This window comes from Streptomyces sp. NPDC102490 (assembly GCF_044765285.1).
GTDB lineage: Bacteria > Actinomycetota > Actinomycetes > Streptomycetales > Streptomycetaceae > Streptomyces.
Genome location: NZ_JBIWJU010000018.1, coordinates 55,406 through 109,696 on the forward strand (window position 1 = coordinate 55,406; position 54,291 = coordinate 109,696).

The 54,291-nt window shown below is 74.7% G+C and carries 53 protein-coding genes (1 of these 53 running past the window's edge); 26 read left to right on the top strand and 27 right to left on the bottom strand.

All coding sequences use genetic code 11. The features are described from left to right. The 5 genes from ACIRGB_RS33430 to catB form a co-directional block, all read left to right on the top strand. Positions 1 to 10 carry the 3' end of a carbohydrate ABC transporter permease gene (locus tag ACIRGB_RS33430; protein WP_403872817.1) on the top strand. Its footprint begins 854 nt before the window's first position, so 10 of the gene's 864 nt are visible here — the last part of the coding sequence; the start codon falls outside the window, past its left edge; it ends in the stop codon at positions 8 to 10. Beyond that, complete coding sequence (locus ACIRGB_RS33435) at positions 7 to 1,038, top strand: hydroxyacid dehydrogenase (RefSeq protein ID WP_403872819.1); 1,032 nt, start codon at positions 7 to 9, stop codon at positions 1,036 to 1,038. Before ACIRGB_RS33430 ends, ACIRGB_RS33435 begins: the two co-directional genes overlap by 4 nt. Further along, on the top strand, positions 1,035 to 2,930 hold the full coding sequence (locus ACIRGB_RS33440; RefSeq protein ID WP_403872821.1) for a DUF2264 domain-containing protein: 1,896 nt from the start codon (positions 1,035 to 1,037) through the stop codon (positions 2,928 to 2,930). The genes ACIRGB_RS33435 and ACIRGB_RS33440 overlap by 4 nt, the downstream gene beginning before the upstream one ends. 131 nt (positions 2,931 to 3,061) lie before the next feature. Further along, entirely contained in the window at positions 3,062 to 3,289 is a 228-nt protein-coding gene (locus ACIRGB_RS33445; protein WP_403872823.1) for a hypothetical protein, read from the top strand. A gap of 134 nt (positions 3,290 to 3,423) precedes the next feature. Next, on the top strand, positions 3,424 to 5,703 hold the full coding sequence (gene catB / locus ACIRGB_RS33450) for a catalase CatB (protein ID WP_403872824.1): 2,280 nt from the start codon (positions 3,424 to 3,426) through the stop codon (positions 5,701 to 5,703). Between the two features lie 54 nt (positions 5,704 to 5,757). On the opposite strand, the gene ACIRGB_RS33455 is transcribed toward catB, so the two are convergent. Both ACIRGB_RS33455 and ACIRGB_RS33460 read right to left on the bottom strand, forming a co-directional pair. Continuing rightward, positions 5,758 to 6,639, bottom strand: coding sequence for a diacylglycerol kinase family protein (locus ACIRGB_RS33455; RefSeq protein ID WP_403872826.1), 882 nt, complete (start codon positions 6,637 to 6,639; stop codon positions 5,758 to 5,760). A 72-nt stretch (positions 6,640 to 6,711) separates the two neighbouring features. Further along, positions 6,712 to 8,310: an FAD-binding oxidoreductase gene (locus ACIRGB_RS33460; protein WP_403872828.1), complete on the bottom strand. Its 1,599-nt coding sequence runs from the start codon at positions 8,308 to 8,310 to the stop codon at positions 6,712 to 6,714. 71 nt (positions 8,311 to 8,381) lie between these two features. Here ACIRGB_RS33460 and ACIRGB_RS33465 point away from each other — a divergent pair, with 71 nt between their 5' ends. Together ACIRGB_RS33465 and ACIRGB_RS33470 are read left to right on the top strand one after the other, a co-directional pair. Further along, positions 8,382 to 8,999 (top strand): TetR/AcrR family transcriptional regulator, encoded by a 618-nt coding sequence (locus ACIRGB_RS33465; RefSeq protein WP_403872830.1) that lies wholly within the window; start codon positions 8,382 to 8,384, stop codon positions 8,997 to 8,999. After that, positions 8,996 to 10,579, top strand: coding sequence for a glycerol-3-phosphate dehydrogenase/oxidase (locus ACIRGB_RS33470; protein ID WP_403872832.1), 1,584 nt, complete (start codon positions 8,996 to 8,998; stop codon positions 10,577 to 10,579). Before ACIRGB_RS33465 ends, ACIRGB_RS33470 begins: the two co-directional genes overlap by 4 nt. Positions 10,580 to 10,689: 110 nt before the next feature. Here ACIRGB_RS33470 and ACIRGB_RS33475 read toward each other — a convergent pair whose 3' ends face one another. After that, positions 10,690 to 10,968: a hypothetical protein gene (locus ACIRGB_RS33475; protein WP_403872911.1), complete on the bottom strand. Its 279-nt coding sequence runs from the start codon at positions 10,966 to 10,968 to the stop codon at positions 10,690 to 10,692. A gap of 174 nt (positions 10,969 to 11,142) precedes the next feature. Here ACIRGB_RS33475 and ACIRGB_RS33480 point away from each other — a divergent pair, with 174 nt between their 5' ends. After that, positions 11,143 to 11,508 (top strand): STAS domain-containing protein, encoded by a 366-nt coding sequence (locus ACIRGB_RS33480; protein ID WP_403872834.1) that lies wholly within the window; start codon positions 11,143 to 11,145, stop codon positions 11,506 to 11,508. 9 nt (positions 11,509 to 11,517) lie between these two features. On the opposite strand, the gene ACIRGB_RS33485 is transcribed toward ACIRGB_RS33480, so the two are convergent. Continuing rightward, a complete protein-coding gene (locus ACIRGB_RS33485; protein WP_403872836.1) occupies positions 11,518 to 11,946 on the bottom strand; it encodes an ATP-binding protein in 429 nt (142 codons plus the stop codon). A gap of 471 nt (positions 11,947 to 12,417) precedes the next feature. Here ACIRGB_RS33485 and ACIRGB_RS33490 point away from each other — a divergent pair, with 471 nt between their 5' ends. Continuing rightward, complete coding sequence (locus ACIRGB_RS33490) at positions 12,418 to 15,165, top strand: SpoIIE family protein phosphatase (protein WP_403872838.1); 2,748 nt, start codon at positions 12,418 to 12,420, stop codon at positions 15,163 to 15,165. Between the two features lie 160 nt (positions 15,166 to 15,325). Then, positions 15,326 to 16,168: a chitosanase CsnA gene (gene csnA, locus ACIRGB_RS33495; RefSeq protein ID WP_403872839.1), complete on the top strand. Its 843-nt coding sequence runs from the start codon at positions 15,326 to 15,328 to the stop codon at positions 16,166 to 16,168. Between the two features lie 111 nt (positions 16,169 to 16,279). Here the strand turns inward: csnA and ACIRGB_RS33500 are convergent, their stop codons facing one another. Continuing rightward, positions 16,280 to 16,453, bottom strand: a complete 174-nt coding sequence (locus ACIRGB_RS33500) for a CsbD family protein (protein ID WP_356368089.1) — start codon at positions 16,451 to 16,453, stop codon at positions 16,280 to 16,282. Between the two features lie 166 nt (positions 16,454 to 16,619). On the opposite strand from ACIRGB_RS33500, the gene ACIRGB_RS33505 reads away from it, so the two are divergent. Further along, complete coding sequence (locus ACIRGB_RS33505) at positions 16,620 to 16,766, top strand: hypothetical protein (RefSeq protein ID WP_104633223.1); 147 nt, start codon at positions 16,620 to 16,622, stop codon at positions 16,764 to 16,766. A gap of 32 nt (positions 16,767 to 16,798) precedes the next feature. On the opposite strand, the gene ACIRGB_RS33510 is transcribed toward ACIRGB_RS33505, so the two are convergent. After that, the gene (locus ACIRGB_RS33510; RefSeq protein WP_403872841.1) at positions 16,799 to 18,271 is read right to left on the bottom strand and encodes an MFS transporter; all 1,473 of its coding nucleotides are present in this window, start codon (positions 18,269 to 18,271) and stop codon (positions 16,799 to 16,801) included. Between the two features lie 246 nt (positions 18,272 to 18,517). Between ACIRGB_RS33510 and ACIRGB_RS33515 the strand changes: the two genes are divergently transcribed. Next, the gene (locus ACIRGB_RS33515) at positions 18,518 to 19,882 is read left to right on the top strand and encodes an FAD-dependent oxidoreductase (RefSeq protein ID WP_403872843.1); all 1,365 of its coding nucleotides are present in this window, start codon (positions 18,518 to 18,520) and stop codon (positions 19,880 to 19,882) included. A gap of 81 nt (positions 19,883 to 19,963) precedes the next feature. On the opposite strand, the gene ACIRGB_RS33520 is transcribed toward ACIRGB_RS33515, so the two are convergent. From ACIRGB_RS33520 to ACIRGB_RS33535, 4 genes are read right to left on the bottom strand one after another with little or no spacing between them, the layout of a single operon-like run. Further along, entirely contained in the window at positions 19,964 to 20,338 is a 375-nt protein-coding gene (locus tag ACIRGB_RS33520) for a hypothetical protein (protein WP_059296730.1), read from the bottom strand. 42 nt (positions 20,339 to 20,380) lie between these two features. After that, positions 20,381 to 20,905, bottom strand: coding sequence for a roadblock/LC7 domain-containing protein (locus tag ACIRGB_RS33525; RefSeq protein WP_403872845.1), 525 nt, complete (start codon positions 20,903 to 20,905; stop codon positions 20,381 to 20,383). A gap of 38 nt (positions 20,906 to 20,943) precedes the next feature. Continuing rightward, on the bottom strand, positions 20,944 to 21,729 hold the full coding sequence (locus tag ACIRGB_RS33530) for a hypothetical protein (RefSeq protein ID WP_403872847.1): 786 nt from the start codon (positions 21,727 to 21,729) through the stop codon (positions 20,944 to 20,946). Next, the gene (locus ACIRGB_RS33535) at positions 21,726 to 22,121 is read right to left on the bottom strand and encodes a hypothetical protein (RefSeq protein WP_403872849.1); all 396 of its coding nucleotides are present in this window, start codon (positions 22,119 to 22,121) and stop codon (positions 21,726 to 21,728) included. Before ACIRGB_RS33535 ends, ACIRGB_RS33530 begins: the two co-directional genes overlap by 4 nt. A 192-nt stretch (positions 22,122 to 22,313) precedes the next feature. Here ACIRGB_RS33535 and ACIRGB_RS33540 point away from each other — a divergent pair, with 192 nt between their 5' ends. After that, on the top strand, positions 22,314 to 23,396 hold the full coding sequence (locus ACIRGB_RS33540) for a YihY/virulence factor BrkB family protein (RefSeq protein ID WP_403872913.1): 1,083 nt from the start codon (positions 22,314 to 22,316) through the stop codon (positions 23,394 to 23,396). Between the two features lie 31 nt (positions 23,397 to 23,427). Here the strand turns inward: ACIRGB_RS33540 and ACIRGB_RS33545 are convergent, their stop codons facing one another. Further along, positions 23,428 to 24,222, bottom strand: coding sequence for an SDR family NAD(P)-dependent oxidoreductase (locus tag ACIRGB_RS33545; RefSeq protein ID WP_403872851.1), 795 nt, complete (start codon positions 24,220 to 24,222; stop codon positions 23,428 to 23,430). Between the two features lie 195 nt (positions 24,223 to 24,417). On the opposite strand from ACIRGB_RS33545, the gene ACIRGB_RS33550 reads away from it, so the two are divergent. The 4 genes from ACIRGB_RS33550 to ACIRGB_RS33565 all read left to right on the top strand — a co-directional run bounded on the left by ACIRGB_RS33550 (position 24,418) and on the right by ACIRGB_RS33565 (position 29,457). Then, positions 24,418 to 25,608 (top strand): hypothetical protein, encoded by a 1,191-nt coding sequence (locus tag ACIRGB_RS33550; RefSeq protein WP_403872853.1) that lies wholly within the window; start codon positions 24,418 to 24,420, stop codon positions 25,606 to 25,608. A 138-nt stretch (positions 25,609 to 25,746) separates the two neighbouring features. Further along, positions 25,747 to 26,310 carry a (2Fe-2S)-binding protein gene (locus ACIRGB_RS33555; RefSeq protein WP_403872855.1) on the top strand — a complete coding sequence of 188 codons (564 nt, stop codon included), beginning with the start codon at positions 25,747 to 25,749 and terminating at the stop codon, positions 26,308 to 26,310. Further along, positions 26,307 to 27,299, top strand: a complete 993-nt coding sequence (locus ACIRGB_RS33560; RefSeq protein ID WP_403872857.1) for an FAD binding domain-containing protein — start codon at positions 26,307 to 26,309, stop codon at positions 27,297 to 27,299. Before ACIRGB_RS33555 ends, ACIRGB_RS33560 begins: the two co-directional genes overlap by 4 nt. Before the next feature lie 28 nt (positions 27,300 to 27,327). Beyond that, positions 27,328 to 29,457: a xanthine dehydrogenase family protein molybdopterin-binding subunit gene (locus ACIRGB_RS33565; RefSeq protein ID WP_403872859.1), complete on the top strand. Its 2,130-nt coding sequence runs from the start codon at positions 27,328 to 27,330 to the stop codon at positions 29,455 to 29,457. 73 nt (positions 29,458 to 29,530) lie between these two features. Here ACIRGB_RS33565 and ACIRGB_RS33570 read toward each other — a convergent pair whose 3' ends face one another. Next, positions 29,531 to 30,979: a hypothetical protein gene (locus ACIRGB_RS33570; protein WP_403872861.1), complete on the bottom strand. Its 1,449-nt coding sequence runs from the start codon at positions 30,977 to 30,979 to the stop codon at positions 29,531 to 29,533. 203 nt (positions 30,980 to 31,182) lie between these two features. Between ACIRGB_RS33570 and ACIRGB_RS33575 the strand changes: the two genes are divergently transcribed. From ACIRGB_RS33575 to tgmB, 3 genes are all read left to right on the top strand, one after another. After that, complete coding sequence (locus tag ACIRGB_RS33575) at positions 31,183 to 31,503, top strand: DUF1232 domain-containing protein (RefSeq protein ID WP_403872863.1); 321 nt, start codon at positions 31,183 to 31,185, stop codon at positions 31,501 to 31,503. A gap of 119 nt (positions 31,504 to 31,622) precedes the next feature. Beyond that, the gene (tgmA, locus tag ACIRGB_RS33580; protein WP_403872865.1) at positions 31,623 to 31,814 is read left to right on the top strand and encodes a putative ATP-grasp-modified RiPP; all 192 of its coding nucleotides are present in this window, start codon (positions 31,623 to 31,625) and stop codon (positions 31,812 to 31,814) included. A gap of 16 nt (positions 31,815 to 31,830) precedes the next feature. Beyond that, the gene (gene tgmB / locus ACIRGB_RS33585; protein WP_403872866.1) at positions 31,831 to 32,817 is read left to right on the top strand and encodes an ATP-grasp ribosomal peptide maturase; all 987 of its coding nucleotides are present in this window, start codon (positions 31,831 to 31,833) and stop codon (positions 32,815 to 32,817) included. A 15-nt stretch (positions 32,818 to 32,832) separates the two neighbouring features. On the opposite strand, the gene ACIRGB_RS33590 is transcribed toward tgmB, so the two are convergent. The 5 genes from ACIRGB_RS33590 to ACIRGB_RS33610 all read right to left on the bottom strand — a co-directional run bounded on the left by ACIRGB_RS33590 (position 32,833) and on the right by ACIRGB_RS33610 (position 35,497). Next, entirely contained in the window at positions 32,833 to 33,048 is a 216-nt protein-coding gene (locus tag ACIRGB_RS33590) for a hypothetical protein (protein WP_403872868.1), read from the bottom strand. A gap of 108 nt (positions 33,049 to 33,156) precedes the next feature. Further along, a complete protein-coding gene (locus tag ACIRGB_RS33595) occupies positions 33,157 to 33,654 on the bottom strand; it encodes a hypothetical protein (protein WP_403872870.1) in 498 nt (165 codons plus the stop codon). Positions 33,655 to 33,875: 221 nt separating this feature from the next. Then, positions 33,876 to 34,139, bottom strand: a complete 264-nt coding sequence (locus tag ACIRGB_RS33600) for a DUF5133 domain-containing protein (protein ID WP_403872871.1) — start codon at positions 34,137 to 34,139, stop codon at positions 33,876 to 33,878. Between the two features lie 268 nt (positions 34,140 to 34,407). Then, the gene (locus tag ACIRGB_RS33605; protein WP_403872873.1) at positions 34,408 to 34,953 is read right to left on the bottom strand and encodes a hypothetical protein; all 546 of its coding nucleotides are present in this window, start codon (positions 34,951 to 34,953) and stop codon (positions 34,408 to 34,410) included. A 28-nt stretch (positions 34,954 to 34,981) separates the two neighbouring features. Then, positions 34,982 to 35,497 (bottom strand): ATP-binding protein, encoded by a 516-nt coding sequence (locus tag ACIRGB_RS33610; protein WP_403872875.1) that lies wholly within the window; start codon positions 35,495 to 35,497, stop codon positions 34,982 to 34,984. Positions 35,498 to 35,678: 181 nt separating this feature from the next. Between ACIRGB_RS33610 and ACIRGB_RS33615 the strand changes: the two genes are divergently transcribed. Further along, on the top strand, positions 35,679 to 35,906 hold the full coding sequence (locus tag ACIRGB_RS33615) for a DUF397 domain-containing protein (protein ID WP_356371906.1): 228 nt from the start codon (positions 35,679 to 35,681) through the stop codon (positions 35,904 to 35,906). 122 nt (positions 35,907 to 36,028) lie between these two features. Continuing rightward, positions 36,029 to 36,949 (top strand): helix-turn-helix domain-containing protein, encoded by a 921-nt coding sequence (locus ACIRGB_RS33620; protein WP_403872877.1) that lies wholly within the window; start codon positions 36,029 to 36,031, stop codon positions 36,947 to 36,949. Between the two features lie 97 nt (positions 36,950 to 37,046). Here ACIRGB_RS33620 and ACIRGB_RS33625 read toward each other — a convergent pair whose 3' ends face one another. The 9 genes from ACIRGB_RS33625 to ACIRGB_RS33665 form a co-directional block, all read right to left on the bottom strand. After that, positions 37,047 to 37,865, bottom strand: coding sequence for an SAM-dependent methyltransferase (locus ACIRGB_RS33625; RefSeq protein WP_403872879.1), 819 nt, complete (start codon positions 37,863 to 37,865; stop codon positions 37,047 to 37,049). Positions 37,866 to 38,012: 147 nt separating this feature from the next. After that, positions 38,013 to 39,293 carry an ABC transporter substrate-binding protein gene (locus ACIRGB_RS33630; RefSeq protein ID WP_403872880.1) on the bottom strand — a complete coding sequence of 427 codons (1,281 nt, stop codon included), beginning with the start codon at positions 39,291 to 39,293 and terminating at the stop codon, positions 38,013 to 38,015. Continuing rightward, positions 39,290 to 40,444 (bottom strand): branched-chain amino acid ABC transporter permease, encoded by a 1,155-nt coding sequence (locus ACIRGB_RS33635; RefSeq protein WP_403872882.1) that lies wholly within the window; start codon positions 40,442 to 40,444, stop codon positions 39,290 to 39,292. The genes ACIRGB_RS33630 and ACIRGB_RS33635 overlap by 4 nt, the downstream gene beginning before the upstream one ends. Further along, positions 40,437 to 41,336, bottom strand: a complete 900-nt coding sequence (locus ACIRGB_RS33640; RefSeq protein ID WP_403872884.1) for a branched-chain amino acid ABC transporter permease — start codon at positions 41,334 to 41,336, stop codon at positions 40,437 to 40,439. Before ACIRGB_RS33640 ends, ACIRGB_RS33635 begins: the two co-directional genes overlap by 8 nt. Next, positions 41,333 to 42,130: an ABC transporter ATP-binding protein gene (locus ACIRGB_RS33645; protein ID WP_403872886.1), complete on the bottom strand. Its 798-nt coding sequence runs from the start codon at positions 42,128 to 42,130 to the stop codon at positions 41,333 to 41,335. Before ACIRGB_RS33645 ends, ACIRGB_RS33640 begins: the two co-directional genes overlap by 4 nt. After that, positions 42,127 to 42,918, bottom strand: coding sequence for an ABC transporter ATP-binding protein (locus ACIRGB_RS33650; protein ID WP_403872888.1), 792 nt, complete (start codon positions 42,916 to 42,918; stop codon positions 42,127 to 42,129). The genes ACIRGB_RS33645 and ACIRGB_RS33650 overlap by 4 nt, the downstream gene beginning before the upstream one ends. A gap of 1,185 nt (positions 42,919 to 44,103) precedes the next feature. After that, complete coding sequence (locus tag ACIRGB_RS33655) at positions 44,104 to 45,387, bottom strand: PucR family transcriptional regulator (protein ID WP_403872890.1); 1,284 nt, start codon at positions 45,385 to 45,387, stop codon at positions 44,104 to 44,106. A 120-nt stretch (positions 45,388 to 45,507) separates the two neighbouring features. Continuing rightward, on the bottom strand, positions 45,508 to 48,321 hold the full coding sequence (locus tag ACIRGB_RS33660) for a LuxR C-terminal-related transcriptional regulator (protein WP_403872892.1): 2,814 nt from the start codon (positions 48,319 to 48,321) through the stop codon (positions 45,508 to 45,510). 170 nt (positions 48,322 to 48,491) lie between these two features. Further along, positions 48,492 to 49,424, bottom strand: a complete 933-nt coding sequence (locus tag ACIRGB_RS33665; protein ID WP_403872894.1) for an alpha/beta hydrolase family protein — start codon at positions 49,422 to 49,424, stop codon at positions 48,492 to 48,494. A gap of 376 nt (positions 49,425 to 49,800) precedes the next feature. On the opposite strand from ACIRGB_RS33665, the gene ACIRGB_RS33670 reads away from it, so the two are divergent. Beyond that, the gene (locus ACIRGB_RS33670; protein WP_403872895.1) at positions 49,801 to 50,682 is read left to right on the top strand and encodes a Gfo/Idh/MocA family protein; all 882 of its coding nucleotides are present in this window, start codon (positions 49,801 to 49,803) and stop codon (positions 50,680 to 50,682) included. A gap of 63 nt (positions 50,683 to 50,745) precedes the next feature. Here the strand turns inward: ACIRGB_RS33670 and ACIRGB_RS33675 are convergent, their stop codons facing one another. Further along, the gene (locus tag ACIRGB_RS33675; RefSeq protein WP_403872897.1) at positions 50,746 to 51,120 is read right to left on the bottom strand and encodes a hypothetical protein; all 375 of its coding nucleotides are present in this window, start codon (positions 51,118 to 51,120) and stop codon (positions 50,746 to 50,748) included. A 279-nt stretch (positions 51,121 to 51,399) separates the two neighbouring features. Between ACIRGB_RS33675 and ACIRGB_RS33680 the strand changes: the two genes are divergently transcribed. The 3 genes from ACIRGB_RS33680 to ACIRGB_RS33690 all read left to right on the top strand — a co-directional run bounded on the left by ACIRGB_RS33680 (position 51,400) and on the right by ACIRGB_RS33690 (position 54,162). Beyond that, a complete protein-coding gene (locus ACIRGB_RS33680; RefSeq protein ID WP_403872899.1) occupies positions 51,400 to 52,602 on the top strand; it encodes a glycoside hydrolase family 64 protein in 1,203 nt (400 codons plus the stop codon). Between the two features lie 131 nt (positions 52,603 to 52,733). Continuing rightward, complete coding sequence (locus ACIRGB_RS33685; protein ID WP_403872901.1) at positions 52,734 to 53,864, top strand: PP2C family protein-serine/threonine phosphatase; 1,131 nt, start codon at positions 52,734 to 52,736, stop codon at positions 53,862 to 53,864. Between the two features lie 76 nt (positions 53,865 to 53,940). Beyond that, entirely contained in the window at positions 53,941 to 54,162 is a 222-nt protein-coding gene (locus tag ACIRGB_RS33690; protein ID WP_403872903.1) for a hypothetical protein, read from the top strand. The last annotated feature ends 129 nt before the right edge of the window (positions 54,163 to 54,291 follow it).

Sequence of the window (54,291 nt, forward strand, 5' to 3'; positions counted from 1 at the left end):
CGTCAAGTGACCGTGCACGCCCCGGGCCCCGGCTTCCGGCCCCGTGCCGCCGTGGCCATGTCCCCGGACGCCGCCTCGGCCGTCCTCGACCCCCCGTCCCTCGCCGCGTTCCGCCGGGTGTGCGACCTCGCGCCCTTCCCGGTGCTCGACGACCTGACCACGGCGCGGGCGAGATCCGTACTGGCGGACGTGGAGCTGCTGATCACCGGCTGGGGCTGTCCGCCGCTGGACGCGGACGTGCTGCGGGCGGCGCCCCGGCTGCGGGCCGTGGTGCACACGGCCGGCAGCGTCCGCGGGCACGTCACCGACGCGTGCTGGGAGCGGGGCGTCGAGGTCTCCTCGGCCGCCGCGGCCAACGCGCTGCCGGTGGCCGAGTACACCCTCGGCATGATCCTGCTGACCGGCAAGCGGGTGCTGGAGCGGGCCCGCGACTTCCGGGCGTCCCGGACGCGCGGCAACTGGCTGCGCACCCCGCGCAGCGTCGGCAACTACCGCCGCACGGTGGGGGTCCTGTCGGCGTCGCTGATCGGCCGCCGGGTCGTCGAACTGCTGCGGCCGCACGACGTGGAGGTCCTGCTGCACGACCCGTACGTCACCGACGCGGAGGCCGCCGAGCTGGGCGTCGAGAACGTGGGGCTGCCGGAGCTGTTCGCGCGCTGCGAGACCGTCAGCGTGCACACCCCGCTGCTGCCCACGACCCGTGGTCTGGTGAGCCGTCCGCTGATCGACGCGATGCCCGCCGACGCGGTGCTGATCAACACCTCCCGCGGGGCGGTCGTCGACCAGGAGGCGCTCACCGACGCCGTGCTGGCGGGCCGCATCCGGGCCGTCCTCGACGTCACCGACCCCGAGGTGCTGCCGCCGGACCACCCGCTGTGGGACTGCGAGCACGCCCTGATCACCCCGCACCTCGCCGGTTCCGAGGGCAACGAATGGCGCCGTCTCGCCGACCTCGCCCTCGCCGAGACGACCCGCTGGGCGTCCGGCTCCGGCTTTCTCCATCCCGTACGACGCGAAAGGCTGGCGTTCCTGGCATGAGCATCCCGTTCGAACTGCCCACCGAGGACCGTGCGTCGAGCCCGTACACCGGTTACACCCGGGCCCACTGGGAGGCCGTCGCGGACGGGCTGCTGTGGGCGGCGTGGCGCTGGAGCACCCCGGGCCGCGCCCTGCTCGACCTGCCGGGACGGCCCTCGCGCTCGGGGGTACGCTCCGACGGTCTGGAGGGCTTCGCGCGGACCTTCCTCGCGGCGGGCTTCCGCGTCGCGGGCGCGGACGGCGCGGACCCGCGCGGCTGGCTGGACCGCTACGCCGACGGCCTCGCCTCGGGCACCCGTACCCCCGGCCGGGACGACACCGAGTCCTGGCCGCTGATCCTCGACCACGACGTGCAGGGCCAGCCGATGGTCGAGTCGGCCTCGGTGGCGCTGGGGCTGCGGCTGACCGCTCCGTGGCTGTGGAAGCACCTGGACTCCGGGGTCCAGGACCGGGTGGAGGAATGGCTGCGCGGCGCGCTGCGGCACGTGCCGGCGCCGAACAACTGGTATCTGTTCCCGTACACGGTCGCCGGGTTCCTGGAGTCGGTCGGCCGCGGTGACGCCGAGACGGCCGCGGCCCGGCACCGGGCGCTGGAGCTGATGGAGGGCTGGTACCGGGGCGGGGGCTGGTACGCCGACGGCGACGGACGCGCCTTCGACCACTACAACGGCTGGGCGCTGCACCTCTACCCGGTGCTCGACGCCCACCTCGGCGGCGACACCGACGCCCTCGCCCGGTACGGGGACCGGCTGCGCGCCCACCTCGACGGCTTCGCCCTGATGTTCGGCGCCGACGGGGCGCCGCTGCACTTCGGGCGCTCGCTCACCTACCGTTTCGCCGCGTCGGCGGCCGTGGGCCTGGGCGCGCTGACCGGGCACACCCCGCTGACGCCGGGTGCCTCGCGGCGGCTGGTCAGCGGCAGTCTGCGGTACTTCGTGGACCGGGGGGCGCTGACGGACGAGGGGCTGCTGAGCCTCGGCTGGTACGGCCCGCACGAGGCGACCCTCCAGCCGTACTCGGGCCCGGCCTCCCCGTACTGGGCGTCGAAGGCGTTCGTGTCGCTGCTCGCCCCGGCGGACCACCCGCTGTGGACGGCGCCGGAGGAGCCCGCGCCGGTGGAGGAGGCGGACCGGGTCCTGGCGCTGCCCGCGCCGGGGCTGCTGGTGCAGGCCACCCGCGGCGACGGGATCGTACGGCTGCACAACCACGGCAGCGACCATGTCCGGCCGCACGAGGGCGAGTCGGCCGCCGAGGACGACCCGCACTACGGCCGGCAGGCCTATTCGACCCGGACGGGTCCCACGGCGCGGGAGAACGTCGCGGACAACCACCTGTCGGTCGAGGTGGACGGCCGGTCCAGTGTGCGCCGCCGGGTCCACCCGCTGGGGGCGGGGCACGGGGACGGCTGGGGCTGGGCGGCGTCCTGGCACCGGCCCGTCTTCGTGGCCGGGCCGCCGATGGTGCCGGGGCTGCGGGTGGAGAGCGTCACGGTGGCCCGGGGGCCGTACGAGCTGCGGGTGCACCGGGTGGTCGGGGCGCCGCCCGGGGCACGGGTCACCCACACCGGCTGGGCCACCGGTCCCGAGGAGCCGCTGACCTCCGCGCTGCACGGCCTGTACGGCTGGGATCCTGAGGCGGAGACCGTGCGCGCCCCGCAGGGCACCGCGTACGTGCCGTGGGCGGAGCTGCCCCGGCTGTCCGGCCCGGCGGGCGGCACGTCCGTCCATGTCAGCCTGGCCGCGCTGACCGGCGAACCGGTGAGCGTCCCGGCGGCCGGGGCCGTCGCGGAGGTGGTGCCGGGCGAGGACGGCGTGGAGGTGGTCTGGGCGGCCGACGGCGCCCGCACCCGGGTCTCGTTCGAACCGGTGAGGGTGACACACACGGCGGCGTAGGCCCGTACGGCGCTTCGAGGGCCCCGAACCGTGTCCGCGGTCGGGGCCCTCCCCCGTGCGCCCGCCCCCGGTGGCGTGCCGGGGCCGGGCCGGTGACGCTGGGACGGCACCTGCGAGAAGGAGTCGTCCCCATGCGCAAGTCGTCGTGCACCGTGCTCGCGGCCCTGGCCCTGTCGGTCCTGTGCGCCACCGGAGCGCGGGCCTCGGTGCCGCACGCCCCGAGCCTCCCGAGCGACGTGACGGCGACCGAGTGCATCCAGGGCGGCGGAGTGATCCTCATCTCGGCGGACGGCGACGGGACCGGCTCCTTCACGGCGCTCTGCCAGGGCGGCACCCACGACGGACAGGCCATCACCTGAGCCGACCGCCTCCGTCGCCCGCGCCCATGCCTTGAGTCCCGAACCCTGGGTACGCGGTCACGGCCCACCACGGCAGCCGCAACTCGAACACGATCGGGCGCGTCCAGCGGCCCGCCCAGAACGGAGAAAGGCCGATGAGCGAGGCCAATCCCCTCAAGCGAGCAGTCCACAAGGTGACCGAGGGCCTGCACGGCGAGGCCGGTGGTCCGCCGGACGGAATCCCCGGCAGGCCCGGCCCCGAGTCGCCGCCCGTCGCCGAACCCACCGAACCCCGCGAGCCGCTGCCCCCGAAGCCCGACCAGAGCGGCCCGGACACCGTGTCGCCGACCGGTCAGCCCACGGGCGCCGACCAGGCCCGGGTGGCGCAGTCCGGCAGCTATCTGACGGACGCTCAGGGAACGCGGCTGTACGACACCGACCACTCGCTGAAGGCCGGGCCGCGCGGACCCGTGCTGCTCCAGGACCACCACCTGCGCGAGAAGGTGATGCACTTCGACCACGAGCGCATCCCGGAGCGCGTGGTGCACGCGCGGGGCGCGGGCGCGCACGGGGTGTTCCAGAGCTACGGCACGGCGGCCTCGGTGACCAAGGCCGGATTCCTGGCCGCGGACGTGGAGACGCCGGTGTTCACGCGGTTCTCCACGGTGGTCGGCTCGCGCGGATCGTCGGACACGGTGCGGGACACCCGCGGGTTCGCGACGAAGTTCTACACCAGCGAGGGCGTCTTCGACCTGGTCGGCAACAACATCCCGGTCTTCTTCATCCAGGACGCCATCAAGTTCCCGGACGTCGTGCACGCCGCGAAGCCGCACCCCGACCGGGAGATCCCGCAGGCGCAGAGCGCCCACGACACCTTCTGGGACTTCGTCTCACTGCACACCGAGGCGACCCACCACACCCTCTTCTTCATGGGCGACCGGGGCATCCCGCGCTCCTACCGGATGATGGAGGGCTTCGGCGTCCACACCTTCCGGCTGGTGAACGCGGAGGGCGCGACCACGCTGGTGAAGTTCCACTGGAAGCCCAAGCTGGGCGTGCACTCACTGGTCTGGGACGAGGCGCAGCTCATCAACGGCGTCGACCCGGACTTCCACCGCCGGGACCTCGCCGACGCGATCGAGGCGGGCGCGTACCCGCAGTGGGAGCTGGGCATCCAGACCTTCCCCGACAACCCGGAGCAGACCTTCGAGGGCATCGACCTGCTGGACCCGACCAACCTGGTGCCCGAGGAGCTGGCGCCGGTGCAGCCGGTCGGCCTGCTGACCCTGAACCGCAACCCGTCCAACTTCTTCGCCGAGACCGAGCAGATCGCCTTCCACGTCGGCCACCTGGTGCCCGGTATCGACGTCACCGACGACCCGCTGCTCGCGGGGCGGCTGTTCTCCTACCTGGACACGCAGATCACGCGGCTGGGCGGCCCCAACTTCCCGCAGCTGCCGATCAACCGGCCGCAGGCGCCGGTCAACGACATGCTGCGCGACGGCATGCACCAGAGTGCCGTGCACCGGGGCGTGGCGCCCTACCGGCCCAACTCCCTGGACGGCGGCTGCCCGTTCACCGCGGGCGCGGACACCAACGCGTTCATCGAGGCTCCGGTGCGGGTGCCGGAGGGCAGGAAGGTCCGCGAGGCCCCCGAGTCGTTCGCGGACCACTTCAGCCAGCCGCGCCGGTTCTGGCTGAGCATGAGTTCGGTGGAGCGCGAGCACATCATCGGCGCCTACACCTTCGAGCTGGGCAAGTGCTACGAGCAGGCGATCCGGGAGCGGACGCTCCAGGTCCTGGCCAACATCGACCCCGAGCTGTGCGCGGGGGTCGCCGAGGGTCTCGGCCTGCCCGCCCCGGCGCCGACCGTGCCGCTGGCCGACGTCGAGCCCAGCCCGGCGCTGTCCCAGGTGGGCGGTACCTGGCCGCTGGACGGCAGGGTGATCGGCATCGTGACCGGTGGGGCCGACCTGGAGGGCGTGGGCGCGGTACGGGAGGCGGTGCTGAACGCCGGGATGGTGCCGCTGGTGGTGGCGCCGACCGGTGGCACCCTCGGCGCCGGCGACGCCGCGCTGACCGTGCAGCGCAGCTATGTCACCGCGCGGTCGGTCGAGTTCGACGCGGTGCTGCTCGCGGGGACGCCCGACATGGGCGGCGACGCCTACACCCCGCGCGACTACAAGGCCGGACCGGCGCCCGCGGGTCCGGGGACGATCGACCCGCGGGTGAGCCTGCTGCTGTCGGAGGCGTTCCGGCACGGCAAGGCGATCGGTGTCTGGGCGGGCGGCGAGCCGGCGCTGGCGGCGTCGGGTGTGCCCGCCGACGCTCCGGGTGTGGTCGTCGCCGACTCCGGCACCGCGGCCCTGGAACGGGTCACGGAGCTGATGGGCTCGCACCGGGTGTGGGAACGCTTCACCACGCCGCGGGGCTGACCCGACGGACCGTGGGGCCGGGTGCCGTTGCGGGCGTCCGGCCCCGCGGTGTGTTCAGCACAGGACGCGCAGTGCTCCGGGCAGCACCCGGGCGGTGACGGGCACGACGGCCTCGACCTCGCCGTCGGCGCCATAGGGTATCGCCCGGTCCGCCTCGATGCGGACCTCCCGGCCGCGCAGGACGCGTACCTGGGGCCGGTGGACGTGGGCGCCCGTCGAGAGGTCGTTCATCAGGGCGAAGAACAGCCGTCGCGGGGCGTCGTGGATCATCACCACGTCCAGCAGGCCGTCGTCCACCCGGGCGGCGGGGGCGATGCGGCGGTTGAAGCCGTAGTAGCCGGAGTTGGCGGCCACCACCGTGTAGCCGCTGAAGGCGTGCTCCTCGCCGTCGACCGTGACCCGGTAGCCCGCCGCACGCCAGCCCGCCACGGCCCGCACCGCCCCCGCGTAGTAGGAGGCGGCGCCGCGCAGCAGCCGCGCGTGGTTGGCGTGCCGGTTGGCGAGCGCGTCGACCCCGGCGTAGACGCTGCCGAGGACAACGGTGCGGTCGTGGACGGCGGAGGTGACCTCGACGGTGTCGACGGGGCGGGGTTCGGCGCGCAGCAGCACCTCGGCCAGTTCGGCGGGTGCGGTGGGCAGTTCCAGGGCGCGGGCGAAGTCGTTGCCGCGTCCGGCCGGGACCAGCCCGAGCACGGCTCCGGTGCCGCTGAGGGCGCCGCCGATGCCGCCCGCCATGCCGTCGCCGCCGACGGCGAGCACCACCCGCCCCCGCTCCCCGGCCCGCCGGGCCAGTTCACGGGCGTGCGCGAGGCTGTGGCTGTACTCGGTCTCCAGCCCGGCCCCCGCCTCCCGCAGCAGGCGGGCCACCCCGAGGAGCGCGGCGGCCGAGGTGGCTCCGCCCGCGGTGGGGTTGACGACGGCGGTGAACTGTCGCATCGATGTGCCTCCGGACTGACGGGTGGGGCCGGACTGTTGTCTCACGGGGAGGGGGCGTGCCGTGCGGCGGGGTCAGTCCGCGGGCAGCAGGACGCCCGGGCTGAGCAGTCCGGCGGGGTCCCAGACCCGCTTGACGGCGCGCAGGGCCTCGACACCGAGGGGGCCCGCCTCCCGGACGTACCAGTCGCGGTGGTCGGTGCCCACGGCGTGGTGGTGGGTGATGGTGCCGCCCGCGGCGAGGATGGCGTCGTTGGCGGCGTGCTTGGCCCGGGCCCAGTGCGCCACGGCGTCCTCGCCCTGGGCGGAGACGACCGTGAAGTAGAGGGAGGCGCCGTTCTCGTAGACGTGCGAGATGTGGCACATGACCAGGGGCGGCGTGCCCGCCTCGGTGAGGGTGGCGGTGAGCGCCTCGCGGACGGCGGCGTACAGGGCGGGGAGGCGGGACCAGTAGGCCGCGGTCTCCAGGGTCTCGGCGAGCGCCCCGGCGTCGAGCAGGGAGTCGCGCAGGTACGGCGCCGAGTAGCGGCCGTGGGCCCAGCGCTCCCCCGGCTCCGGTCCGGCGAAGGTGCCGCCGCTGTCGCCCAGGACGGCGGCGGCGCCCTCGCGGCGGTGCGCGGTGTCCTCCGCGGTGCCCTCGAAGCCGACGACCGCCAGGCATCCGGCGTCCTGGCGCTCCAGGGAGGCGCCGATGGCGTCGGGCTGGGCGAGGCCGATCAGGGTCTCGGTCTCGTCGGACAGCCGCAGCACCGTGGGGCGCGGGCCGTCCTGGGCGAGCCGGCGCAGGGCGGCGGCGCCCTGGTCGAAGGAGGCGAAGCGCCAGCCCTCGTAGCGGCGGACCTTCGGCAGGGGACGCACCCGCACGGTGACGGAGGTGATGACGCCGAAGGCGCCCTCCGAGCCGAGCACGAGCTGGCGCAGGTCGGGTCCGGCCGCCGAGCGCGGGGCACGGCCGGTGTCGAGGGTGCCCTCGGGGGTGGCGAGGGTGAGGCCGAGGACCATCTCGTCGAAGCGGCCGTACCCGGCGGACGCCTGTCCGCTGGAGCGGGTCGCGGCGAAGCCGCCGAGGGTGGCCCACTCGTAGGACTGGGGGAAGTGGCCGAGGGTGTACCCGTGCTCGCCGAGCAGCGCCTCGGCCTCGGGGGCGCGCAGGCCGGGCTGGAGGGTGGCGGTGCGGGAGACCTCGTCGAGGTCGAACAGCCGGTTCATGCGGCGCAGGTCGAGGGCGACGAACGGGCCCGGGCGCCCGGGGGCGAGGCCGCCGACGACGGAGGTGCCGCCGCCGAAGGGCACGAGGGGCAGGCGGTGCTCCGCGCAGGCGGCCAGCACGGCGAGCACCTCGTCGTGGCCATCCGGCAGGACGACGGCGGCCGGGGTGTCGGTGACGTCGCCGGTCCGCATCCGCAGCAGGTCGGGGGTGGACTTGCCGCGGGTGTGCCGCAGGCGGCTCTCGGCGTCCGTGCGCACGTCGTGGGCCCGGTTGCCGACGGCGGCCTCCAGCGCGCGGCGGGCGTCCGGGCCCAGCGGCGACTCGGGGACGTGGATCTCCTCCGGCGGGAGGGGGGCGGCCTCGCGGGGTGCGACGCCGAGCAGCTCGCGCAGCAGTCCGGTCACCGTGTCGGGCAGTGGCGTCGCCCTGGCCGGGTCGCCCCAGCCGTTGAACAGCATGTCCATTGCCTGTCGTCCTCACGGTCGCTTCGAGGGATGCCGTCCGCACCACCCCGCTGGGCGTTACACTGTTACACATGACGCCCAATCGTCACAACCACTCGAGCAGGCAGACCCCCTCGGACAACGACACGGTGCTGGACGCCGTGCGCGACTGCGTGCTGGCCGTCGGGGTGCGGCGCACGACGATGACCGACGTCGCCCGCCGCGCCGGCGTCTCCCGGATGACGCTGTACCGCCGCTGGCCGGACGTGCGGTCCCTGGTCGGCGACCTGATGACCCGGGAGTGGATCGGGGTGGCCACCGGCGCCATCCCCGGACCGGGTCAGGGCGCCGACACCCGCTCGCGCATCGTCGAGGGCCTGGTGGCGGGAGTGGAGGCGTTCCGCGCCCATCCCCTCTTCCGCAAGATCGTCGACGTCGATCCGGAGCTGCTTCTGCCCTACGTCCTCGACCGGCGCGGGGCGAGCCAGGAGGCCCTGCTGGAGCTGCTGGCCGACGCGCTGGAGGAGGGCCACGCCGACGGGTCGGTCCGCCGGGCGCACACCGGGCGGCAGGCTCGGTCGGTGCTGCTGGTGGTGCAGTCCTTCGCCCTGTCGCTGCGGACCATGACCGACGAGGACGACGCCGAGCTGACCCCCGCGGCCCTCCTCGCGGAGCTGCGCACCATCCTGGAGAGGACCCTCACGCCATGAGCCCCGCCAGCCGCCCCGCCGCCGGGGCCTCCCTGTCCGCCGCACGGCGCTCCCGGGAGGTGGCCGACACGGTCGGCGGCCCCGTCGTGGACGTCCTGGTCGTCGGTCTCGGCGCGACCGGTGCCGGTGCCGCCCTGGACGCCGCCGCCCGGGGCCTGAGCGTCGCCGCCGTGGACGCCCACGACCTGGCCTTCGGCACCTCCCGCTGGAGCTCCAAGCTCATCCACGGCGGCCTGCGCTACCTCGCCTCCGGCCAGCTCGACGTCGCGCACGAGAGCGCGGTGGAGCGCGGGGTGCTGATGGAGCGCACGGCACCGCACCTGGTACGCGCGCAGCCGTTCGTCCTGCCGCTCACCCCGCTGGTCTCCCGCGGCCAGGGCGCGCTGGCGTGGGCCGGGTTCCGGGCCGGGGACACGCTGCGTCTCGCGGCGCGCACCGCGCGGGCCACGCTGCCCGCGCCGCGGCGCCTGTCCGCCGTGGAGACCAGGCACCTCGCCCCGGCGGTGCGCTCCGACCGGCTGCGCGGCGGGCTGCTCTCCTGGGACGGCCGGCTCACCGACGACGCCCGGCTGGTGACGGCGCTGGCCCGGACCGCGGCGGCCCGCGGGGCGCGGGTCCTGACCCGGGTCAGGGCGCTGGAGCTGACCGGGTCCGACGCCCGCGTACGCGACGAGCTGACCGGCGAGGAGGGCGTGATACGGGCCCGCGCGGTGGTCAACGCCTCCGGGGTGTGGGCCGGCGGCCTCGTGGACGGCATCCGGATCCGCCCCTCCCGCGGCACCCACCTCGTCCTGCGCTCCGAGCGGCTCGGCCCGCTCCCGGCCGGGCTGCACGTGCCGATCCCCGGCGAGACCAACCGCTTCGTCCTCGTCCTGCCCCAGGGCGACGGCCGGGTCTACGTCGGGCTCACCGACGAACCGGTGGACGGGGACGTTCCGGATGTGCCGGAGGTGCCCGAGACGGACGTCGGCTTCCTGCTCGACGTGCTCGGCTCGGTCCTTGACGTGCCGGTCCGCCGCGAGGACGTGGTGGGCGCCTTCGCGGGCCTGCGCCCCCTGCTCGACACCACGCCGTCGGACCGGCCCGGCGCCGGGACCCGCACCGCGGACGTCTCCCGCCGGCACGCGGTGCTCACCTCGTCCGAGGGCGTGGTCACCGTGGTCGGCGGCAAGCTCACCACGTACCGGCGGATGGCCGAGGACGCCGTGGACGCCGCCGTCGCCGCCCGCGGGCTGGCCGCCGGTCCGTCCCCCACCGCCGCGCTGCCCCTGGTCGGCGCCGCCGCCCCGCACACCCTGGCCCGGCTCCGGGCGCCGCGCCACCTGGTCCGGCGGTACGGCACCGAGGCCCCGGCGGTCCAGGCCCTCGCGGCCCGGGACCCCCGCCTCGCCGAGCGCGTCCTGCCGGACCACCCGGTCACCGGGGCCGAACTGGTGTGGGCGCTGCGCCACGAGGGCGCCCTCGACGAGACCGACCTGCTCGACCGGCGCACCCGTATCGGCCTGGTCCCCGAGGACCGCGCCGCGGCCCTGAACGCCGTACGCGACCTCGTCGGCGAGATCACGGCAGAAGCGGGCTGACACCGGCCACCCGCCAGACCTGACGGCAGTGACCGGCACGCCGACCGGTACGGGCCGCGCCCGACCGGGCGGGGCGTCCGGGAACGCCCCGGCCGGGCCGGCCCGATCGGTCAGGCGTTCCGGTCGTCCTCCTGGACGGCCCTGCGGAGTCTCGCCTCGATCTTGTGCCGGGACTGGCCTCCCTCCTTGACGTACTCCGACATCGCGGTCCGCGCGTCCCGGTCCAGGTCGCGCCAGGCCCGCACGGCGGTCTCGTACGTGTCCGACTGCCGCGGGGTCCACTGATGCTGCGTAGGAGGCCCGTACGAGTCGCGCAGCTCCTCGACCCGGTGTTGTGCCAGGTCCGCCGCACGGCGCTTGTGCACGAGCTCCTCGAATGTGTGTGCCACCACACCTCCGACCGTAGTCAGAGGAACGCCGTCGCGCGCGTCGAGCCCGCACGGCCCGTCCGGCCGATGTCTCCCGGTCCGCTCAAGTTGGCCACGCGGACGGCGAAGAGCCTTAACATCAAGCCACCGAAGACGGCCGGGGCATATGCGGCGCACACGAGAGATGAGGTCGGCGTGGCGGAGATCGAGGGAGCGGCAGTACCGGAGCGGCTGCTGATCACCCGTACCACCACGGGCGGCGGTGTCAGCCTCGTGAGCCTCTCCGGAGAGGTCGACCTCGACGGCAGCAGTCAGCTGCACGAGGTCCTGCTGGCGTCGGTGGAGTCGGCGCCGGGCACCGTGGTGGACTTCGGCGAGGTGGGGTTCCTCGACTCCAGCGGCATCAACGTCCTCATCTCAGCGCACCGGGCCGCCGAGTCCCGCGGCGTCTGGCTCCGGCTCGCCGCACCGCGCGACGCGGTCGAACGCGTACTGCGGCTGGTGGGCGTCGACGCGCTCATTCCCTGCTACCCGAGTGTGGAGCAGGCCCTGACCGACTGACCGGCGGGGTCAGACCAGCGGCAGGCGCGCGTACACCGTCTTCCCGGCCGCGTGCGGCTTGGTGATGACCTCGCCGCACAGCCGCGTCACGATCTCCAGTCCGTGCCGGCCGACCCGCATGGGATCGCGGGGCAGGAACGTCGGGAAGGCGTCCCCGGTGTCCGACACCGCGAACTCCACCCGGTCGTCCACAAGGGTCAGCTCCAGCCGGCAGGGGCCGGGCGCGTGCCGCAGCGCGTTCGTCACCAGCTCGGTCGCGACCAGTCGGGCGGCGTCCAGGAAGGCGTCCGTCAGGTCCAAGCCTCGCTCGGCGAGCCGCGCGACGAAGCCGTGCACGACGTCCCTGGAGGCGGGGATCATCGCCGATCCGCCCCTGAACTCGACGACCGCGGACACGACGGAGGCATCCGCGGTGTCGGGTCCGTGCGCCGGAGTCATACCGAGCCTCACCGTCCGGTCCGGGGCCGAGTAGAGGAAGCGAAGGTCCCCGGTTCTCACGATACGCACCAGGACGCTTCCCACGCTCCCTTTGCCCCAACTTCCGCCGGAGGCGCCGCTTTCCCGACAGGTCCCGGCCGACCGTGGGCGCGGCGTCGCTGCCGTTCTTCGCCACGGTGAACCCGAAGCCGGTCGACGCGCCGGCCGCCAGGGTGCCGTTCCCACTCGGCCGCACCGACGTTACGGAGCCACCCGGACGGGCGCACCGAGACGCTCGGCCCACGGACGGTGCGGTGGAGCGGCCCGGCGCCGGCGTCGACCGGGGCGGCACCGCCCTGCGCCGTGCAGGCGGGGAGCCGTGCCCGGCCCGGGAGCCCGCGGCGCCCGTGCCCGTGGCGTCCGTCCGGCGGGCTCCCGTGTCACGGGGGGTGCCCCTCGCCTCTCCGGGCCCGGCAGTGTAGACATGGGCACATGGTCCGACTGATGGGTCGATCGGGAGAGCGGTCACCCCGTCGTCCCGGCGGCCCGCACGCCCGACACCGGCAGGACGCGGACCGGTCACGGCGGGGAGGGGATGCGGGGCGGCCCGCCTCGGCGCTGCGCTCGGCGCTGTCCGGGCGCAGTGTGGCCGGCCAGGTCTTCGTGATGAACGTGGTCATCGTGCTGCTGCTGGTGGTGGCCGCGGCGCTCGCGCTGGTGCTCCAGGTGCGGCACGACAGCACGGTGGAGGCCCGCAACCGGTCCGTCTCGGTGGCCGAGACGTTCGCCAATTCCCCCGGCATCCTCCAGGCGCTGCGCGGACCCGGCCCCACGGCGGTGCTCCAGCCCCGCGCCGAGGCGGTGCGCAAGGCCACGGACGTGGACTTCGTGGTCGTGACCGACCCCGAGGGCGTGCGCTACACCCATCCCAAGCCGGACCGCATCGGCAAGAAGTTCGTCGGGAACATCGCCCCGGCGCTGGCCGGGAAGACGGTGACCGAGGAGATCGAGGGCACCATCGGCCCGCTGGTCCAGGCCATCGTGCCCGTCGAGGACCCCGACGGCAGGGTGGTGGGACTGGTCTCGGCGGGCATCACGACCGAGAACGTGGGCGGTGTGGCCGACCGTCAGCTGCCGCTCGTGCTGAGCGCGGCGGCCGTCGGACTGGCCCTGGCGACCGGGGGCACGGCCCTGGTGAGCCGCCGGCTGCTGCGGCAGACGCACGGCCTGGGGCCGCACGAGATGACCCGGATGTACGAACACCACGACGCCGTCCTGCACAGCGTCCGCGAGGGCGTGCTCATCGTCGGCGGCGAGGGCAGACTGCTGCTGGCCAACGACGAGGCTCGGCGGCTGCTCGCCCTGCCCCCCGACGCCGAGGGGCGGCACGTCAGCGCGCTCGGGCTGCCCTCCGACCTGGCGGAGCTGCTGGCCTCGGGCCAGGCCGCCACCGACGAGGTACACCTGGTCAAGGACCGGCTGCTGGCCATCAACCAGCGCCCCACGGACGTACGGGGCGGTCCGGCCGGCAGTGTCGCGACGCTGCGGGACTCCACCGAGCTGCGGGCCCTGTCCGGCCGGGCGGAGACCGCCCGGGAACGCCTGGACATCCTCTACGCGGCCGGCGTGGGCATCGGGACCAGCCTGGACGTCACCCGCACCGCCGAGGAACTGGGCGAGCTGGCCGTGCCCCGGTTCGCGGACTACGTCACCGTCGACCTCTTCGACACCGTGCTGGCCGGCGGCCAGCCGGGCGGCGTGACGCCGCTGCGCCGCACCGCGCTCAGCGGCATCACCGAGGACGTCCCGCTCTATCCGGTGGGACGGCAGATCCGCTACGTGGACTCCTCCCCGCAGGGCCGCACCCTGCGGACCGGCCGGGCCGTCCTGGAGCCCCGCCTCGGCGAGGCCCCGGGCTGGCAGGCGCAGGACCACGAGCGCTCCGCGCAGGTGGTGGAGTACGGCATCCACTCGCTGATCACCGTCCCGCTGCGCGCGGGGACCCTGGTGCTCGGGGTGGTGAGTTTCTGGCGTTCGGTCAGGCCCGAGCCGTTCGACGAGGACGAGCTGGCGCTCGGCGAGGAACTGGTCGCGCGGGCCGCGGTCTCCATCGACAACGCCCGCCGCTACACCCGCGAGCACAGCATGGCGGTGACCCTCCAGCGCAGTCTGCTGCCCCGCAGGCTGCCGGAGCAGAACGCGCTGGACGTCGCCTACCGCTACCTGCCCGCGCAGGCGGGGGTCGGCGGGGACTGGTTCGACGTGCTGCCGCTGTCCGGGGCGCGGGTCGCGCTCGTGGTCGGCGACGTCGTCGGGCACGGGCTGCACGCCGCCGCCACCATGGGCCGGCTGCGGACGGCGGTGCACAACTTCACCGCCCTGGACCTGCCGCCCGACGAACTGCTCGGGCTGCTGGACGAGCTGGTCGGACGGATCGACCAGGACGAGGCGGCCGACGACAACGCCGCCCCGGTGACCGGTGCGACCTGCCTCTACGCGATCTACGACCCGGTCGCGGGTTCCTGTGTCATCGCCCGGGCGGGTCATCCGCCGCCGGCCCTGATCCGGCCGGACGGCACCGTGGAGTTCCCGGAGGTGCCCCCGGGGCCCCCGCTGGGCCTGGGCGGCCTCCCCTTCGAGACGACGGAGCTGCGGCTGGCGGAGGGCAGCCGGCTGGTGCTGTACACCGACGGGCTGGTCGAGGACCGGGTGCACGACATCGACGTCGGTCTGGACCAGCTGCGCCGGGCGCTGGAGAGGGCCGGCGAGACGCCCGAGGAGACCTGCCGGACCGTCCTGGACGCCCGGCTCCCGGACCGGCCGGGCGACGACATCGCCCTGCTGGTCGCCCGGACCCGGGTGCTGGGCCCGGACCAAGTGGCCGAGTGGGACGTCCCGAACGATCCGGCGGCGGTCGCCGAGATCCGGTCCCAGGTCACCCGGCGGCTGGACGCGTGGGGGCTCGACGAGCTGGCGTTCACCACGGAGCTGATCCTGAGCGAGCTGGTCACCAACGCGATCCGGTACGGCGGCGAGACCGTCCACGTCCGGATGGTGCGCGACCGCAGCCTGATCTGCGAGGTGTTCGACAGCAGCAGCACCTCCCCGCACCTGCGCTACGCGGCCATGACGGACGAGGGCGGACGCGGGCTCTTCCTGGTCGCCCAGCTCGCGGAGCGCTGGGGCACGCGCTACACACCGGCCGGCAAGGTCATCTGGGCGGAGCAGCCGGTGCCCTGACGGACGCGGGGACGGGCCACGGCCGCCCCCGGTCCGTACCGATGTCGCGCCGGACGGGTACCCCGCATGCCGATTGTCTGGTAGGAAACTTTCCTATCAGTGTCCGGCACTCCCCTCCTCCACTCCTCCACTCCTCCACTCCCCCACACCTGGAGATCCCGTGAGGCATCCCGTCCCCGGCCCGGCGCGCCCCGCAGGCCCCTCGCGCCGTACCGTGCTCGCCATGGCATGCGCGTCCCTGGCAACCGTCCCCCTGCTCACCCCCTCGCGCGCCGCGGCGGCGTCCGCGCGCGCGACGGGACTCGACGACCCGGCGAAGAAGGAGATCGCCATGCAACTGGTGTCGAGCGCGGAGAACTCCTCGCTCGACTGGAAGGCGCAGTACCGGTACATCGAGGACATCGGTGACGGCCGCGGCTACACCGCGGGCATCATCGGCTTCTGCTCCGGCACCGGCGACATGCTCGACCTGGTGGAGCTGTACGCCGAGCGCCGTCCCGGGAACGTGCTCGCGCCCTACCTGCCGGCGCTGCGGCGGGTGGACGGCTCCGACTCGCACGAGGGCCTCGACCCCGGCTTCCCGGACGACTGGCGCCGGGCCGCCGACGAGGACCCGGAGTTCCGCCGGGCCCAGGACGACGAACGCGACCGCGTGTACTTCGACCCGGCCGTGCGGCGGGGCACGGAGGACGGGCTGCGGACGCTGGGGCAGTTCGCCTACTACGACGCGCTCGTGATGCACGGCGACGGCGGCGGCCTCGGCTTCGGCAGCATCCGGGAGCGCGCGCTCGGCCGGGCCCGGCCGCCCGCCCAGGGCGGCGACGAGGTCGCCTACCTGCACGCCTTCCTCGACGAGCGGGTGTGGGCGATGAGGCAGGAGGAGGCGCACAGCGACACCAGCCGGGTCGACACGGCCCAGCGCGTCTTCCTGAACGAGGGCAACCTCGACCTGGAGCCGCCGCTGGACTGGCACGTGTACGGGGACGCCTACCACATCGGCTGACCCGCGGCCCGGCCTGCGGCCCCCATCGGGGCGTCCGGGCAGGCCACGGGCCGCGGAACCGGCCGTATGCCGGGTTCCGCGGCCCGTGTGCCGCCGGTTCCGTGTTCCGCGTCAGTGCCGGAACACGTCCTTGCCCTTCTCCTTGGCCTGCCGGGCGTCGCCCTTGGACTGCTCGGCGCGGCCCTCGGCCGTCATCCTCTCGTTGCCGACGGCCCGGCCGGCCGCTTCCTTGGCCTTCCCCTTGGCCTGCTCCATCTTGGACTTGGACTTCTCCTTGCCGGCCACTGTGTTCACCTCTCGGCGTTCGTGTGCGATGTCCTGTCCGGCGGGTCGCCCGGTTCGGCGGGTCCAAACGTGCGAACGCCCGGCAGGGGTGTCCGGCGCGGCCCTGGGTACGAGCACCGGCAGGAGAGCAGGACAGAACGTCACGTCGTCGACTCGGAGGAACGTCATGGCCGGAGTACTGGACCGGATCAAGCGGTTCGCGCGCAGCCCGCAGGGGCGCCGGGCGACCGAGCAGGTGCGTCGGGCCGCCTCGGACCCGCGCCGCCGTGCGCAGGCCCAGGAGATGCTGCGCAGGTTCGGCAAGCGCCGCTGACCGCCCCGCCCGCGGAGGTGCCGGCGGGGCGCTCAGTGCTGACCGGCGTGGGTGTGGCTGTGGGACGCCTCCGGCGGGCAGCCACGATCGCCGCCGGCGCGGTCCCGGTGCCAGTCGCGGACCGCGACGGCCAGCGCGCACAGCAGGGCGGCGACGCCGGTGCCCACCGACAGGGCCACGGCCTCGCGGTAGTCGCCGTGGGTGGCGTTCAGGGTCAGGTAGAAGAGTCCCGGCAGCGCGGCGGTGCCCACGGCGCCGCCCAGCCGCTGGCCGGTCTGCAAGGCGCCCCCGGCGGCGCCCGCCATCCGCACCGGCACGTCGCGCAGCGTCATGGTGATGTTCGGGGAGATCACACAGCCGCTGCCGAGCCCGCCGAGCAGCAGGGCCGGGGCGGCGAGCCAGGCGGCGAGGCCGGAGGGCGCGAGCCGGAGCAGCAGCGCGGTCGTGCCCAGCCCCACCATCACGGCGACCAGTCCCCAGACGGTCAGCAGCCGCCCCAGGCGTTCCACCAGCCGGCCCGCCACGGCGGCGGCGACGGCCGAGCCCACGGCGAACGGGGTCACCGCCAGCCCGGACAGGAGCGGTGAGTAGCCCAGGCCGTTCTGGAAGAAGAGCGCGAAGACGAGCCACACCCCGCTGAATCCCACGAAGTACAGGGCTCCCAGGCCGGCGCCGGTGGCGTAGCCGCGGGTCTCGGTGAGCAGCCCCGGCTCCAGGAGCGGCTGCCCGCCCCGCCGGGCGACCCGGCGCTCCCATCGGGCGAAGGCGACCAGGACCAGCGCGCCCGCGGGGAACAGCCACCACGCCTTGGTCAGTCCCCCGCTCTCGGCGAGGACCAGCGGCAGCATCAGCGCCAGGATGCCCGCGCCGAGCAGCGCCACGCCCACGGGGTCGAGGTGCCCCCGGCCGCCGGGCGCCACCCGGGGCAGCCGGCGGAAGCCGAGGAGCAGCGCGAGCAGGCCGACCGGCACGTTCACGTAGAAGATCCACCGCCAGCCCTCGGCGCCCGCCAGCGCCAGGATCAGACCGCCGACGACGGGTCCCACGGCGCTGGAGACCCCCACGGTGGCACCGAACAGGCCGAACGCCCGCCCGCGTTCCGCGCCCCGGAACAACTGCTGGATCAGTGCCGAGTTCTGCGGCGCGAGGCTGCCCGCGGCGACTCCCTGGGCGAGCCGGGCGGCCACCAGCAGTTCGATGCCGGGCGCGGCCCCCGCCGCGGCGCTGCACAGCACGAAGGCGGCCAGGGCCGCGAGGAAGACGCGGCGCCTGCCGAACGCGTCGCCGATGCGGCCCGCGGTCACCAGGGTCAGGGCGAACGCGAGCGCGTAGCCGGAGACGACCCACTGCACGGCCGCCGGCGAGGTGTGCAGCCCCTGTTGCATGGAGGGCAGGGCCACGGCGACGATCGTCACGTCCAGCAGGGTCATGAACCCGGCGACCAGGGTCACCCACAGGGCCCGCCAGCGGTTGGGGTCCAGGCTGTCGTCGTCCGGACGCGGCACACGGGCTCCTCTCCTGAGGGCGGTACGGGAGGGACGCACGACTCCGCCCCCACGCCTGCGTCACCCGTGACCAGGGCTTCAAACCCGCGCCCGGCCGGGAACGCGCACCCGCCCCCAAACCCGAGCCATGACATCCCATAAGAGGTTCTTATGACCTCATAGACCGGACCCGCGTACCGACTTAGGCTTGCCTTAGCTTAGGCTTCCCGCAGAGTCGATCTGTCACCGCTCGAAGGGAACCTGAACATGCCCCGCCCTCTGCGGGTAGCCATCGTCGGATCCGGCCCGGCCGGGATCTACGCCGCTGACGCCCTGCTCAAGTCCGACGTGGCCGCCGACCCCGGTGTTTCCATCGACATCTTCGAGCGCATGCCCGCCCCGTTCGGACTCATCCGCTACGGCGTCGCGCCCGACCACCCGCGGATCAAGGGCATCATCACGGCCCTGCACCAGGTGCTCGACAAGCCGCAGATCCGCCTCTTCGGCAACGTGAACTACCCCACCGACATCAGCCTGGACGATCTGCGCGCCTTCTACGACGGTGTGATCTTCGCCACCGGCGCCACGGCGGACCGGGACCTGTCCCTCCCCGGCATCGACCTCGACGGTTCGTACGGCGCGGCCGACTTCGTCGCCTGGTACGACGGCCACCCCGACTTCCCGCGCACCTGGCCGCTGGAGGCGGAGAAGGTCGCCGTCCTCGGCGTCGGCAACGTGGCCCTGGACATCGCCCGTGTGCTCGCCAAGACCGCGGACGAGCTGCTGCCCACCGAGATCCCGCCGAACGTGTACGAGGGCCTGAAGGCCAACAAGGCGCTGGAGGTCCACGTCTTCGGCCGCCGCGGCCCGGCGCAGGCGAAGTTCAGCCCGATGGAGCTGCGGGAGCTGGACCACTCCCCCAACATCGAGGTCATCGTCGACCCCGAGGACATCGACTACGACGAGGGCTCGATCGCGACCCGGCGCGGCAACAAGCAGGCCGACATGGTCGCCAAGACCCTGGAGAACTGGGCGATCCGCGACGTCGGCGACCGGCCGCACAAGCTCTTCCTGCACTTCTTCGAGTCGCCCGCGGAGATCCTCGGCGAGGACGGCAAGGTGGTCGGCCTGCGGACCGAGCGCACCGAGCTGGACGGCACGGGCAACGTCAAGGGCACCGGCGAGTTCAAGGACTGGGACGTCCAGGCGGTCTACCGGGCCGTCGGCTACCTCTCCGACCAGCTGCCCAAGCTGCCCTGGGACCTCGACACGGGCACGGTCCCGGACGTGGGCGGCCGGGTCGTCCAGGAGTCCGGCGAGCACCTGCCGTCGACGTACGTCACCGGCTGGATCCGGCGCGGCCCGATCGGTCTGATCGGGCACACCAAGGGCGACGCCAACGAGACGGTGGCCAACCTGCTGGACGACTACGCGAACGGCCGTCTCCAGACGCCCGCCTCGCCCGCTCCCGAGGCCGTGGACGCCTTCCTCGCCGAGCGCCAGGTCCGTTTCACCACCTGGGACGGCTGGTACAAGCTCGACGCCGCCGAGAAGGCGCAGGGCGAACCGCAGGGACGCGCGCGCGTGAAGTACGTCGAGCGCGAGGACATGCTCCGCGAGAGCGGCGCCTGACCCGGCCCGTCCGGCGCCGGTGGCCCCATCACGGGGTGCCGGCGCCGGACGCGTCCGCGGCGGGCGAGGGAGTGGCCCGGCTCAGACCTCCAGGTCGGTCTCGATGCGGCGCAGCTGGTGGCGGGCCATGGCCAGGTTGGCGCGGCTCGCGTCCAGCACCAGGTAGAGGAACAGCCCGTTGCCGCCGCGCCCCTTGAGCAGGCGGATCATGTGGTACTGAGTGTTCAGGGTGATCAGGATGTCCTCGATCTCGTCCTTCAGACCGAGGTGCTCCATCGTGCGCAGTTTGGACCGTACGACGTCGGTGTTGCCGGCGGCGGCGACCTCGAGGTTGAAGTCCTTGCCGCCGCCCAGGGTGCCGAGCGCCATTCCGCTGGTGTAGTCGACCAGCGCGACGGCGGTCGCTCCGTCGATGGAGCCGAGGCATTCCTTGAGCGAGGTCTCCAGGTTGGCCATGGTGTTTTCCTTTCCGGACGTGATCGGTACGCGAGGGGTGGATCAGAGCGGCCGGTGGTGACTGCCGGCCTGGGGGGTGGGCAGGTGTGCGGGCCGCTGCGGGGTGCGCACCGGCAGGGTGCCGATGGGACGGGCCGACGGGGTGGGCGGCGTCGCACCGTGCTCGGCGGCCGGCGCCCGGACGCGTTGCGCCCCGGCCCCGGCGGCGACCAGTTCCCCGATCCGCGCGCCGCTGCGCCGCCCCTCCAGGTGCAGCCGGCCCACGTTGACCCGGCCGTCGGCGAGCAGGGTGAGCACGGCGGCCGGACCAGCGGCGTAGGTGGCGACGTAGCCGTCGGTCCCGCGCAGCAGCAGTTCGCGGAAACCGCCGCGCGCGGTGGCTTCGGCCATGCGGTGGGCGACGCCGAGGGCGGCCGCGGTGAGCGCGGCGAGGCCCTCGGGTTCGGTGCCCGGCGCGTCGTGGGCCAGGACGAGGCCGTCCACGGTGGCCGCGAGCGACCCGGTCAGCTGCGGCACGCGGTTGCGCAGTCGGTGCAGTTCGTCCAGGACGTCGCTCTCGACGGCCATGAGCAGTCTCCTTTCGTCGCGCCGGCGGCGGGCGCGGATCACAGGGCCTCCAAGGCGTCTCGAAGCCGTCGCAGCAGGGCCGTGTCGGGGTCGTCCCACACGACCGCCCGCGGCTGCGGGCCGGGGGGAAGGGGCGGGGCGGCGGGCGGCGCGGCACGGACGAGGCCGTCGGCCGCCAGGCGCCGCAGCTCGACCAGGGTGTGGTAGGTGCGGCAGGCGAGCGCCGAGGCGATCTCCGCGGCGGTGCGTACGCCGTCGACCTGGGTCAGGGTGCGGCCGCGCCGCACGGGCAGCCCGGCGGTGTCCGCGCCCGGCGTCCGGGCCAGGGGCAGGGCGTCGATGGCGGGGTCGGGCCAGATCCGGTCCAGCAGGTCGCGCCGGCGCTCGCACTCGCGGACGACGACGTCCACCGGGACGGAGCGGACCGCGCCGAGCCAGTGCACCGCGCCGGGCCGGAAGCGCCGGGCGCGCGTGTCGTGGGCCAGGACGAAGTACGCGGCGTCGAACAGCGCGCCCAGGTGGCAGACCTCCAGCGCGCCCGCGGTGAGTCGGCCGCTGGCCACGAGCCGGTGGCCGACCCGGTGCTGGGCGCCGCCCCGGTCGACCGCCTCCCACCAGCCGTCCGGCGGGACCGCGCCGCTGCGGGTGAGCAGCGCGCCGAGGTCGGGCGTGAAGGCCGACTCCACGTGCACGACGCGGCCCGCCGAGAGGTAGACGATGCCCCGCTCGCCCGACAGGGCACCGGTCGCCCCCTCGGCCGCGAGGGCACCAAGCGCCTCCGACGTCGTCCGGCGCGTGGTCCAGGCGGTCGTCACCCGGGTCATCCGAGCACCAGCCGGTCCGCCAGCTCGGCCAGCCGGATGCGGGCCAGGGCGAGGTTCCCGTCGTTGCGGTCCAGCCACAGGTGGAGGAAGACGGTGCTGTCGAACGGGGTGCTGACGAACCTGAGCAGGTGGTAGGCGTCGCCGGTGGTGGCGATCAGGTCCTCCACCGGGGGTTCCTTGCCGGACTCCGCGCTGCCGCCCGCCGCCAGGGAGCCGCTCTCCGCGACGTGCCGGCCCAGCTCCGCGGTCTCCGCGGCGGTCGCCTCCCAGTCGCCGCCCGGCGCCTCGCCGACGGCGCCGAGAGCGAGCCCGCTGATCCAGTCGACCAGGGACGCGCCGCGCGCGCCGGGCAGCCGCATGGCTTCCAGCAGACTCTCGTCGATTCCGGGCACGCCGGATCCCCTCCCCCTGCACGGCTGTACCTCGAACGTGACGACGACACTACGGAAAGTGCACGCATCCGGTGAGCGCTTTGGCATTTTCCAGAGGAACGTGCGCGCGCTCGGGCATACTGCCGAGTTCGGCCGTCCCAGGGACCTCCCGTGCGGAAGCGTGCGCACGCCGAGACGGGCAACCCGGGGGTCATGGCCCGACTCCACCTCCCGCGCGGCGGGAAGCACCCGAAGGACGCACCGGCGCACCAACCGGACGACGGACCGGACGACGAGAAGACGGCCGAGGACTACGGTCCCGACGCCGCCACCGAGGACGCCGCCCCCGACTCCCCCACCGAACTGCCCGGACGTTCGTGGTCCGCGCTGTCGCGGCGCGTGATCCACGAGTTCCAGGACGACGAGCTGACCGACCGGGCCGCCGCCCTCACCTACTACGGCATCCTGTCGCTGTTCCCGGCCCTGCTGGTGCTGGTCTCACTGCTCGGCATCGCCGGGGAGTCCGCCACCCGGGAGGTGCTGGACAACGTGCAGAAGCTCGCGCCGGGTTCCGCGCGGGACGTGATCACGGACGCCGTGGAGCAACTCCAGGCCAAGGCGGGCCTGGGCTCCGTGCTGGCCGTGGTCGGCCTGGTGGGCGCGGTCTGGTCGGCGTCCGGCTACGTGGCCGCGTTCATCCGCGCCGCCAACGCGGTCTACGACGTGCCCGAGGGGCGCCCGGTGTGGAAGGTGCTGCCGCTGCGGGTGGCGCTGACCGTGGTGCTGCTCGTGCTCGCGGTGGTCAGCGCGCTCATCGTGGTGTTCACCGGGAGCCTGGCCCGGCAGGCGGGCACGGCGCTCGGCGTCGGCGACACCGCGCTGACCGTCTGGTCGATCGCCAAGTGGCCGGTGCTGGTCCTGCTGGTCACCGTCATGATCGCGATCCTGTACTGGGCCGCGCCGAACGCCCGGGTGAAGGGGTTCAAGTGGATCTCTCCGGGCAGTCTGGTCGCGCTGCTGATCTGGCTGCTCGCCTCCGCCGGGTTCGCCTTCTACGTGGCCAACTTCGGCTCGTACAACAAGACGTACGGCACGCTCGCCGGCGTCATCATCTTCCTCGTGTGGCTCTGGGTGACGAACCTGGCCGTTCTGCTCGGTCTGGAGTTCGACGCGGAGCTGGCCCGGCAGCGGGTCATCGACGGCGGTTTCCCGCCCGACGAGGAACCGTACGTCGAACCGCGCGACACCCGGGCCTGGAACGAGGCGGACCGGCGCCGCGCGGCCGAGGACGACTGAGGACGGCCGAGGACTGCTGAGGACGCGGACGCTACGGCAGGATCGCGTCGACGTATCCGCCGTCGACCCGGACGGCCGCACCGGTGGTGGCCGAGGCGAGCGGGGAGCTGAGGTACACCACCAGGTTGGCGATCTCCTCCGGCTCGATCAGTCGCTGGAGGAGGGACTGCGGGCGGTGTTCGCGCATGAAGACGCGCTGTGCCTCGTCCCAGGGCAGGTCGCGGTCGACCAGCTGGTACACGAAGTCCTCGACGCCCTCGGTGTGGGTGGGCCCGGCGATGACGCAGTTCACCGTGACGCCGCTGCCCGCGGCCTCCTTGGCGAAGCCGCGGCCGACTCCGAGCAGGGCCGTCTTGGACACCCCGTAGTGGATCATCTCGGCCGGGATCACGACGGCCGAGTCACTCGCGATGTACAGCACCCGGCCCCAGCCACGGTCCCTCATCCGGGGGAGATGGGCGCGCGTCAGCCTGACGCCCGCGAGGACGTTGATCTCGAAGTAGCGGCGCCACTCGGCGTCGCTGATCTCCAGCGCGGGCGCGGCGCCGAAGACGCCGAGGTTGTTCACGAGGATGTCCACGTCGGGCAGCGCCTCCAGGGCCCGCTCGGCGCCCTCCTCGGTACCGAGGTCGGCCGCGACCGGCACAAACGCGCCGTCCGGCACCTCGGCCCGCAGCTTCTCGACGCTCTCCGCCAGCCGGCCGGCGTCGCGCCCGTTCACGCCCACGGTGGCACCGGCCCGTGCCAGCCCGGCGGCGATCGCCGCCCCGATGCCCTGCGAGGAGCCCGTCACCAGTGCGGTGCGTCCGCCGAGGTCGAGGTTCATCAGGTCGCTCCCTTTCGTGCCGTACGGTCGGTCGGGTTGCTCCTGCCCACCCTCGCCCAGGACGCACCCGCGCCGCGGCCGGCCGCACCGTGCGCCGCGCCGCGGCACGCCCGGTCGGCGGACCCCCCGGTGCTCTTGACCGACCTGCGGCGACGATACTTGCCTACGTCCGTGCCCCTGCTGCCCGATGGACCCATGCCGACCTCTCCCACCGCCCGCCCCACGCATCCGCCCACGCTGTGGGCCGCTCGCGGCCGCCATGTCGGCTCCGCGGCCGAGGACACCGTCCGGCACCGGCTGCGGCGGCTCAAGGACGACGACGTCATCGACGACTTCCTGGAGCCGCCCGAGGAGCCGGCGGCCGAGCCCCCGGCCGCCGGGACGCCCGGCCCACAGATCTTCGAGGCGCGCTGGAAGGCCCCCGGGGAGGTCACCGTGCGGGCCAGGATCATCCTGGAGCCCGGTTCGGCGGGCGGCCAGGAGTGGACGCTGCTCGCGGAGGCCGAGGAGGCCTGGGACCTCGCCTGGCCCTCCCCCGCCACCGTGTTCTGGCCCGACGACCCGGACGTCACCTGGGACCGGGACGCCGCCACGGGGCTGCGGCTGCGGGGCCTCAACACCCTGCCCGACGACGACAAGGCCGTGCGCCGGCTGCTCAAGGAGGCCGGGCGCAGCCCGTGGAACATCCACGTCGTCGTGCACGAGGCGATGACCCCGGACCACCGCGGCCGGGTGCCGCTGGCGCGGCGGCTGCCGCCCGGTCTGCGGCACCGGGTGGTCGAGCACCGCGCCGCGCCGCAGCAGTTGCGGGTGGTGAACTGGGCCCTGGAGGACTTCGGGGTCCAGGTGCCGCGCGGCGGCGCCGTGGTGCTGCCCGGTACACCGGCCCCGGCCGACTACACCGCCGACGACTTCTCCGTGCGCACCGTCTTCCTGGACGGCTCCGAGCCCACCGGGCTGATCGCGGCGGTGACTTCCTTCGCGGCGCTGCCCAGGCCGCTGCCCGACGACGCGGTGGCGGCCCTGGCCTCGCTGCGGGAGGACTGGCGGCTGCTGACGCTGGAGGAGGAGCTGGAGCGCGAGCGCAGGCTGGTGAAGATGTACGCCGAGGCGCTGGAGGCCATGACGCAGTCCCGTGACCTGTACCGGGAGGCGGCGGAACGCGCGGCCGAGGCCCTCGCCGTGTACCGGGAGTCCGCCCCGGCGGCACCGGCCGCACCCGCACCCGCCCACGCGCCGTCGGCGTCTCCCCTGCGGGGGCTGACCCGCACCCTGGAGCGGTTCAGGGGCGCCGCCCGGGCCCCCCGCCCGGACGCCGCCGCCCGCGACACCCGCGACACCCGCGACACCACGGAGCCTTCCGGGCCCCCGGCGACCGGCGACTGACGCCTCCCGGTCGCCCGGGGACCGAGAACCGGATGTGCGGGACGCCGTGCGGTGAGGGCACCCTCACGTGTCATCCGGCGCGAGGTGGATACGCGGACGGCACAGGAGCCCGGCCCGTCCCGGAAGGTCATCGACGCCATGGACAGCCCGCACGCCAGCGCACCCGCTTCCCGCCCACCGGCAGCCTCCCGTTCGCAGACCACGCTCCGCGTCAACGGCAAGCCGCGCACCCTCACCGTCGATCACCGCCGCGTCCTGCTGGACCTCCTGCGGGAGGACCTCGGACTCGCGGGCGCCAAGAAGGGCTGCGACCACGGTCAGTGCGGCGCCTGCACGGTCCTGGTCGACGGGCGGCGGGTCAACAGCTGCCTGCTGTTCGCGGTCGCCCTGGACGGCTGCGAGATCACCACCGTCGAGGGCCTCGCCGGGGACGGCGAGGAACTGCACCCGGTGCAGCGCGCCTTCCTGGACCGCGACGCCTTCCAGTGCGGCTACTGCACCCCGGGCCAGATCTGCTCGGCGGTCGGCGCGCTCGCCGAGGCCGCCGCCGGGCACCCCTCCCACGTCACCGACCCGGCGACGCCCTCCGGACAGCCCGTGGCGCTGGGCCGGGACGAGATCCGGGAGCGGCTGAGCGGCAACCTGTGCCGGTGCGGCGCGTATCCGCGGATCGCCGACGCGGTCGAGGACGTGATCCCGTGAAGCCCTTCGCCTACGTACGCGCGGGCAGCGTCGAGGAGGCCACCGAGGCCTTCGCGGCCCACCCCGGCGCCCGCTACCTCGGCGGCGGCACCAACCTCGTCGACCTGATGAAGCTCGGCGTGGAGACGCCCGCCGCGCTCGTCGACGTCACCCGGCTGCCGCTGGACACCGTGGAGGAACTGCCGGACGGCGCTCTGCGGGCCGGGGCGATGGTCCGCAACAGCGACCTCGCGGCCCACCCGGCGGTACGCGACCGCTACCCCGCGCTGTCCCAGGCGCTGCTGGCCGGAGCCTCCGGGCAGTTGCGCAACGCCGCCACCACCGGCGGCAACCTGTTGCAGCGCACCCGCTGCCCCTACTTCCAGGACGTGTCCAAGCCCTGCAACAAGCGGGAGCCCGGCAGCGGCTGTGGCGCGCTGGAGGGCGTGCACCGCGATCACGCGGTGCTCGGCCACTCCGACCAGTGCATCGCCACCCACCCCTCGGACATGGCGGTGGCGCTGGCCGCGCTCGACGCGCGCGTGGAGCTGCACGGTCCCGAGGGCGCCCGCAGCGTGCCCGCCGCCGACTTCCACCGGCTCCCCGGGCTGCATCCGGAGCGGGACACGGAGATCCACCCGGGCGAGCTGATCACCGGTGTGGTCCTGCCCGCGGCCACGGCCGGGCTGCCGTCGGCGTACCGCAAGGCCCGCGACCGGGCGTCGTACGCCTTCGCGCTGGCCTCCGTCGCCGTCGTGCTGCATGTCGCGGACGGAGTGGTGGAGCGGGCCGGGATCGCCTTCGGGGCGCTGGCGCACCGGCCCTGGCGGGCCCGGCGGGCCGAGGACGCGCTGCGGGGCGCGGCGCCCACGACGGCGGCGTTCGAACACGCCGTCGACCTGGAACTGGCCGCGGCCGAACCCCTGCGGGACAACGCCTACAAGGTGCCGCTGGCGCGCCGGCTGGCCCTGGACGTCCTGGGCCGGCTCGCCCCGCCCGCCACGACCTGACGACCGAGGTGTCCACGAGGAGGACTCCATGACCGCCACCGAAGCCGTCCTGGGCGCTCCCGTCGAGCGCCGGGAGGGGCGGGAGAAGGTCACCGGCACCGCCCGGTACGCCGCCGAGCACCCGACGCCGGGCCGCGCCCAGGGCTGGCCCGTGCCGGCGACGGTCGTACGGGGCCGGGTGACCGGCGTCGACACCGCCCCCGCGCTCGCGCTGCCCGGCGTGCTCGCGGTGCTCACGCACGAGAACGCGCCCCGGCTGGGCACCCCGGACGACCCGACGCTGGCCGTGCTCCAGGACCCGCACGTCCCGCACCGGGGCTGGTTCGTGGGCGTGGTGGTGGCCGAGACGCTGGAGGCGGCCCGGGCCGGAGCCGCCGCCGTCCGGATCACCTACGAGACCGAGCCCCACGACGTGACGCTCACCTCCCCGCACTCCGGGGCGTACATCCCCGAGACGGCCAACGGGGGCTTTCCGGCCGTCACCGAACAGGGCGACCCGGACGGCGCCCTCGCCTCCTCGGCGACCCGGGTGGACGTCGAGTACCGGGTGCCGCCGCTGCACAACCACCCGATGGAGCCGCACGCCAGTACGGCGCACTGGGACGGCGACCGGCTGGCCGTGCAGTGCTCCAGCCAGGGCACCACGGCGGTGCGCAAGGAACTGGCGCGCCTGTTCGCCCTGCCCGAGGACCGGATCACGGTGCGCGCCGAGCACGTGGGCGGCGGGTTCGGCTCGAAGGGCACGCCGCGTCCCGAGGTGGTGCTGGCCGCGATGGCGGCGCGCGAGACCGGGCGGCCGGTGACCGTCGCGCTGCCCCGCCGCTACCTGCCCGCCGTCGTCGGGCACCGCGCGCCGACCCTGCACCGGATGCGCCTGGGCGCGGACGACGACGGCCGGCTCACGTCGCTCGTGCACGAGGTGACGACGCACACCTCGCGGGTGAAGGAGTTCGTGGAACAGGCGGCGGTCCCCGCGCGGGTCATGTACGCCGCTCCCGCCCTGCGCACGGTCCACCGGGTGGCCGCGCTCGACGTCCCCACGCCCTCCTGGATGCGCGCGCCCGGCGAGTGCCCCGGCATGTACGCCCTCGAATCGGCGATGGACGAACTGGCCGCCGAACTCGGCGTCGACCCGGTGGAGCTGAGGGTCCGCAACGAACCGGAGCGCGAGCCGGAGAGCGGAAAGCCGTTCAGCAGCAGGCATCTGGTGGAGTGTCTGCGCGAGGGCGCCCGGCGCTTCGGCTGGGAGGGCCGCGATCCCCGTCCGCGGTCCCGCGAGGCCGGTCCCCTGCTGATCGGCAGTGGGGTGGCCGCGGCCACCTACCCGGTGCTGGTCTCCCCGTGCGTCGCCTCGGCGCGCGCCCTGCCCGACGGCGGTTTCCTGGTGCGGGTGAACGCCACCGACATCGGCACGGGTGCCCGGACGGTGCTCGCGCAGATCGCGGCCGACGTCCTCGGCGCCCCCTTGGACCGGGTGCGGGTCGAGATCGCCGACAGCGGCATCGGGTTCGCCCCGATGGCCGGTGGCTCCTCGGGCACCGCGTCCTGGGGGTCGGCCGTGCACCAGGCGTGCGTCCGGCTGGCCGGGCGGCTGGCGGAGCGCTCGGGGCCGCTGCCGGACGAGGGGGTCACGGCCGAGGCCGACACCTCCGGGACGGTGGACGCGGAGAGCCCCTTCGCCCGGCACGCGTTCGGTGCCCATTTCGCCGAGGTGAGCGTGGACACCGTGTCCGGCGAGGTGCGGGTGACCCGGATGCTGGGGGTGTTCGCCGCGGGGCGCATCCTCAACGCGCGTACCGCCCGCTCCCAGTTCATCGGCGGCATGACGATGGGCCTGGGCATGGCGTTGACCGAGGACAGCACGGTGGACCCGGTGTTCGGCGACTTCGTCGAGCGCGATCTGGCGTCGTACCACGTGCCCGCGCACGCCGACGTCGCGGACGTCGAGGCGTACTGGGTCGACGAGCAGGACGACCACCTGAACCCGATGGGCAGCAAGGGGATCGGCGAGATCGGGATCGTGGGCTCGGCGGCGACCGTGGGCAACGCCGTCCACCACGCCACCGGCATCCGCTTCCGGGAGCTGCCGCTCACTCCGGACCGGGTGCTCACCGCCCTGCTGGAACACGAGCATCCCGAGGGCATGCTGGGGGCCTGACGGCACACGCGTGGTCCGCGCCGGTTCACCTTCCGGCGCGGACCACGCGCTGTCGGGCAGCGGGGGGTGCCGGTCAGTCGGCGGCGGTGCGGCTGGCCACGGCCACCGCGCGGGCCGGGCCGCGCCGCGCGGCGGCCGGGGCGGCCACCCGCACGCACAGTGCCGTGAGCGCGACCAGCGAGGCGACCACGGCCACCGCGACCGCGATCCAGACCGGGGCCAGCGTCAGGTCCGTGACCGTGGACACCCGCGCCGAGGGGGTGGCGCTGCCGTAGAGCTTGGCCGCGGCCAGCGCCGCCGGTCCCACGACCGCGGCGGCGAGCAGCGGTACGGCGGGCCGCACGGTCAGCAGCAGGGCCAGCACCAGGCAGAGCGCCGACAGGCCGAGTGCCACCCCGTAGGCCGGTGCCGAGGCGTCGCCGCGGTGCAGCGGGAAGAAGGCCACGCCGCATCCGGCGAGGACCGCGACGGTGAGCCAGGCCGGCCAGGCGGGACCGCGGGCGGCCCGCCGTGCCGCGCGGTCGCGGTCGCGCGCCGCACGGGCCTGGTCGCGGTCGCGCGGATCACGGGGCTCCTCCCGACGCGACGCACGGCCTTCCGTACGGTCGCGTGCCGCACGGGGCTGTTCGCGGTCGCGTGCCGCGCGGGACTCGTCGCGGTCGCGTCCCCGGCGGAACGGGCGTGGCGCCCTGCGGCGTTCCCGGCCGCGGCGGTCCGCACCGCCGGGGGTGCCGGGGAGCCCCGCCGACCGGGCGTCCGGCTCGCCTCCGCCGTGCTCGTCGGCCGCGTCCCGGGCCGCCCGCAACCGCCGGGCGTCGGGCCGCTCCGGGCGCACGTGTCCGTCCTCGGCGAGCCGGCCGATCAGTTCGACCAGTTCCTCGACCGGGCGGCCGGTGGCGGCGGCGCGCACGGCCTCCTGCCCGCAGTGCGGTTCCAGGGGGGTGCGGTGCAGCAGCGCCATCAGCCGGGTCACGTCCTCCACGGAGCGGCACTCCGCCGCGGCCCGGATCGCCTCGTCCGCGCTGTCGGACTGCCGCGGCGGCCGGGTCAGCAGGCCGACCAGCCGGGTGACGTCCTCGACGGACCGGTTCACGCCGACCGCGCGGAGCGCGTCGATCGTGGCCTGCGCGTACTGCGGTGACTGCTCCAGCGTCGTGATCAGGTCGACGACCTCGTCCAGCGGCCGGTCGGCGACGGCGGCGCGCACCAGGTCGCCGACGGGATCGCCGTACGCGTGCGCCGCACCGTCGGCGGCGTCGGCCTCCGCGTCGAGCGCGGCATGCGCTTCGGCGGCGGGGAGGTCGGGATCGGGCTCGAGTTCGGGGAGGTCGGCGTCGTCGAAGTCGACCTCCCAGAGGTCGCCCTCCTGCTCGGGCGAGGGCCGGCCGGCGGACGTCCGGACCGCGGGTTCCGCGCCCGGCGGTCGCGCCGTGCCGGTGGCCGTGGTCGTCTCCCCGGTGGGCAGGTCCACGGCGGATATGGCGTACTCGGGCGAGCGGGGTGATGAAGAGCCGGTGGTCATGATCTCTCCGTGTGGTGGGGGTGCGGCCGCCCTGCGTCCCCGACATGCGACTCGCGCTGTGTGCTGCCATTACTAGGCACGTCCGGCGCGCCGTGCCACTCCGGTGGGCCACAGGGATGAGAGACCGCCTCCCCGGGTCTTGCCGCCACCGTGAGCGGGCATCCGGGTAGGGAGGCGCCCACCGCGCGCCGAAGGAGGGGACCGTGGATACGACCACAGTGATCGTCGTGGCGGTGCTGCTCGCGGCGCTCGTCCTCGCGGCGGCGCTCGCCGTCCTGGTGCGTCTGGTCCGCACCCGGCGGGACCTCAGGCGGGCCGGCCTGCCGACGGGCCCGCGCTGGGTCTTCTGGGGCGCCGTCCTCTACCTGGTGCTCCCGGCGGACCTGTTGCCCGATCCGGTCTACCTGGACGACATCGGCGTGCTCCTCCTGGCCCTGCGCTCCGCGCGCGGCCCGATCGCCGGGCGGCGCGGCCCCGCGGACGGGCGGCAGGGCACCGGCCCGCCCGGTGATTACGCAGCGTAAGGAAACCAATCACCCGTTCGATTCGTATAAGTCTCTGGAAGCCGAAGGAAGTCGGCGGACCAGGTGACGGCGCACAGGGATCGTCGCCTGATCGGCGCAGCACCGACTAGGGAGAGACGATGCAACCGTTCGCGCTCAACTACGCACGGCCGGCAGTGGAGTTGGAAGCCACCACTCCGTACGTCTACGACGCCGGGCTGCAGTTGAACGTGCTCCTCGACGGGCGGGTCGCCGCCTGCGACCACGCGCTGCTGAGGGAACTGGGAACCACGACCTCCACCGCGGGGTCGAAGACCCACTTCGACGACTGACCACGGGCCGTCGAGCATGACCGTGTTGATCCTGACCAGTGAAGAGGACGTCACCGCCGACATGGTGGTGGTGCACCTGAACGCGTCGGGAGTACCGGTGGTCCGCCTGGACCCCGCCGACCTCACCGACTCCGTCGCCCTGTCCGGCGAGTTCGTGCACGGCTCCTTCCGGGGCCATCTGTCCGCCGGGGGCCGCCTGGTGAGCATCGGCGGGCTGCGGTCCGTCTGGGTGCGCAGGCCGGGCGCTCCGGCCAAGCGGGCCGCCGAGCCGTCCGCGTGGCTGACCGAGGAGGCCGGTCAGGCGTTGTACGGCCTGCTTCGCGGCTCGGGGGCGCGCTGGATGAACCAGCCCGACGCCGCGCACCGGGCCAGGTACAAGCCCTGGCAGCTGCGTCTCGCCCAGCGGTGCGGGCTGCCGGTGCCGGCGACGCTGATCACGACGTTTCCGCGGGCGGCCCGCGAGTTCGCCGAGCGCTATCCGGATCTGGTGGTCAAGCCCGTCTCCGGCGCCCATCCGCAGGACCCGCCCCTGGCGGTGCCGACCAGCCGGGTTCCGCCCGAGGCCGACTTCTCCGCCGTCGCGCACGGCCCGACGCTGCTGCAACGCCGGGTCGCCAAGCGCGCCGACATCCGGTTGACGGCCGTCGGCGAGGAGTTGCTGGCCGCCCGCAAGACGGCACTCGCGGGCCTGGACCCCGACGAGGTGGACGTCCGTTTCACGGCGTCGGGCGAGCCGTGGCGGCCGGCCGAGGTGCCGCCGCGCGTCGCCGAGCAGGTGCGGGCCTACCTCCGGGCGGCCGGGCTGGCGTACGGGGCCCTGGACTTCGCCGAGGACGGCGACGGCACCTGGTGGTTCCTGGAGTGCAACCAGTCGGGGCAGTTCGGCTTCGTCGAGGTGGACACGGGCCAGCCGATCGCCCGCGCCATCGCCGAGTGGCTGGCCCGGCCGGGCGCCGCGGACGCGGTGGACGCGGGCGGACCCGACGCGGCGGCGGTCGGGTGAGGTCCGGTGCGCCGGTCAGTGCGGGCGGGGGCCGGGCAGCAGGGCGGTACGCTGCCAGCCGGCGCCCGGGGACGGCCGTCGCTCGGCGCCCGGCAGGTGCCCGGGGCCGCGCAACGGACGCATGACCACCTCCAGTTCCCTGCTCACACGCTCGGCGTCCCGCCGCACCTGCTCGGGGACGTCACCGCGTTCGGCGACGAGTCGGTCGTAGATGGGGGAATCCTGGAACACCCGTCAACGCGCCTTTCGTGTCGTCCGCCCCCGTACGGAGGCGCGACTGAGCAGTCTAGGCGCCCGTTCACGTGGTGGTGCGCATTCCGCCGGGATGTGAACGGCGGCTCAGGCGCCGGTCGTGGACCCGGGCCGCACGATCATGAGGACGGTCACCGTGGCCCACAACAGGTTGAACAGGCCGGTGAACAGGGCGAGCCGGACCGTGTGGGCCCGTTCGACGGGCTGCCCCTCGGCCAGTTCGTGCAGGAGCTCCTCCTGGCCCGGCAGGACGAAGGCGGCCAGGAGCCCGGCGGCGACGGCGGTGAGGGTGACGGACGTGATCAGCCAGGCGTCCGACAGGACCCCCATCGAGGCGGCGGTGGCGAAGCCCAGGACCGGCACCGCGATGCCGAGCCCGGCGTAGACCCGGCAGATGCGGTGCAGCAGCCGGACCGTGCGCACGTCCCCGGCGTCCGCCCCGCCCCCGTTCCCTCCCCCGCCGCCGACGGGCACGCCCACCGGAACCCGCCGCACGGCAGCCGGGAACATGCTGGCCGCGACGGTGACGGGGCCGACGGCGACGATGGCCGCGAGGACGTGGAGGGACAGCAGGAACTTGGTCATCGGTCGGGCTCCGGGAGGCAGGGTCGGGCGATGCGGTGCTCGATGACCAAGGTAGAAAGCCGGCGACCGGTCTCCCAGAGGCGGAAACGACAGCTTCCGACGGAATCTCGCCAGCGCCTCCGCGCGGTCGGCACCCCGCCGTACGCCTACCGCGCCGCCTTCCGGGCGAAGACCGCCGCGTCGCCGGGGGCCCATGGGCCCCGCGGCACGGTCCGGCGCCGTCACACGGCCAGCGACAGCCCGCTCTCCCCGTTGGCGTCCACCGGGCGCGGCTGCGGTTCCGTCCGCCCCTTGGCGAGCAGCAGCGCGTCCGCCTTCGCCACGGCGTCGTGGACGCTGGTGGTCGCCATCATCACGCACAGGGTGTAACTGACGTCCGTCAGCTCCCGCACCGTCGCGGGCCGCGGCCGCTCCGCCTGAGCGATCCTCAACGACGCGTACCGCGTCAGCAACTCCCTGACGACCTTCGGGTCCGGTTCCAGCACGAAGCGCCCCTCTCTCGACTTTCGCTGCGTATGCCCGGACCCCGTCGAAGCATGCGTACCAGCGGCGCCCCTGCGCGCGATTGACCAGATCCCGCCCCTTCTCGGACGTTTCCCACCCCCCTCCCCACGGAGGCGCTCAGGCGACCTGCCCGCTGTGCAGCCCGGCGTACGCCCCGCCGCCGGCCGGCAGCTCCTCGCGCCTTGGAAGGGGGACCCGCGCCTTCTCCCCCGTGGAGGGCGCGGGTCCCGGTCTTCGGGGGCGTGGGGCTCAGTCGCCGAGGGTGCGGGCGAGTTCGGTGGTGGCGCGGGTGATCTCGGTGTCGTCCTCGGCCAGCAGCCGCTCCAGGCCGTCCCGCCGGGCGCGGACGGCCTGCCGCGCCGCGCGCTCCCAGGCCACCGGGTTCTCCCGGTGGTTGAGCAGCTTGGGATAGGCGGTGGCGGTGGTCTCCCACTGCCGGGCGTCCGCGATGTTCTTGAGCAGCTGGATGATCTGCGCCCGGCAGCTCACCTGGGGCCGCTGCGCCAGCTCCCACAGGAAGGGGACGGTCGCCGCGGTCGCCTGCTCGACGACGAAGCCGTACTGGCAGATGCGCTTGCGCAGGTCGCCGAGGGCGGCGCGGGCGGTTTCGGCGTCTCCCCGGGCCACCTTGCGCAGCAGCCGGGGAATGGCCGCCGCCGAACCGGTGGAGTCCTGGATGTCGCTCCAGGGCACCCCGTCGAGACCTGCGAGCAGGGCGGTGGTGCGGGGGGAGCCGGGCGGCGTCTGACGGTCGGTGCGCTGGATGCTCGGCTCGGGTGTCGGAGCGCTGCGCATGGTGTGGGGCCCTTCCGCGGCAGTCGGGTCAGGTGAGGGGGCGGGTCGACAAGGTGGCCCAGACCGTCTTGCCCGCCGGGGGGCGCGGGGTCCAGCCCCACTCCTCGGCGAGGGCGTCGACGATGCACAGGCCGCGTCCGTGCTCCCGGAGTGCGGAGCCGTCGGACGGGTGGAACACGGGCATGTCGCCTCCGGGATCGGAGACGGTCAGCGTCAGGTCGCCACGGCCGAGAGCCAGTCCGAGCCTGATCTCCGGGACGCCGGCCGCCGCCGACGGCACCGCGTGCGTCACGGCGTTGGAGATCAGCTCGGTGACCACGAGGACCGCGTCGTCACCGCGGTGGTCGAGCGACCACCCGCGCAGCGTGTCCCGCGTGAAGACCCGGGCCCGGGCGAACCCCGTCCCGCTGCACGCGACGCGCAGCGCCGCGGCGGCCGGGGCGTCGCCGAGGGCGTGCGGGAGCCCTCCGGAGCGGCTCGCCGCGCCTGCCTCCGACACGGGTACGCCGGGCGACCGGAGCGTTGGATGCGCAGGTGACGGCACAGCATCTCCCTGATGCGACGTCAGAAAGGGACCTCAACCGGGGGGTTGACGCCACGGCTATTATCCACGCTGAGAGCGCTCGCGTGCAATTGCACGAGAAATTGCGCGAAAAAAATCGGACGGGGGCGCTCGGGGACCGGCACGACTCGGTCCGCTCCCCCCGAACAGCAAGGAGACCGCGGTGCCACCAGTGCGCAACGGAGTGCAGGCCAGCCAGTTGGACGCCTGCTGGAAGAAGAGTCGGCACAGCAACGCCGAGGGCAACTGCGTCGAGGTCGCCCTCGTGGACGGGGGCATCGCGATGCGCAACTCCCGCGACCCCGACGGCCCCGCGCTCGTGTACACCCCGGCGGAGGTGGCCGCGTTCCTGGCGGGCGCGAAGGAGGGCGAGTTCGACCACCTGCTGTAGGCCGGGGCGGCGCGGCGGCCCTAAGCGGAGTCCAACTACCCGATTTCTGCGGGCGGATGCGGCATGCACCGAGGGGATGAGATAGTCTTTCCTTCAAGTCTGCCGGTCTGCTGGGAGCCAGGATGTCCGCCGTGTCGCATCGCATCTCCCGTCTCGAACCCTATCTGGAGCGGGCCGAGCCGGCTCCGACTCTGCTCAAGATGCTCGTCGGCGTGCAACTGGCGGGTTTCCGCGAGGACGCCGGCCTCTCCCAGGACCAGGCGGCACGCGACCTGGGCTTCAGCGCCGCGAAGCTCTCGCGCATCGAGTCGGGCAAGGGCCGCAGGCCCCCTTCGGAGAAGGACGTCCGCGCACTGCTCGAGCGGTACGGCACCGATACCTACGAGGCCTCGGTCCTGCTCAAGCTGCTGCAGCGGGCGGGCGAACCGGGCTGGTGGCAGCGGTACGACAAGCGCCTGATGCCCGAGTGGTTCGACCGCCTGGTCGGCCTCCAGGAGGCCGCGGCCACCATCCGTACCTTCGAGATCCAGTACGTCCCCGGCCTGTTGCAGACCGGGGCCTACACGGAGGCAGTGGTCCAGCGCGGCCTGCCGAACGCCCCCACGGCCGAGGTCCGGCGCCGCGTCGAACTGCGCAAGCACCGGACGGCGCTGCTGGAGCGCAAGGACGCGCCGCAGCTGTGGGCGGTCATCGACGAGTCCGTCCTGCTGCGCGTGCTGGGCAGCCGTGAGGTCATGCGCGAGCAGCTCGAGCACCTGGTCACGATGGCGAAGCGGCCCCATGTGACGCTTCAGATCGTGCCGCTGGACGTGACGAACGCGTCGGCGCCCGCCATCCCCGTCACCTATCTGCGGTTCGGCGGCGCCGATCTGCCGGACGTGGTCTACCTGGAGCACATCGGGAGCGCCAACTTCCTGGAGGACCGGGACGAGACCGAGCAGTACCGGGTGGCGCTGGACCGGCTGGCCGACGAGGCACTGACTCCGCGCCAGTCGCTGGATCGGCTGCGCGAGACGATGGCGACGCGCTACCCGGCGACGTAGCGGCGCACAGCACGACAGCACGGAGGAGGGGGCCACGCGCGGTGCGCGTGGCCCCCTCCTCCGTCGTCGTACGGTGACCGGCTCGGCTCGTCCGCGGTCAGCGCAGCCGGCCCAGCCCGCCGAACTCGATCCACTCGTCGGTGAGCTGACGCGGCGCCACCTCGGTGTCCGGGCGCCAGGTGGAGACCTCCACCAGGCCCGGTTCCATGATCTCCATGCCGTCGAAGAGGGCCTCGACGTCCTTGGGCTCACGCACCCGGCCCCAGTGGCCCTGCGTCGCCTCGTTCATGAAGTCCGTGACGAACTTCCGCACCTCGGCGTCCTCGCTGACCAGCTGGCACATCACCGCGTAACTTCCGGGCACCAGCCGCTCGGTCACCCGGCGCACGACCGCCTGGGGCCCGTCGGTGTCACTGTCCGGGATGCAGTGGAACACCGAGTTGAACAGGACGGCGACCGGCTGCGAGAAGTCGATCAGACGCCGGGTGTCCGGGTGGGAGAGGATCTCGTCCGTGGCCCGCATGTCGGCGTGGATGACGGCGGTCTGGTCGTTCTGGTCGAGCAGGGCCCGGCCGTGGACCAGCACCATCGGGTCGTTGTCGACGTAGACGACGCGGGACTCGGGGGCGACGCGCTGGGCGACCTGGTGCACGTTGTCCTGCGTGGGCAGGCCGGAGCCGTGGTCGAGGAACTGACGGATGCCGTAGTCCTCGGCGAGCACCCGGACGACCCGCTGGAGGAAGCGCCGGTTGTTCAGCGCCAGCCGGCGCGTGCTGGGGACGACCTTGTCGAGTTCGCCCACGGCCGCGCGGTCGGCCGCGTAGTTGTCCTTGCCGCCCAGGTAGAAGTCGTACATACGTGCCGCTGTCGGCACGTTGGCGTCGATCTCCGTGGACAGCTGCTTGTCGGCTTGCATCGTTCCCCCAGCTCCGTACCGGCGCCAACTGGACTGGCATGACAGACAGTACATCCTAAAGACGTAGTGGTCAGCCAAACCGGAGGCCGGATCATGTGGCCGTCAACCCGGTTGTTCCGCAGACCAGTTGACGGCCACCCGATCGGGTCAGCCGCGCGAGGCCAGATACGCGTCCACCCCGGGCGCCTGGTGCGCCTCCTCCACCCCGATCAGGCCGCCCTCCGCCTTGGCGTCGGGCTTCAGCACGTACGTGGACCGGCTGGCCGGCGCGGTCACCAGGGTGAAGTTCTGCGGGGTGCCGAGTCCGGTGTCGGCGTTCTTCTGCGAACGGTGCGCCTTGACCACGTCCTGGCGGGCGAGGCTGCCGCCCTCGCAGGCCTTCTTGAGGTCGGCGCCGGTCAGTTGGGCGGCGTTGTATCCGGAGAGCACGCCGGAGTCGACGGGCTCGCCCGGGTGCGCCTTCTTGTAGGAGGCGACCATCTTCTTGACGCCCGGCAGGTCGGAGCTGACCGCCGGTGCGGCGCTGACGACGTGGACCATGGCCTCCAGCGCCGCCGCCGCGGGTGTCTTCAGCAGCTGCGGGGCGTAGCCGGGCGCGCTGCTGACGATCGGCACCTTCAGGCCGCGGGCGGCGGCCACGCCGGCGAGGGAGGCGGTCTGGGCGGGGCCCGCGCTGATCAGGATCGCCTTCACCCCGGCCTTGCTGAGCGCGGACACCTGCGCGGTCAGGTCGGTGTCGGTGGCCTTGATCTTCTGCCCGGCGACCTTCATCCCCGCCTGTTCGGCGGCCCACTCGGAGCCCTCCAGCGCGTTGGCGCCGTAGTCGCCCTCGAAGTAGACGTGACCGATCGTGTCGCCCTTGGCGATCTTCTTGGTGCGGGTGAGGAAGTCGACGGCGGCGATCATGTCGAGGTCGTAGGTGGTGCCGAGGACCTGGACGGAGTCCCGGCCGAGCAGGCTGGCCGCCCAGGCCTGCGGGAAGGTCAGCAGGTGGTCCCGCTCGATGTCGTCGAGCAGGGCGGCGACCACCGGGGAGCCGATGACCTGGGGCAGGGCGACGACGTCCGGTGCGATGTCGGCGTAGGCGGTGACCGCCTTCTGCACGTCGTAGCCGTGGTCCTTGACGACGATCTCCACCTTGCGCCCGCAGATGCCGCCCGCGGCGTTGGTCTCGTCGGCCCACATCTGCTGGGCCTGCACGATGCTCTTGCCGAGGGTGGCGTAGGGGCCGGTGAGGTCGGTCAGCGCGCCGAGTCTGATGGTCTTGTCGGTGACTCCGGGGCCGGACTTGACGCCGTCGGCGGCGTCGTCGGTGCTCCCGCCGTCCGCCTTGGAGCTGCATGCGGTGCCCGCGAGCAGCACGGCGGCCAGTGCCGCGGCCAGGGCGGCGGTCCGGGCGGTGCGGGGCCTGGGGTGCGTGACGTTCACGGGGTGTGCTCCTTGGCTCGTGCGGTGGTGTCGGGGGTGTCGGAGGGGGTGCCGGGGCCGGGCGCGGCTCCGGTGCCGGGCGGGCCGGTGACGGGTGGGCGGCGGCGCAGGCGGGCCCGGGTGCGGCGGGCCAGTCCGTGCAGGCCGTCGGGGGCGTAGAGGAGGATCACGACGATCGCCGCGCCGTAGAGGTAGCGGGACGCCTCGGTCGGGCCGATCGAGCCGCCGCCGGACCCGGGCGCCGCCACCAGGGGCAACTGGTCGGCGTAGCGGGTCATCAGCAGGGGCAGCGCGGTGACGAAGACGGCTCCGGCGGTGGCTCCGGCCACCGAGCCGAGACCGCCGATGACGATCATGGCGAGGTAGTCGACGGACAGGGCGAGGGAGAAGTAGTCGGGCACCACGCGTCGGAAGGAGAGCGCGAGCAGGACGCCGGCGAGGCCCGCGTACATCGACGAGACGACGAACGCGGACGAGCGGTACCGGGCCACGTGCACCCCCATCACGGACGCCGCGGTCTCGCTGTCGCGCAGCGCCGCCAGAGCCCGTCCGGGGCGTCCGCGCAGCAGTCCGCGCGCGGTGAACCAGGTGACGGCGAACAGGACGAGGCCCAGGTACCAGAGCCGTTCCTCGGCGCCGAACGGCACGCCCAGGACGGTCAGTTCCGGGTCCGACTCGGCGAAGGTGAAGCCGCCCAGCTCCAGCGGCGGCACCGAGCGGCCGTTGAAGCCGCCGGTGACGGAGTCCGCGGTGAGCAGGACGTGGTGGCCGAGGAAGACCAGGGCGAGGGTGGCGACGCCGAGGTAGACGCCCTTCACGCGTCCGGCGACGGGGCTGAACAGCCCGCCCGCCGCCCCGGCGAGCAGTACGGCGAGGACGGCGGCGAGGGCGGGCGGCAGCCCGGGGCCCGGCTCGCCCGCCAGCCAGACGTAGCCGTAGGCGCCGACGGCGAGGAAGAAGGCGTGCCCGAGGGAGAGCTGTCCGGCGGTGCCGCTGAGCAGGCCGAGCCCGACGGCGCCGATGGCCGCGGCCATGGAGAACAGGCCGATGCGCAGCCAGAAGGCGTCCAGGTAGAAGGGCAGGGCGCACAGGAGAAGGGCGGTCAGCAGGAGCGGTGCGCGCTTGGCGAGGAGGGGGCGCAGGTCAGACACGGGCCGCTCCCTTGGCCGCGAAGAGTCCGGCGGGGCGCACCAGCAGGACGAGCACCATCACGGCGTACGGCGCGACGTCGCCGAAGCCCTCGCCGAGGACGTGCAGGTCGGACTGGTAGCCGGCGACGAAGGCCTCGGTGAGGCCGATCAGCATGCTGCCGACCAGGGCGCCGACCGGGGAGGTCATGCCGCCGAGGATGGCGGCCGGGAACGCCTTCAGCGCGATCTGTCCGGTGGTGCGCTCCAGGCCGGGCGCCGGGAAGGCGACCAGGAAGACGGCGGCGAGTGCGGCGAGGCCGCCGGCCAGGCACCAGGCGGCGGTGCGTACGCGGGTGAGCCGTACGCCCATGAGGGCGGCGGCCTCGCGGTCCTCGGCGGCCGCGCGCAGCGACAGGCCCCAGGGCGTGAACCGGAAGAGGGCGAAGGCGCCGCCGATGGCGACGGCGGACACCAGGATCGCGGCGACGCGGCTGTCGGCCACGGTCACCGGGCCGAGGTCGGTCACGGCGGAGCCCCAGGGGTCGCCGAGGGGCAGCAGGTCGCCCCCGATGCGCCGGGCGAGGTCGGTGACCAGGACGATGTCGATGCCGATGGTGACGATGGTCTGGACGTGGGCGGCGTGCGGGTCGCTCCCCCCGACGCGTTGCAGCACCAGCCGGTCCAGGATCCCGGCCGCGGCCGCCGTCACGAGGACCGCGACGGCCAGCGCCCCGGCGAAGCCGATGTCGTCGTGGAGGACGGCGACGAGGTATCCGCCGAGCAGCAGCAGCGAGCCGTGGGTGAAGCTGAGCACGCCGGAGGCCTTGAAGATGGTGACGAAGCCGAGGGCGATCAGGGCGTACACGGAGCCCAGGGCCAGGCCGTTGAACAGGCTGTCGAGGAAGCCGGTCATGCCGCGTCCTCCTGCGTGGTGGTGCCGAGGTAGGCGCGCAGCACCCCGGGGTCGCGCCGGACCTCGTCGGGGGTGCCGTGGGCGATGGCCCGGCCGAAGTCGAGGACGGTGACCTCGTCGGCGAGCCGCATGACCAGGCCCATGTCGTGCTCGACCAGCACGACGGAGAGGCCGAGTTCGGCGCGGATCTCCCGGACCACCTCGGTCATGCGGGCACGTTCGGCGGCGTTCATGCCGGCCACGGGTTCGTCGAGCAGCAGGACACGGGGCTCCAGACAGAGGGCGCGGGCGAGTTCGACGCGTTTGCGGTCGCCGTAGGACAGCAGCGCGACGGGTGAGCCGAAGTGGGCGCCGAGACCGGTGAGTTCGGCGATTTCGCGGGCCTTGGCGAGGTGGGCGCGCTGTTCGCGCCGGGCGCGCGGCAGGCGCAGGGCGCTGGCGGCGAACCCGGCGTGGGACAGGGCGTGCCGGCCGAGCATCAGGTTGTCAGCGACGGTGCCCTGGGTGGTGACGATGTTCTGGAAGGTGCGGGCGACGCCGAGAGCGGCGATCCGGTGCGGGGCCAGCCGGGTCAGTTCCGTGGCGCCGAGCCGTACCGAACCGGCGGTGGGGCGGTACAGGCCGGACAGGACGTTGAAGCAGGTGGACTTGCCGGCGCCGTTGGGGCCGATGACGGCGTGCACGGTGCCGGGGGCGACGGTGAAGGAGACGTCGTCGAGGGCGAGGAGACCGGCGAAGCGCACGGTCACGCCCCTCACCTCCAGCGCGGGCAGTGCGGCGGCGGGGGCGGTCACGCGGCCCCCTTGCCGTCGGCGCCGTCGGTGGTCTCGCCCAGGTAGAGACGGCGTACGGCGTCCGTGCGCGCGAGGTCGGCGGCGGCGCCGGAGAGCCTGATCTCGCCGACCTCCAGGACGTGGGCCTGTCCGGCGAGGGAGAGCGCCATGCCGGCGTTCTGTTCGACGAGGAGGACGGCGGTGCCCTGGGTGTTGATCTCGCGGACGACCTCGGCGATGCGGTCGACCATCATCGGGGCGAGCCCGAGCGAGGGTTCGTCGAGGAGGAGCAGCCGGGGCGCCGCCATCAGGGCGCGGCCGATGGCCAGCATCTGCTGCTCCCCGCCGGACAGCAGGCCGGCCGCCTGGCGGGTGCGCTCGGCGAGCCGCGGGAACAGGGTGAAGACACGCTCCCTGGCCTCGCGGACCTGGGCCGGGGCCCGCCGGTTGAGGCCGAGCCCGCCGGCCCGCAGGTTCTCATCGACGGTGAGTCCGGCGAAGACCCGCCTGCCCTCGGGCACCTGGACGACTCCGGCGCGTACGGCGGCGACCGGGTCGCGGCCGTCCAGGGCCGTGTCGCCGTAGCGGACGCGGCCGGCCGTGATCGTGCCGCGGTGCAGGCGCAGGGTGCCCGAGACGGCCCGCAGCAGCGTCGTCTTGCCGGCGCCGTTGGCTCCGAGCAGGGCGACGACGGCGCCGTGCGGGACGGTCAGGGACACGGAGCGGAGGGCGGACAGCGCGCGCCCGTACGTCACGTCGAGGCTCTCGACGTGCAGCGCGGGCGCGCCGTCCGGTGGTGCTGCGGGCATCGCGGCTCCTTGGGACCGGGCCGGAACGGCACGGTGACGGGTGAAGGGGGGAGCTCACGACAGCACGGGCACCGGGGGCCGTACAGGGGGCCCGGGCAGGGTCGCTGCGGTGTCCCAGTCCGGGGACCACGAGTCTGTGCGGATGCCCAGAGAACGACACCGAACCGGCTCCCAGGCGTCCGCGCGCACGGTGCACGGGGACCCGCCCGGCATCCGGCGCTCTGGCCACCGCACGGCGTCCCGGGACCGCCAGGGGCACCGGCGGCCCCGGCCACCGCACGGCGTCCCGGGACCGCCAGCGGCCCCCGGTCGCCGGGACACCGTCCGCAGCCCAAAAGCCGGAGCCGCGGACGAGACGGGCAGGAAGCCGGACCGGCTCCCAGGCGTCCGCCCCCACGGTGCACGGGCACGCCCGGCATCCGGCACCCCGGCCACCACACGGCGCCCCGGAACCGCCGGGGGCGCCGGCCGTCCCCGGTTGCCGGGACACCCTCCGCGGCCCCGGAAGCCGCAGCCGGAGACGAGACGGGCAGAAAGCCGGACCGGCTCCCAGGCGTCCGCGCCCACGGTGCACGGGGACCCGCCCGGCATCCAGCGCCCCGGCAACCGCACCGCGTCCGGGGACCGCCAGGGGGCGTCGGCGGCCCCGGTTGCCGGGACACCGTCCGCGGTTCGGAAGCCGCAGCCGGGGACGAGACGGGCAGGAAGACCGGAACGGCTCCCGGGCGTCCGCGCTCACGGCGCCCGGACGCCGCACGGCGTCGGGGGACCGCAGAGGGCGCCTGCCGTCCCGGTTGCCGGGACGCCCTCCGTGGCCCCGGAAGCCGGGGACGAGACGGGCAGGAAGACAGACCGGCTCCCAGGCGTCCGCGCCCACGGTGCACGGGGACCCGCCCGGCACCCGGCACCCCAGCCACCGCACGGCGCCCCGGGACCGCCAGGGGCGCCGGCCGTCCCCGGTTGCCGGGACACCGTCCCCGGCTCCGAAAGCCGCAGCCGAAGACGAGACGGGCAGGAAGGCCGGGACGGATCGGTAGCAGCCCCCGGTGCTCGCGGACACCCCCCGGCCCGCCGCCCGGTCGTGCGCCGCGCAGCGGAGGGTCACGGCCGAGCCGGCCTCGGCGGCGCAACCGTGGGGGCCGCCTCGCCGGGGGGGACAGGCGCACGCCGCGGCCGTGTCCCGGGTCAGTCGTGCAGGACCCGTCGGGCCGTCAGGGCCAGGCTGAACTCGACGACGTCGGCCGGGCGGGCCAGGGAGCGGCCGGTGAGTTGTTCGCAGCGGCGGAGGCGGTTGAGGACCGTGTTGCGGTGGCAGTAGAGGCGCTCACCGGCGCGCTGGGCCGAGCCGTCGCAGTCGAGCCAGGTGGTGAGGGTGTCGAGGAGCACCTCGCGGTCGGCGGGCTCCAGGCGGAGCAGGGGACCGAGCACCTTCTCGGCCAGGGCCCGGCCCAGCTCGGGGCTGGAGACGACCAGGGCGGCGGGGAGCTGGTCGGCCAGCCGCACGGTGCCGCCCGCCGCCGGGCAGATGGCGAGGGCGGTGTCCGCGAGCCTGCGCGCGTCCCCGACGGCGGCGAGTCCGTCGACCGGGCTGCCGACGCCGATCCGGAGCCCCGGGATGGGAACGGGGGGCTCGGTTCCGGGCTCGTGCGGCTCCGGGAGTCCCTCGCGGGAGCCGACCAGGACGATGGCGTAGTCCGCCTCCGCCTCGGCGTGCCAGTGGACGTGGCTGCCGGGCGGTACGGCGGCGGCGCGGGCGGCCGCGGACCGGAGAGGCGGCCCGCCGGTGACGGCGACGACGACGTACCGGCCCTGTTCGGGGAGGCCGAGGACCCGGGCGGCCTCGGGCAGGTCGGCGATGCGGCCGGTGCCGTCGAGCAGGCCGGCCGCCAGCAGCCGGGCCCGGTTCTCGCGGCGCCGGCCGATCTGCCACTCGGTCTGCCGGTAGGCGTCCGCGACGAGGGTGCAGTGCTCGTCGACGAAGTTCCACACGTCGGCGGCCACGTGCACGAGGAGCCGCACGTCCTCCGGGGCGGCCCGGGAGGTCTCCTCGACCAGCCGCTGCCACACCAGGGAGCCGCCCAGGCGGAAGGCGTGCAGCAGGGCGTCCAGCGGGAGCCCCTGCTCGGCGCGGGCGGCACCGATCCGCCAGGAGCAGCGGCGGGCCGCGTCCCGGGCGCCGCGCGGGTCGAGCAGCGAGGCCACGCTGTGCCGCAGCGAGCGGTGGGCCTCCTGCCAGGTGGCGGCGGGGTCCTTCGCGAGGACGCCCCGGTACGCGGGTTCCTGTTCCCGCAGCAGGGCCGTCAGCCGGTCGGTCAGGTCGGGAAGGTCGTCGAGCAGGGCGCGGGCGGCCCGGTGCAGGACACGCAGGGCGTCGGCGTCGATCAACGACGTGACGCCGGGTGTCCGCGGGCGTGGAACGGGCGTCAGCCCGGTGCGGATCGCTGCTCGTGACCGTACGGCGTGCTGCATCGCGGTCCTCCCCGGGGCAGGGCTGGTGGAGGCGCCGCGCCGCGACGGGCCGTCCCGCCGCGCCGGGCCTGCCCCCTGACTCGTCCTGCCCCGAAGGATGGCATACCGTCCGGTCGGTCCCTAGGGTTGTGCACCGGTCTTTTCGTGGCGCCCCACCCGGCGGGCCTCTCCGGCCCCCTGAACCTCCTGGGCCTGTTCGGCCTGTCCCACCAGGCGGGCCAGCTCCAGGCGGGACCGTACGCCGAGTACGGCGAAGACCTTGCGGAGGTGGTAGTCGACGGTGCGGGTGCTCACTGCGAGGGCCAGCGCGACCTCGCGGTTGGTGGCGCCCTCGGCGACGTGCCGTGCGATGCGCAGTTGCTGCGGGGTCAGGCTGCCGAGCCGGTTCGGCACCGCGGCGCCGGTGCCCTGCGGGGCCGCCCCGAGGGCGCGGAGTTCGTCGCGTGCCTGTGCGGCCCAGACACCGGCGCCGCTGCGCTCGAAGCCGGCCAGCGCGGTGCCGAGCCGGCCGCGTGCCTCGCGCGGTCTGCGGCGCCGCCGCAGCCACTTGCCGTAGAGCAGCGCGGTGCGGGCCCGCTCGAAGTCGCCGCCCGCCTCGTCGTGCCGGTCGAGGGCACGGCGGTAGAGGTCGTCGGCGTGCTCCGCGGGGGCCAGGAGGGCGTGGCAGCGGGCCAGTTGGGCGGCGGCCTGCGGGTCGGCGCCGAACGCCGCCCAGTCGGCGAAGTCCGCGAGGACGGCACGGGCGTCCTCGTGGCGTCCGGCGAGCACCGCGGCCTCCACGAAGCAGGGCACGGCCAGCCGCCACACCGCGAAGTGGCCCCGCCCCGGCCCGGGGAGGACCAGGAGTCCGAGCCGGTCGGCGGCGTCGAAGGGGCGCCCCCGGCCGAGGTCGGCGCGGGCCGCCGCCCACTGGGCGAGGGTGGCCGCCTGGGCCAGTCCGTGCCGGCGGGCCGTGTCCAGCGCGGCCGTGACGTGCCGGGCGACGACGTCCGGCTCCTCCTCGATCGACGCGGCGAGCGCCAGCACCGCCCGGTGGTGGGCGGCCGTGTTGCGCTGTCCGGCCCGCAGCGCGGTGCGCAGCCCCTCCTCCGCGTGGGTACGGGCCTGCGGGTGGCGGCCGGCGCGCAGTTCGGCGTAAGCGAGGTACTCCAGCGCCTGCGGCACCAGCGCGTCCGACCCGAGCTGCCGCGCGGCGGCCAGGGCCCGGGCCCCGGCGCTGCGGGCGGCGTCCACGTCTCCGAGCAGCAGCGCGGCCGCCGCCGACCGCAGCAGCGGCTCCGGCCGTTCCTCGGTCCTGCCCCGTTCGACGACCTGCCCGAGCGGGGTGCCGGCCCGGTCGAGGCGTCCTTCGAGCAGCGCCCGCATGCCGACGCGGTGGTCATGGACGACGGCGGCCGTGCCCGCCGCGGGACCGCGGGCGTCGGCGGGCCCGGGGGCCGGGTTCTCGGCCCGGCCGGGCGGTTCGGGGGCGAGCGTGGCCAGGCACGCGGGCAGGTCGCCCGCCGCCCAGGCCGCGTCGGCGGCGGCCAGTGCGGCGGTCGCGGCGTCGGCGGGCGCGTCGGCGGCGAGCAGGGACGCGGCCAGCAGCAGGGACTGGTGGGCGTCGCCGACCGGTCCGTCCCTCAGTTCCGTCACGCCGCGCACCAGCTCGGCCCGCCCCCGTACGGCGGCGGGGGCGGCGTGGTCACGGGCCGCGGCGAGCAGGGGGCGGGCCCGTTCGGGGTGCCCGGCGAGCAGGGCGTGCTCGGCCGCGGCGGTGTACCGCTCGGCCCGCCGTGCACCGTCGGCGGTCAGCTCGGCGGCACGGGCGTACGCGGTCGCGCGAAGCCGGTGCGAGGCGGGCACCGCGCCGTCGGCCGCCACCGCCGCGAGCCGGTCCGCGTCCGCCGAGAGCCGGTCCGTCGCCCCGGGCGCGGCATCCGGGCCGCCGCCCAGGGACCACGAGCGGTGCAGCAGGCCCGTGAGCCGGTGGCCACCGCCCTCCAACACGTCGGCCAGCGCGCGGTGCGCGGCGCGGCGCCGCTCGGGCGCGGCGGTGGCGTGCACCGTACGGCGGACCAGCGGGCTGCGGAAGCGGAGTCGGTCGCCGGCCAGGACGAGTTGGCCGGGCAGCGGTTCCGCCCGGGGACCGGGTCCCGGTGCCGGCCGCAGGCGCCGCAGCGCGTCGTGGACCAGTCCGGCGTCGACGTCCGTGCCGTCCGGGGTCTGTCCGGCCGCGGCCACCACCAGCAGCAGGTCCCGCGCGTGGGCGGACGGGCCGCTCGGCACGCCGCCCGCGGCCTCGGCGAGGGCGCTCGCGTCGGCCAGCGGGTGGGGCAGCGGCCGGTGTCCGCGCAGTTCGGCGGGTGACAGCCGGCGGACGAGGGCGACGAGGAGGGCCGGGTTCCCCTCCGCCTCGGCGAGGAGTTGTTCGCGGACGGCCGGGGCGGCGGCGCCGTCGGTCACGTCGTCGAGCAGGGCGGCGGCCCGCGACGGGGCCAGCGGGTCCAGGTGGACGACGGGCAGCCGGGCGAACTCCGGGTCGACGGCGCGGTCCGAGGCGACGGTGAGCAGCAGGCCGACCCGGTCGGCGGCGCGCAGGCGCCGCGCCGCGCGGCCGAGCGCCGTGCGGGCCGGCGCGTCCCACAGGTGGGCGTCGTCCGCGCACACGAGCACGGGCGCCGCGGTGGCCGCCGTCCGCAGGGTGTCGAGCAGTCGTTCGGCGGTGACGGGTGCGCTCACGTCGGGGCCGGGGCCGAGGTGGAGCACCGGACCGGCCCGGAAGGAGCGGGCGGCCCACTGGAGCAGGGCGGTGCGGCCGAGCCCGGGTTCGCCGGCCAGGAGGAGTGGGCCGCCGTGGCTGGGCAGTGCGTCCAACAGTGCGCGCAGCGCCTTGCGTTGCGCGCTCCGGCCGTGGATCCGCCCGGCCGTGGGTACGGTCGTCTCTGCGGTCATTCCCGGGAGGTTACGCGCGCGTAACCCGAGGCGGAAGGCACCGGTCCGCCCGTGCCCGCCGCCGCTTCGGTGCCCTCACCTGCGGCGGTGCGCCCCGTGAGGGGCGCGGTCGCTGTGCCGGCGCCCAACCGGCCCCGGTCCCGGTCGTGCGCCGGCACAGCGGACGTGCGTCAGGAACCGTGCGGGCAGTTGCCCCGGTACTCCTCGATGGTCAGGCTCGGGCGGGGCAGCGGGCACAGGAACTGCTCGTAGCGGGTGTCGTTGTCGATGAACCGCTTGAGCCAGGAAACGCTGTACTTCGCGATCGTCGTGTTGGACGTGTTGGGCGAGAAGTGGGTCGCGTTGTTCAGCTCCAGATAGGCCCGGTCGGTCGCGGAGGGCAGGCCGGAGTAGAACGGCTCGGCGTGCGAGGCCACGGGGGCGACCGTGTCGCCGTCGGCCCCCACGATCAGCGTCGGGGTGCCGACCTCGGGCCAGCTCTTGTCCAGGTTCCAGGGGGTGAGGGGGATCGCCGCCTGGAGCGACGGCCGGGACTTGGCGGCCTCCAGGGTGCCGCCGCCGCCCATGGAGTGGCCCATGACGCCGAGTCGGCTGCTGTCGATCCGGCCGCGGACGGAGCTGCGCTCGGTGAGGTAGTCCAGGGCAGCCAGCAGTTGGCGGCCTCGGGAGTCGGGCTGGTCCAGCGTGGTGTTGGTGTCGATGGTGAACACGACGAAGCCCTGGGAGGCCAGCCGCGGTCCGAGCCAGGCGATGGAGGACTGGTACGCGGTGAACCCGGGCGCGATCACGACGGCGCCGAACGTGCCGTCGCTCGTGCTGGTCGGGTAGTAGATGGTGCCGCCGCCGAAGCCGGTGACCGCGAGGGAGGAGACGCTGGTGTCGGCCACGGAGTAAGGGCCGCGCAGTGCCTCGATGCTGGACTCGGTGGGTGCCGGGCCGCGCTCGTACGGGTTGTCGGCGGCCTGGGCGCCCGGGCCGGTGAGGGTGCCGAGCGCGACCATCGCGGCCACGGCGGCCGTCACGCCGGCGAGTCGCCGCCGGGCGCCGCGGAAGGCGGGGCGTGCGGCCTCGGGGGCGGCGTGGGTGTGGGGATGCTGCTGCACGAGGGGTGGTCCTCTCCGTCGTGGCGAGCCGGCCGCCCGGTGGTCGCACACGGCCCGGAACGCGTGGGGTCGCGTCCCGGGACATCCGCCGGACGGGCCTCGCCGATGGGGTTGGCGGTGCCACTGTCGGGCGGCGGGAGGGGCGCGGGGATCGGCAGAATCACCGGTCTCGTACGACGCGGGGGGGCACGCTCTGCTACTTCTGCCGCCTTTGCTGCCTCAGCTACGTCTGCCGCCTCTGCCGCTGGACGCCGTCCGCCCTGTCATCGCCCCCCGTCCATGTGTCACGCTCGACGTCGGCCGGGCCGCGTGCGCCGGTCGTCAGCGGAGCGTCGGCGGGCCCGTCACCGGGCCGGCATCGTGGAGAGGCGACGGGATGCGCATCGGACTGCTCGGCACCGGCCCCTGGGCGGACATGGCGCACGCCCCCGCCCTGGCCGGGCACGACGACCTGGACTTCGCGGGGGTGTGGGGCCGCCGCCCGGACGCCGCCAAGGAACTGGCGGAGCGGCACGGCACCCGGGCCTACGACGACGTCGACGCCCTGCTGGCCGACGTGGAGGCCGTCGCCGTCGCGCTGCCCCCGGCCGTACAGGCCGACCTGGCGGTGCGCGCCGCACGGGCCGGGTGCCATCTGCTGCTCGACAAGCCGCTCGCGACGACGGTGGCGCGGGGGCGGGCCGTGGTGGAGGCGGTACGGGCGGCGGACGTCGCCTCGGTGGTCTTCTTCACCACCCGGTTCCAGCCCGAGACGGAGGCGTGGATCACCGAACAGGCCGCCGGTGACGGCTGGTTCACCGCACGGGCGCACTGGCTGGGCGCCCTGTTCGGGGACGGCGACAGCCCGTTCGCCGCCTCGCCGTGGCGGCGGGAGAAGGGCGCCCTGTGGGACGTGGGACCGCACGCACTGTCCGTGCTGCTGCCGGTCCTCGGCGACGCCCGGCGCGTGGCGGCGGCCGCACCGGGTCCCGGGGACACCGTCCACCTGGTCCTCGACCACACGGGCGGAGCCTCCAGCACGCTCACCCTCAGCCTGACGGCGCCGCCCGCCGCGGCGGGCGCCACGGTGGAGCTGCGCGGCCGGGCCGGGGTGACGTTGCTCCCGGAGACCACGGAGGGCCCGGTGCCCGCGCTGCGGCGGGCCGCGGACGCGCTGCTCGCCACCGCCGGTGGCGGGCGCCCGCATCCGTGTGACGCCGCGTTCGGGCTGCGGGTCACCGAGATCCTCGCCGAGGCCGAGGGCCTGCTGACGTACTGACGTACCTACGTACCTGCGTACTGACGTACCTGCGTACTGACACGTATCTACGTACTGGCGTCCCTACGTACCGGCGTCCTGCGTCGCCCCGAAGGGTTCGTCGCTCCACCGGAACCAGGCCCGGTCGCCCTGGATGTGCAGCAGGAACTCGGCGACCGGGCCGTCGGGCGACACCAGCCGCACCCGCCGTTCGATCTCGGCGTAGGCCGCCTCCCATCGCGCCCAGTGCTCCGCGTCGTCCGCTTCCGCGAGGGCGAGTTCGCGGGCGAACAGATCGCGGACGGCACCGTAGGCCGGGCCCGCGCTGAAGCGGCCGGACAGCCAGGGGAAGTCGGCGTCGTCGATCAGGATCTCCCCGATGTCGCCGGACTCCGCGTCGGCCGCCCGACCGGTGTCCGGCGCCCGGCGCACGTGCCAGACCTCGCCCTCGAATCCCATACCGCCTCCGCCATGCCGTCGCCGCCCGTGACCGTGGGGCCAGCATGCCATCCGGCGCCCGCGACCGGCCGACACCGCCGCGCGCCGCTGTTTAAGCGTGCCTTAAACACCGGTTAAGCGTTCCCTGTTCGCCGCCACCCCTCCCAAGTCCCACCTGGGACAACGGGTTTGGAGCAGGATGCGGGCGGTTGGCCGGGCCGGCCGTGCTGCGTACCATCGCCGCACCGCGTGAGAGCGCTCTCAGGCTCTGTCCGGCCCCGATCACTGGAGACCCCCCACATGACTCCTCGTCACCAGCGTCCGCTCGCCCGCCGCAAGCTGCTCGTCGCCCTCGGCGGAGCGGTCGTCGCCGCCCCGGTCGCCGCCGCCGTCGCCCCGCACGCCCTCGCGGGCGTCGGCTCGGACGCCCCGGCCCCCGAGGCCGCCGGCGCACTGCCGCTGACGATCGTCAACGACACCGGCACCTTCGGCAACGCCGACGTGCACGTCTACATCGTCGGCAACGTCGACGGCCGCCAGGTGCGGGTCACCCCCGACGGCACCGTCGCCCCCGTGGCCCTCTCCGACAACGGCGCCGACGGCTACACCGACTACGCGATCGGCCTCGCCGGCAGCGGCGAGACCACGCTGAACCTGCCCCGCCTCTCGGGCCGGATCTACGTGTCCCTGGGCGAGAAGCTGAAGTTCAAGGTCGTCGCGGACGGCGCGGGAAACGCCGCGCTGCAATACCCGGCGGGCTGGGTCGAGTCCGACCCGAACTACGGGGTGCTGCACGACTGCGCGGAGTTCACCTACAACTCCGCCGGGATGTTCTGCAACACCACCATGGTCGACATGTTCAGCGTGCCCCTCGCCATCCGGCTGACCGGTGCCGACGACCAGACCACCGGCACGGTACGTCCGGGTGGGCGGGCTGCCGTCTTCGAGGCGGTGCGGAAGGTGGAGGAGTTCGCACCGCTGGTCGTGGACGACACCCGGGTGATCGCCCCCGGCCACGGTCTGGACGCCGGCCTGTTTCCCAAGGACTACCTCGCCCCGTACATCGACGAGGTGTGGAGCACCTACACCGGCAAGGACCTCAGGATCACCACCAACGCCGGGACCTTCACCGGCCGGGTGCGCGGGGACCGGCTGACCTTCGACGGGCCCGCCCAGGTGTCCTTCGCCAAGCCGTCCACCCGGGACGTGCTCTTCTGCGACGGCAACCTCGCCGCGCCCAACGACGGCACCACCGGTCCGGTCGCCGCGGTCCTCGGCGCCGGGTTCAACCGCTCCACGCTGGTCTCCTCGGCCGACCAGCCCACGACCGACCCCGCGGCGTTCTACGGGACCGCGCTGACCAACCACTACGCGAAGGCGGTGCACGCCGCCACCGAGGACGGCAGGGCGTACGGCTTCGCCTTCGACGACGTGGCCGACTTCGCCTCCTACATCCAGGACACGGCGCCCACCGGCTTCCGGCTGACGCTCGGCGCCTTCTAGAACTCGTGCGGACCCGTCCGGACCCGTCCGGACCCGTCCGGGGTCGTCCGGGGTCGTCCGGGGTCGTCCGGGGTCGTCCGCCCGCCGCCTCTCCGCGTGCGGGCGGCGCGGCGGCGTAGGAGCGTAGGGGTGTGCGAAAGGTGTCCGTCCCGCGGCCGCGGCGGGGCGAGGACCGGCGGAGCTGGCTGAGCGGGGCGCCGCCGCCCCGCTGGGTGCGGGTACTGCCGCCCGCCCTCGTCGTGGGGATCTGCGCGGCGACCCTGCTCAGCGACGAACCCCTGGAGATCGGGTTCCTGCTGGGTGCCATCCCGCCGCTGGCCGTGCTGTCCTACGGCCCGCTGGCGACCGCCGTGCTGGGCGGTGTGGTGATCGCGCTGCTGCACATCCCGGCCCTCCGGCTCGACCGGCCGGGCGACGCCGACCTGCTGACCATCGTCTTCGTCGCGGTGCTCAGTGTCTTCGTGTCCTTCGTGCGCAGTCGCCGCGACGCCCAGCTGGGCCTGGAGCGCACGGTCGCCGAGGCCGCGCAGCGTGCCGTCGCGCCGCCGCTGCCCGAGCGGGTGGGGGCGGTGCGCTGCACGGGGCTGTACCGGGCGGCGCAGCGCGGGACGCTGGTCGGGGGCGACTTCTTCGACGTGCGGGACGGCCCCTTCGGCGTACGGGTGGTGATGGGTGACGTGCAGGGGCACGGCCTGTCGGCGGTGTCGACGGTCGCCTCGCTGCTGGGGGCGTTCCGGGAGGCGGTGCTCGACCAGCCGGACCTGGCGTCGGTGGCGCGGCGGCTGGACCGCAGGCTGCTGGTGGACTCGGCGGACGCGCGGCACGCCGAGCTGTTCGCGACGGCCGCGCTGCTGGAGTTCTCGGCCGACGCCCTGGAGGTGCGCGTCGTCGTCTGCGGCAACCCGCCGCCCCTGCTGCTGCGGGGTGCGGACGCGACGGAACTGGAGGTCTCGCCGTGGACGCCGCTCGGGCTCGGCCTCGCGGACGCCGCGTCGATCGAGGCGTGCACGGTGTCGCTGCGCCCCGGCGACCGGCTCTTCCTCGCCTCCGACGGGGTGGTCGAGGCGCGGGACGACAGCGGCGCGTTCTACCCGCTGGCGGAGCGGCTGCGCACCCTCGCGGGCGAGGACTCCGCCGCCCTCCCCGACCTGGTCTGGGCGGATCTCGCGCGCTTCGGCCCGGACGTGCAGGACGACGTGACGATGCTGGTGCTCACTCCTTCGCCGCCGGCGCTCCGGATGCGCGGTCCGGTCAGGCATTGAATGGTGTTATCGGGATATTCGGGACCGACAACAGCACGGCACCGAAGCAGCGATCCGGATCCGAGGAGCACTGATCATGTCGATGTCACAGCCCGACGCCTCCCGACCCTCCGAAGCCCGCGCGGACGACGACCGCGCCACTCCGGACGACCTGCTCCACGCCCGCACCGGGACGGAGGTGTCCCCGGAGGATCTGGTCCTGGCGGCCGGCCGGGACATCACCCCGGACAACCTGGAGTGGGCCAGGCGCAAGCTGGCCGAGGAGGGCCCCTCGGCCCTCGACAAGCTGCTGCCCTGAACGCGGCCTGGACGCGGGGGGGGCGCGGGGGGGGGGGGGGGGGGCCCGCGGGGGGCGGGGGGGGGGCGGGCCGCGGGGGGGGGGGGGGCGCGGGGAGCCGCACGGGACCCGCCGCCCCGCGCCCCCGCC

What these genes read in the sequence shown, in the direction of transcription:
- ACIRGB_RS33440 (WP_403872821.1), top strand. Translation starts at nt 1,035, where the DNA reads ATGAGCATCCCGTTCGAACTGCCCACCGAGGACCGTGCGTCGAGCCCG.
- ACIRGB_RS33445 (WP_403872823.1), top strand. Translation starts at nt 3,062, where the DNA reads ATGCGCAAGTCGTCGTGCACCGTGCTCGCGGCCCTGGCCCTGTCGGTC.
- catB (WP_403872824.1), top strand. Translation starts at nt 3,424, where the DNA reads ATGAGCGAGGCCAATCCCCTCAAGCGAGCAGTCCACAAGGTGACCGAG.
- ACIRGB_RS33455 (WP_403872826.1), bottom strand. Translation starts at nt 6,639, where the DNA reads ATGCGACAGTTCACCGCCGTCGTCAACCCCACCGCGGGCGGAGCCACC.
- ACIRGB_RS33460 (WP_403872828.1), bottom strand. Translation starts at nt 8,310, where the DNA reads ATGGACATGCTGTTCAACGGCTGGGGCGACCCGGCCAGGGCGACGCCA.
- ACIRGB_RS33465 (WP_403872830.1), top strand. Translation starts at nt 8,382, where the DNA reads ATGACGCCCAATCGTCACAACCACTCGAGCAGGCAGACCCCCTCGGAC.
- ACIRGB_RS33470 (WP_403872832.1), top strand. Translation starts at nt 8,996, where the DNA reads ATGAGCCCCGCCAGCCGCCCCGCCGCCGGGGCCTCCCTGTCCGCCGCA.
- ACIRGB_RS33485 (WP_403872836.1), bottom strand. Translation starts at nt 11,946, where the DNA reads ATGACTCCGGCGCACGGACCCGACACCGCGGATGCCTCCGTCGTGTCC.
- ACIRGB_RS33490 (WP_403872838.1), top strand. Translation starts at nt 12,418, where the DNA reads ATGGTCCGACTGATGGGTCGATCGGGAGAGCGGTCACCCCGTCGTCCC.
- ACIRGB_RS33505 (WP_104633223.1), top strand. Translation starts at nt 16,620, where the DNA reads ATGGCCGGAGTACTGGACCGGATCAAGCGGTTCGCGCGCAGCCCGCAG.
- ACIRGB_RS33515 (WP_403872843.1), top strand. Translation starts at nt 18,518, where the DNA reads ATGCCCCGCCCTCTGCGGGTAGCCATCGTCGGATCCGGCCCGGCCGGG.
- ACIRGB_RS33520 (WP_059296730.1), bottom strand. Translation starts at nt 20,338, where the DNA reads ATGGCCAACCTGGAGACCTCGCTCAAGGAATGCCTCGGCTCCATCGAC.
- ACIRGB_RS33525 (WP_403872845.1), bottom strand. Translation starts at nt 20,905, where the DNA reads ATGGCCGTCGAGAGCGACGTCCTGGACGAACTGCACCGACTGCGCAAC.
- ACIRGB_RS33530 (WP_403872847.1), bottom strand. Translation starts at nt 21,729, where the DNA reads ATGACCCGGGTGACGACCGCCTGGACCACGCGCCGGACGACGTCGGAG.
- ACIRGB_RS33540 (WP_403872913.1), top strand. Translation starts at nt 22,314, where the DNA reads ATGGCCCGACTCCACCTCCCGCGCGGCGGGAAGCACCCGAAGGACGCA.
- ACIRGB_RS33545 (WP_403872851.1), bottom strand. Translation starts at nt 24,222, where the DNA reads ATGAACCTCGACCTCGGCGGACGCACCGCACTGGTGACGGGCTCCTCG.
- ACIRGB_RS33550 (WP_403872853.1), top strand. Translation starts at nt 24,418, where the DNA reads ATGCCGACCTCTCCCACCGCCCGCCCCACGCATCCGCCCACGCTGTGG.
- ACIRGB_RS33555 (WP_403872855.1), top strand. Translation starts at nt 25,747, where the DNA reads ATGGACAGCCCGCACGCCAGCGCACCCGCTTCCCGCCCACCGGCAGCC.
- ACIRGB_RS33565 (WP_403872859.1), top strand. Translation starts at nt 27,328, where the DNA reads ATGACCGCCACCGAAGCCGTCCTGGGCGCTCCCGTCGAGCGCCGGGAG.
- ACIRGB_RS33570 (WP_403872861.1), bottom strand. Translation starts at nt 30,979, where the DNA reads ATGACCACCGGCTCTTCATCACCCCGCTCGCCCGAGTACGCCATATCC.
- tgmA (WP_403872865.1), top strand. Translation starts at nt 31,623, where the DNA reads ATGCAACCGTTCGCGCTCAACTACGCACGGCCGGCAGTGGAGTTGGAA.
- tgmB (WP_403872866.1), top strand. Translation starts at nt 31,831, where the DNA reads ATGACCGTGTTGATCCTGACCAGTGAAGAGGACGTCACCGCCGACATG.
- ACIRGB_RS33595 (WP_403872870.1), bottom strand. Translation starts at nt 33,654, where the DNA reads ATGACCAAGTTCCTGCTGTCCCTCCACGTCCTCGCGGCCATCGTCGCC.
- ACIRGB_RS33605 (WP_403872873.1), bottom strand. Translation starts at nt 34,953, where the DNA reads ATGCGCAGCGCTCCGACACCCGAGCCGAGCATCCAGCGCACCGACCGT.
- ACIRGB_RS33620 (WP_403872877.1), top strand. Translation starts at nt 36,029, where the DNA reads ATGTCCGCCGTGTCGCATCGCATCTCCCGTCTCGAACCCTATCTGGAG.
- ACIRGB_RS33625 (WP_403872879.1), bottom strand. Translation starts at nt 37,865, where the DNA reads ATGCAAGCCGACAAGCAGCTGTCCACGGAGATCGACGCCAACGTGCCG.
- ACIRGB_RS33640 (WP_403872884.1), bottom strand. Translation starts at nt 41,336, where the DNA reads ATGACCGGCTTCCTCGACAGCCTGTTCAACGGCCTGGCCCTGGGCTCC.
- ACIRGB_RS33650 (WP_403872888.1), bottom strand. Translation starts at nt 42,918, where the DNA reads ATGCCCGCAGCACCACCGGACGGCGCGCCCGCGCTGCACGTCGAGAGC.
- ACIRGB_RS33655 (WP_403872890.1), bottom strand. Translation starts at nt 45,387, where the DNA reads ATGCAGCACGCCGTACGGTCACGAGCAGCGATCCGCACCGGGCTGACG.
- ACIRGB_RS33660 (WP_403872892.1), bottom strand. Translation starts at nt 48,321, where the DNA reads ATGACCGCAGAGACGACCGTACCCACGGCCGGGCGGATCCACGGCCGG.
- ACIRGB_RS33670 (WP_403872895.1), top strand. Translation starts at nt 49,801, where the DNA reads ATGCGCATCGGACTGCTCGGCACCGGCCCCTGGGCGGACATGGCGCAC.
- ACIRGB_RS33675 (WP_403872897.1), bottom strand. Translation starts at nt 51,120, where the DNA reads ATGGGATTCGAGGGCGAGGTCTGGCACGTGCGCCGGGCGCCGGACACC.
- ACIRGB_RS33680 (WP_403872899.1), top strand. Translation starts at nt 51,400, where the DNA reads ATGACTCCTCGTCACCAGCGTCCGCTCGCCCGCCGCAAGCTGCTCGTC.
- ACIRGB_RS33690 (WP_403872903.1), top strand. Translation starts at nt 53,941, where the DNA reads ATGTCGATGTCACAGCCCGACGCCTCCCGACCCTCCGAAGCCCGCGCG.